The 40,422-nt window shown below is 49.4% G+C and carries 39 protein-coding genes and 8 pseudogenes; 22 read left to right on the top strand and 25 right to left on the bottom strand.

The features are described from left to right. Positions 1-143 precede the first annotated feature (143 nt). The 5 genes from A3SI_RS15225 to A3SI_RS15210 all read left to right on the top strand — a co-directional run bounded on the left by A3SI_RS15225 (position 144) and on the right by A3SI_RS15210 (position 4,537). Entirely contained in the window at positions 144-500 is a 357-nt protein-coding gene (locus A3SI_RS15225; protein ID WP_040671115.1) for a hypothetical protein, read from the top strand. Then, positions 470-994, top strand: a complete 525-nt coding sequence (locus A3SI_RS15220; RefSeq protein WP_083836552.1) for an acyloxyacyl hydrolase — start codon at positions 470-472, stop codon at positions 992-994. Before A3SI_RS15225 ends, A3SI_RS15220 begins: the two co-directional genes overlap by 31 nt. A 35-nt stretch (positions 995-1,029) precedes the next feature. After that, entirely contained in the window at positions 1,030-1,224 is a 195-nt protein-coding gene (locus tag A3SI_RS15215) for a hypothetical protein (protein ID WP_009057307.1), read from the top strand. 62 nt (positions 1,225-1,286) lie between these two features. Next, entirely contained in the window at positions 1,287-1,940 is a 654-nt protein-coding gene (locus A3SI_RS22995) for a hypothetical protein (protein ID WP_316929232.1), read from the top strand. Beyond that, on the top strand, positions 1,826-4,537 hold the full coding sequence (locus tag A3SI_RS15210; protein ID WP_316929234.1) for a S41 family peptidase: 2,712 nt from the start codon (positions 1,826-1,828) through the stop codon (positions 4,535-4,537). Before A3SI_RS22995 ends, A3SI_RS15210 begins: the two co-directional genes overlap by 115 nt. Before the next feature lie 94 nt (positions 4,538-4,631). On the opposite strand, the gene A3SI_RS15205 is transcribed toward A3SI_RS15210, so the two are convergent. Continuing rightward, on the bottom strand, positions 4,632-5,348 hold the full coding sequence (locus A3SI_RS15205; protein ID WP_156810338.1) for an alpha/beta hydrolase family protein: 717 nt from the start codon (positions 5,346-5,348) through the stop codon (positions 4,632-4,634). A gap of 1,109 nt (positions 5,349-6,457) precedes the next feature. On the opposite strand from A3SI_RS15205, the pseudogene hutH reads away from it, so the two are divergent. Beyond that, positions 6,458-8,030, top strand: a pseudogene (hutH, locus tag A3SI_RS23360) (histidine ammonia-lyase). 163 nt (positions 8,031-8,193) lie between these two features. Here the strand turns inward: hutH and A3SI_RS15195 are convergent. Continuing rightward, positions 8,194-8,448 carry a hypothetical protein gene (locus tag A3SI_RS15195; RefSeq protein WP_050977557.1) on the bottom strand — a complete coding sequence of 85 codons (255 nt, stop codon included), beginning with the start codon at positions 8,446-8,448 and terminating at the stop codon, positions 8,194-8,196. A 357-nt stretch (positions 8,449-8,805) separates the two neighbouring features. Here A3SI_RS15195 and A3SI_RS15190 point away from each other — a divergent pair, with 357 nt between their 5' ends. Together A3SI_RS15190 and A3SI_RS15185 are read left to right on the top strand one after the other, a co-directional pair. After that, positions 8,806-9,645 (top strand): SDR family NAD(P)-dependent oxidoreductase, encoded by an 840-nt coding sequence (locus A3SI_RS15190; RefSeq protein ID WP_009057304.1) that lies wholly within the window; start codon positions 8,806-8,808, stop codon positions 9,643-9,645. After that, complete coding sequence (locus tag A3SI_RS15185) at positions 9,635-11,023, top strand: aldehyde dehydrogenase (protein ID WP_009057303.1); 1,389 nt, start codon at positions 9,635-9,637, stop codon at positions 11,021-11,023. The genes A3SI_RS15190 and A3SI_RS15185 overlap by 11 nt, the downstream gene beginning before the upstream one ends. On the opposite strand, the gene A3SI_RS21250 is transcribed toward A3SI_RS15185, so the two are convergent. Further along, positions 11,020-11,196, bottom strand: a complete 177-nt coding sequence (locus A3SI_RS21250) for a hypothetical protein (RefSeq protein ID WP_238531806.1) — start codon at positions 11,194-11,196, stop codon at positions 11,020-11,022. The genes A3SI_RS15185 and A3SI_RS21250 overlap by 4 nt on opposite strands. A gap of 122 nt (positions 11,197-11,318) precedes the next feature. Beyond that, complete coding sequence (locus A3SI_RS15180) at positions 11,319-12,212, bottom strand: MFS transporter (protein ID WP_009057300.1); 894 nt, start codon at positions 12,210-12,212, stop codon at positions 11,319-11,321. 295 nt (positions 12,213-12,507) lie between these two features. Between A3SI_RS15180 and A3SI_RS15175 the strand changes: the two genes are divergently transcribed. From A3SI_RS15175 to A3SI_RS21765, 7 genes and pseudogenes are all read left to right on the top strand, one after another. Next, entirely contained in the window at positions 12,508-15,237 is a 2,730-nt protein-coding gene (locus A3SI_RS15175) for a TonB-dependent receptor (RefSeq protein WP_009057298.1), read from the top strand. A gap of 4 nt (positions 15,238-15,241) precedes the next feature. Continuing rightward, entirely contained in the window at positions 15,242-16,564 is a 1,323-nt protein-coding gene (locus A3SI_RS15170; RefSeq protein WP_040671110.1) for a DUF4876 domain-containing protein, read from the top strand. Positions 16,565-16,575: 11 nt separating this feature from the next. Then, positions 16,576-17,352: pseudogene (locus A3SI_RS15165) on the top strand (DUF6850 family outer membrane beta-barrel protein); the annotation flags it as partial. 77 nt (positions 17,353-17,429) lie between these two features. Beyond that, positions 17,430-18,101: a DUF6850 family outer membrane beta-barrel protein gene (locus A3SI_RS19410; RefSeq protein WP_394330388.1), complete on the top strand. Its 672-nt coding sequence runs from the start codon at positions 17,430-17,432 to the stop codon at positions 18,099-18,101. A gap of 5 nt (positions 18,102-18,106) precedes the next feature. Next, the gene (locus tag A3SI_RS19805) at positions 18,107-18,358 is read left to right on the top strand and encodes a hypothetical protein (protein WP_009057293.1); all 252 of its coding nucleotides are present in this window, start codon (positions 18,107-18,109) and stop codon (positions 18,356-18,358) included. 7 nt (positions 18,359-18,365) lie between these two features. Then, positions 18,366-18,608, top strand: a complete 243-nt coding sequence (locus tag A3SI_RS23355; protein WP_202946875.1) for a cytochrome c peroxidase — start codon at positions 18,366-18,368, stop codon at positions 18,606-18,608. Continuing rightward, positions 18,538-18,753, top strand: a pseudogene (locus A3SI_RS21765) (cytochrome c peroxidase); the annotation flags it as partial. The gene A3SI_RS23355 and the pseudogene A3SI_RS21765, both read left to right, overlap by 71 nt. 544 nt (positions 18,754-19,297) lie before the next feature. Here A3SI_RS21765 and A3SI_RS21245 read toward each other — a convergent pair. From A3SI_RS21245 to A3SI_RS21230, 4 genes are read right to left on the bottom strand one after another with little or no spacing between them, the layout of a single operon-like run. Continuing rightward, positions 19,298-19,972: a haloacid dehalogenase type II gene (locus A3SI_RS21245; RefSeq protein ID WP_009057291.1), complete on the bottom strand. Its 675-nt coding sequence runs from the start codon at positions 19,970-19,972 to the stop codon at positions 19,298-19,300. Between the two features lie 56 nt (positions 19,973-20,028). After that, positions 20,029-20,475 (bottom strand): sodium:calcium antiporter, encoded by a 447-nt coding sequence (locus A3SI_RS21240; protein ID WP_238531805.1) that lies wholly within the window; start codon positions 20,473-20,475, stop codon positions 20,029-20,031. Next, on the bottom strand, positions 20,409-20,807 hold the full coding sequence (locus A3SI_RS21235) for a hypothetical protein (RefSeq protein ID WP_238531812.1): 399 nt from the start codon (positions 20,805-20,807) through the stop codon (positions 20,409-20,411). The genes A3SI_RS21240 and A3SI_RS21235 overlap by 67 nt, the downstream gene beginning before the upstream one ends. A gap of 46 nt (positions 20,808-20,853) precedes the next feature. Then, complete coding sequence (locus tag A3SI_RS21230) at positions 20,854-20,994, bottom strand: hypothetical protein (RefSeq protein WP_238531804.1); 141 nt, start codon at positions 20,992-20,994, stop codon at positions 20,854-20,856. A 501-nt stretch (positions 20,995-21,495) separates the two neighbouring features. Here A3SI_RS21230 and A3SI_RS15135 point away from each other — a divergent pair. Beyond that, the gene (locus A3SI_RS15135) at positions 21,496-21,747 is read left to right on the top strand and encodes a hypothetical protein (protein WP_040671126.1); all 252 of its coding nucleotides are present in this window, start codon (positions 21,496-21,498) and stop codon (positions 21,745-21,747) included. Between the two features lie 176 nt (positions 21,748-21,923). On the opposite strand, the pseudogene rplI reads toward A3SI_RS15135, so the two are convergent. The 4 genes and pseudogenes from rplI to A3SI_RS15115 form a co-directional block, all read right to left on the bottom strand. Further along, a pseudogene (rplI, locus tag A3SI_RS15130) lies at positions 21,924-22,368 on the bottom strand (50S ribosomal protein L9). Between the two features lie 39 nt (positions 22,369-22,407). Further along, positions 22,408-22,659, bottom strand: coding sequence for a 30S ribosomal protein S18 (rpsR, locus tag A3SI_RS15125; RefSeq protein ID WP_009057281.1), 252 nt, complete (start codon positions 22,657-22,659; stop codon positions 22,408-22,410). Next, positions 22,656-23,024, bottom strand: a complete 369-nt coding sequence (rpsF, locus tag A3SI_RS15120; RefSeq protein WP_040671124.1) for a 30S ribosomal protein S6 — start codon at positions 23,022-23,024, stop codon at positions 22,656-22,658. Before rpsF ends, rpsR begins: the two co-directional genes overlap by 4 nt. Positions 23,025-23,124: 100 nt before the next feature. Then, positions 23,125-24,042 carry a hypothetical protein gene (locus A3SI_RS15115; protein WP_009057277.1) on the bottom strand — a complete coding sequence of 306 codons (918 nt, stop codon included), beginning with the start codon at positions 24,040-24,042 and terminating at the stop codon, positions 23,125-23,127. 37 nt (positions 24,043-24,079) lie between these two features. On the opposite strand from A3SI_RS15115, the gene A3SI_RS22990 reads away from it, so the two are divergent. Both A3SI_RS22990 and A3SI_RS22985 read left to right on the top strand, forming a co-directional pair. Beyond that, a complete protein-coding gene (locus tag A3SI_RS22990) occupies positions 24,080-24,400 on the top strand; it encodes a class I SAM-dependent methyltransferase (protein WP_009057276.1) in 321 nt (106 codons plus the stop codon). Beyond that, entirely contained in the window at positions 24,394-24,672 is a 279-nt protein-coding gene (locus A3SI_RS22985; RefSeq protein ID WP_316929233.1) for a class I SAM-dependent methyltransferase, read from the top strand. The genes A3SI_RS22990 and A3SI_RS22985 overlap by 7 nt, the downstream gene beginning before the upstream one ends. Here A3SI_RS22985 and A3SI_RS15105 read toward each other — a convergent pair. Both A3SI_RS15105 and apaG read right to left on the bottom strand, forming a co-directional pair. Beyond that, positions 24,654-25,043, bottom strand: a complete 390-nt coding sequence (locus A3SI_RS15105; RefSeq protein WP_009057272.1) for a hypothetical protein — start codon at positions 25,041-25,043, stop codon at positions 24,654-24,656. The genes A3SI_RS22985 and A3SI_RS15105 overlap by 19 nt on opposite strands. A 6-nt stretch (positions 25,044-25,049) precedes the next feature. Beyond that, a complete protein-coding gene (apaG, locus tag A3SI_RS15100; protein ID WP_009057269.1) occupies positions 25,050-25,436 on the bottom strand; it encodes a Co2+/Mg2+ efflux protein ApaG in 387 nt (128 codons plus the stop codon). A 74-nt stretch (positions 25,437-25,510) separates the two neighbouring features. On the opposite strand from apaG, the gene ung reads away from it, so the two are divergent. Beyond that, entirely contained in the window at positions 25,511-26,173 is a 663-nt protein-coding gene (gene ung, locus A3SI_RS15095; protein WP_009057268.1) for a uracil-DNA glycosylase, read from the top strand. Between the two features lie 195 nt (positions 26,174-26,368). Here ung and lepB read toward each other — a convergent pair whose 3' ends face one another. From lepB to A3SI_RS15050, 10 genes and pseudogenes are all read right to left on the bottom strand, one after another. Beyond that, positions 26,369-27,445 carry a signal peptidase I gene (gene lepB / locus A3SI_RS15090; RefSeq protein ID WP_040671122.1) on the bottom strand — a complete coding sequence of 359 codons (1,077 nt, stop codon included), beginning with the start codon at positions 27,443-27,445 and terminating at the stop codon, positions 26,369-26,371. 13 nt (positions 27,446-27,458) lie between these two features. Then, a pseudogene (dapB, locus tag A3SI_RS15085) lies at positions 27,459-28,182 on the bottom strand (4-hydroxy-tetrahydrodipicolinate reductase). Position 28,183: 1 nt separating this feature from the next. Continuing rightward, positions 28,184-28,681, bottom strand: a complete 498-nt coding sequence (locus A3SI_RS15080) for a DUF5683 domain-containing protein (protein WP_238531811.1) — start codon at positions 28,679-28,681, stop codon at positions 28,184-28,186. Positions 28,682-28,823: 142 nt separating this feature from the next. Further along, the gene (locus tag A3SI_RS15075; RefSeq protein ID WP_009057262.1) at positions 28,824-29,744 is read right to left on the bottom strand and encodes a ParB/RepB/Spo0J family partition protein; all 921 of its coding nucleotides are present in this window, start codon (positions 29,742-29,744) and stop codon (positions 28,824-28,826) included. A 14-nt stretch (positions 29,745-29,758) separates the two neighbouring features. Continuing rightward, positions 29,759-30,539 (bottom strand): annotated as a pseudogene (locus A3SI_RS15070) (ParA family protein). A 6-nt stretch (positions 30,540-30,545) separates the two neighbouring features. Then, positions 30,546-31,229 (bottom strand): metal-dependent hydrolase, encoded by a 684-nt coding sequence (locus tag A3SI_RS15065; protein ID WP_009057261.1) that lies wholly within the window; start codon positions 31,227-31,229, stop codon positions 30,546-30,548. 192 nt (positions 31,230-31,421) lie between these two features. After that, the gene (gene yidC / locus A3SI_RS15060) at positions 31,422-33,239 is read right to left on the bottom strand and encodes a membrane protein insertase YidC (RefSeq protein ID WP_009057260.1); all 1,818 of its coding nucleotides are present in this window, start codon (positions 33,237-33,239) and stop codon (positions 31,422-31,424) included. Between the two features lie 100 nt (positions 33,240-33,339). Then, positions 33,340-34,960: pseudogene (locus A3SI_RS15055) on the bottom strand (CTP synthase). A 73-nt stretch (positions 34,961-35,033) separates the two neighbouring features. Continuing rightward, positions 35,034-35,180 carry a hypothetical protein gene (locus A3SI_RS19120; RefSeq protein ID WP_156810337.1) on the bottom strand — a complete coding sequence of 49 codons (147 nt, stop codon included), beginning with the start codon at positions 35,178-35,180 and terminating at the stop codon, positions 35,034-35,036. After that, entirely contained in the window at positions 35,141-35,644 is a 504-nt protein-coding gene (locus A3SI_RS15050) for a hypothetical protein (RefSeq protein WP_009057259.1), read from the bottom strand. Before A3SI_RS15050 ends, A3SI_RS19120 begins: the two co-directional genes overlap by 40 nt. Before the next feature lie 150 nt (positions 35,645-35,794). On the opposite strand from A3SI_RS15050, the gene A3SI_RS15045 reads away from it, so the two are divergent. The 3 genes from A3SI_RS15045 to A3SI_RS15035 are packed head-to-tail and all read left to right on the top strand — an operon-like array spanning position 35,795 to position 38,434. Then, positions 35,795-36,289: a hypothetical protein gene (locus A3SI_RS15045; RefSeq protein ID WP_009057258.1), complete on the top strand. Its 495-nt coding sequence runs from the start codon at positions 35,795-35,797 to the stop codon at positions 36,287-36,289. Beyond that, positions 36,286-37,719, top strand: coding sequence for a CCA tRNA nucleotidyltransferase (locus A3SI_RS15040; RefSeq protein ID WP_009057257.1), 1,434 nt, complete (start codon positions 36,286-36,288; stop codon positions 37,717-37,719). The genes A3SI_RS15045 and A3SI_RS15040 overlap by 4 nt, the downstream gene beginning before the upstream one ends. Further along, positions 37,709-38,434 (top strand): tetratricopeptide repeat protein, encoded by a 726-nt coding sequence (locus tag A3SI_RS15035; RefSeq protein ID WP_009057256.1) that lies wholly within the window; start codon positions 37,709-37,711, stop codon positions 38,432-38,434. The genes A3SI_RS15040 and A3SI_RS15035 overlap by 11 nt, the downstream gene beginning before the upstream one ends. Before the next feature lie 356 nt (positions 38,435-38,790). Here the strand turns inward: A3SI_RS15035 and A3SI_RS15030 are convergent. Beyond that, positions 38,791-39,729, bottom strand: a pseudogene (locus A3SI_RS15030) (DUF4221 family protein); the annotation flags it as partial. Positions 39,730-40,422: the final 693 nt, after the last annotated feature.

Here is a 40,422-nt window from a genome sequence, read left to right as displayed (position 1 = left end):
CCACCACATAAAAATGCGTTAGGATACTTCAAAGGTCATGCATCGCGCCGATTTATCCAAGGTTTTTCCCTATTTTTTTTCAAATCCTCTATTTTGGCTCTCAGGCCTGTAACAATCCCTAAAAATTTTAGTCTATAAAAAGGATGAAACAGCTCCTTGTTCTCTTTCTCGCCCTCAGCCTAAGCAGTCCACTGCACCCATTACAGGCGCAGGTACGTCACCCGAAACGCATCAGTGCAGAAGGCAGCACTGGATTTATTATTGCCCATGCCCGAGATCTGGTGGAGGTGGCGCAGACGCGGCCATTTGGTGGTTCCCTTTCCCTGGACTGGGCGCAGACGAGCCTGAGGCAGTGGGAGCGCTGCCAGTGCCACCATTATCTGGGGCTTCGGCTGCATTACCATAATTTTAACAATCCAGAAGTTTTAGGTGCGGCCCTGAGTTTGACAGCGGATTTCGAGCCCATTCTTTGGCAAAGCCCGATGCCCGCTGGCAGTTGAGCTTGCGTAGTGGCATCGGCCCCGCCTATTTGAATCGCCTATTTGATCCGGAAACGAATCCTGACAATACTTTTTTTTCGGCTCCGGTAAGTTTTTTACTGTACACCAGTCCGACACTCAGCTATCAGCTCGGTGCGCAGTGGGGGCTCTCCGCGGCCTTTAATTACCATCACATATCGAATGGCGGGCAGCGGCAGCCGAATCGGGGCATGAACTATCCGATGTGGGGCCTGGGGCTGCGCTACTTTCCTTCCGGCCATCCGACATGGGAGCGGCATCAGGCAGTCGATGCTCCGCGCACTTGGCTTTGGGCGGTAGAAACTGGCCTGACGAACCGTAGCGTGCCCGATCAAGACCGCCGCGGCCTCACGGCAGGGCTGGCAGTAGGGGCCACACGCCGCATCAATAATCTACAATCCTTGGGTTTCGGCTTGGAGTTTATTCAGGATGAGGCATTTCGGGCGCGCCTGAGGCGCAAAGTGGCAGTATTGTAGCCCCTTTTCTGTCTCATACCCTTTGGGTCGGGCGGGTGCAGTTCGAGCAGCGCATGGCTTGGTATGCCCTCAAGCCAGCGGGCTACCAGGAGGCCGCCTTCTATCAGCGCTATCTCCTGTTTTATGAGCTGTTCCCCGGATTTGCCGTTGGCGCCTCCTTAAAAGCCCATGCGCAGGTGGCCCAAAACCTGGACCTTCGTCTCCGCTACCAGCGTTCCTTCCGCAGGTAATCAAATAATCCCTGTTATCCTGTGATTTTTTATGTATTTTCGGCCGCAACAATTTCAATTTTATGCAGCGGATTATACGATTAGTCAAGCGGTGTAGCCTGGTGGCTACCCTTTTTTTGGCCGGAGGCCTGAGTCTGGCGGCGAGTCCCCAGTGGCTCCGCTATCCGGCGATTTCTCCTGATGGCCAAAAAATCGCCTTCACCTATAAAGGAGATATTTTTATCGTCCCCAGCGCCGGAGGTTCCGCAGAGCAGTGGACCAGCCATGAGGGACATGATTTTATGCCCGTCTGGTCGCCAGATGGCAAGCAGCTCGCCTATGCATCGGATCGCTATGGGAATTTTGACGTCTTCGTCCTCAGCCTCGAAGGCGGAGAGGAGCGTAGGCTGACGTTTCACTCGAACGATGAATTTCCGTACACCTTTACTCCGGATGGCAAGCAGGTGCTTTTCAGTACGACGCGCTTGGATGATGCTGCACACCGGCAGTACCCCACAGGTTCACAGCCCGAGCTCTATCAGGTAGCTGCTGTGGGGGGGCGCGTGGATCAGGTGTGGACGCTCCCGGCGGAGGCGGTGGCCTTCAGCCGGATGGGCAGCGCATGCTGTATCAAGATAAAAAGGGCGGTGAAAATGAGTGGCGCAAGAAGCACACCTCGGCCATCACGCGCGACATTTGGATGTACGACAAGAACAGTGGCAAGCATCAGCAGCTGACCAGCTATGCAGGGGAGGACCGCAACCCGGTTTTCGATCCGAAAAATCCTGATTATTATTATTTCCTCAGCGAGCGTTCGGGCAGTTTTAATGTCTTTAAGGCGCCGATCGACCAGGAGCAAGAGGCGCGGGCGCTGACCCGTTTTACGGATTTTCCTGTGCGCTTTTTAAGTAGCTCGGCGGATGGGTTACTCAGCTTCAGCTACGATGGGGAGCTCTACACACTCCGCGAGGGCGAGGAGCCTAAGCGTGTGGAGGTCAGCATCCGGCATCAGGCGACGAAAAATGCCGATAGTTTCATTAACGTGTCGGGAGGGGTGAGTGAAATGGCCGTTTCGCCTGACGGCAAAGAGATCGCTTTTATCGCGCGCGGGGAGGTTTTCGTCACTGCTGTGGACGGTAGTATGACCAAGCGGCTGACGCAGACCCCTGAGCAGGAGCGCTTTGTGACCTTTAGTGAGGATGGCAAGGCAGTGCTTTATGCCAGCGAGCGGGAAGGCAAGTGGCGCATTTACAAGACCGAAAAGGTGCGTGCCTCCGAGGAGCCCTTTTTCTATGCCAGCACCTTATTAAAGGAGTCGGTAGTGGTAGAGGAGGAGCAAGACGTCTACCAGCCGCTTCCTTCTCCAGATGGCAAGTGGCTCGCCTATGTCAGTGGTCGTCGTAGCCTACGGGTGCGGCCGATGGCTGGAGGAGAGGCTAAAGAGCTTTTGGGTCCGGAATTTCTACTGCACATGCGCGATGGAGATCAGTACTTTACTTGGAGCCCGGACAGCAAGTGGCTGCTGGCAGAGTATAATACGACGCTAGCGAATGGAGAGATCGTTTTAGTGGACATCAGCGGTGCGCGCCAGCCGATAAACATCACAGAGAGTGGCTATAGCGATGGCCGTCCCAAGTGGGTAAATGGGGGTGAGCAGATGCTTTGGTTTACGAACCGCGATGGATTGAAGGGCTTCGCGACGAGTGGTGGCAGCCAGCGCGATGTGTACACGCTTTTCTTTACGCAGGAGGCTTTCGAAAAATTTAACCGTACGAAAGAGGAGGAGGACTTGTTAAAGGCTATTGAAGAGGCCCAGAAAAAGGACAAGAAAGACGAGAAAAAAGACGAAAAGAAGGAGGAAGATAAGAAAGGGGTGAAGGAGTTGAAGATAGATTTCGATGATTTGCGCGAGCGCAAAGCCCGTCTGACGATCCACTCTTCCAGCTTGGGTGATGCAGTATTAAATAAAGAGGGCACGATGCTCTTTTACCTGGCCCGATTTGAAAAGGGGCTGAACCTTTGGTCCACGGACCTGAAGACGAAGGAAACGAAAATGGTGCAGAAGTTGGATGCCGGGTCAGGGTCTTTGGTCTGGGATAAGGACATGAAAAACTTGTACCTGCTCAGTGGAGGCAGTATTTCGAAGCTGTCGGCGGATGCCTCTAAGAAGGAGTCGATTCGTATCGCTGGCGAGATGTCTGTGGATGCGGATGCGGAGCGGGCCTACCTGTTCGAGCATGTGGTGAATCGTACGAAAGGAGCCTTTTATACGCCGGACATGCATGGCGTGGACTGGGATGCGCTGGCGCAAAGTTATGAGAAGTACCTCCCGCATATTGGCAACAGCTATGAGTTTGCAGAGATGCTTTCGGAAATGATCGGTGAGTTAAACGTTTCCCATGCGGGTGCGCGCTATAGCCGTTCGATTCCGAATGCGGATGCTACGGCGGCCTTAGGGATTTTAATCGACTATGCACATACTGGGGATGGAGTGAAGATTACCGAGGTGCTTCCGCGTGGTCCACTGGATCGTGCAGGTTTGAATATTCAGGCTGGCCATGTGATAGAGCGTATCGACGGGGAGCTGTTGGCAGCGGATGCGGACTGGGCCAAGTTTTTAAACCGTAAGGCGGGTAAGTTTGTGCTGATCGATGTGCTCGATCCAGCGAGTGGCAAGCGGAGCCAGCACACGGTGAAACCGATTAGCTTAGGTCAGGAGAATGCGCTTTTATACCGCCGCTGGGTGAAGAAGAACCAAGAAGAAGTGGAGCGTTTGAGTGAGGGGAAGTTGGGCTATGTGCACATTCCGGGCATGTCGGACGGTCCTTATCGAACGATTTACGAGGAGATGATGGGCAAGTACCATGATAAAGAGGGTGTCATCGTGGACACACGCTTTAATGGTGGCGGAGACTTGGTAGCAGATTTAGCGATGTTTTTCACGGGGGAAAAGTTCATTACTTATGCGACGGAGGATCGTGTGGTGGGCTATGAGCCGACGTTTCGCTGGACGAAGCCTACGTTAGCACTCTTTAACGAGGCGAACTATTCAGATGGCCATTGTTTCGCTTGTGGGTATACGGATCTGAAGATCGGTAAGACTGTGGGCATGCCGACGCCTGGGACCTGTTCCTTTGCAGGTTGGGAAGGTCTTTCGGATGGTACGCGCTGGGGCATCGTTCCGATTTCAGCTAAGAACAAGGCAGGGGAGTGGATGGAGAATAACGAGACGGCTCCGATGTTCCAGGTGAAGAATATGCCTGGTCAGATCGATCGTGGTGTAGATCAGCAGCTGGAAAAGGCTGTGGAGGAGCTTTTGAAGGACGTGCAGTAGGAGGTTTGTATGGGTACTGCGCTGCGGTGCCTAATTTCCCGCCCCGGCTATGTTATGCTGGGGCGGGATTTTTTTCTAGTACGGGGGAACTTATTCATCTAGCAAAAAATGCATTAAAGGCCTGCCGTGCTTGGGCGCTTTCAAATAGGGCAATATGGCCTAGCCCGGGTAAGTTTAAGAAGGTGACCTCGGCACAGTCCGTACATGCTTGTACGCGCTCCTGAAAAATCGGCCAAGAGCGCATCTGTATGGGGCTATCATTTAATCCTTGAATAAATAAGATTTTGCTTTTAAAGCCCGAGCTAAAGGACAGAAGCGAGCGGGCGAGGTATTCATCCTCGTTTTGGGTGGTGGGTCCAAAGGTCGCGCGCAAAAGGCTGCATTCCATTTCAGCGGGCACCTGTCCATTTTCTTCGAGTGCACAGCGAAAAGCCAGATCCAATGGCCCGGGGGCATTGGCGATTACCCCGTCCGTTTCATGTAGCGTGTTTAGGCGGGTTACCAGATACCCTCCTTGGGAATGCCCAGCCAAAACTATTTTTCCAATTTGCACCCCTAATTCAGCGGCAGCCGAGGTTTTCGTCCAGAGTAAGGCAGCCTCTGCTTCTCGAATGTTATCACCGAACAACAAGTTTTCTTCGGGATAGGCCACGCTGATGAGCAAGAGGTCTTTTCTGTCTAATAGGCCCTTAAACCGCGTCAGCGCATTACGGGCCCCTTGCAGTAAGCGTGTATCGTCTCGGAGTGTGCCACGGAAGATAAGGAGAACATCTAAAACCTCCCCCGGTGGCTGCTCGATTAGTACATCCACCTGCACTCCTTCGTGGCTGATGGTTTTACGAAGGGTTCTGGTTCTGGGGCTGTGAGAAGAGGTGAATCAGGCTGCGTGTCCGTTGGGGCGCAGGCGCCAAAGAGCATGCAAAATAAGCCTATGGCTAGGGGATAGAGAAGGGGCATAGCAGGTTTCATTTCTGGTGTAATTTACAAAATAGAAAGGAAAAGAAACCAAAAGAAAGTCAAAACGAAAGCAAAAGAAAGCAAAAGAAAGTCGAAACGAAACAAAACGAAAGGAAACGAAAGTAAACGAACATTTTAGAGGGAATTCCCGAGCGGGGGTAAAGTAACGTAGAACAAATAGTCCAGACCGAGCGGAATCATCAAGTTTCGAAAATGCATTTCCGCGTTTATCGTATTGCGTGGGGGAATGTGGTAAAGGGTTCTGTAACGGGTTTTGCCCCATGCCTTTGCGGATTTTATGTTTTTCTATCCTGGGGCTGCCGCCACCAGGTTGCCATAAAATCGCCGCTAAGCGGCTCTAGATGTATGCTTTCGGGCGTTTATTGATAGGTATATGAAATCATGATTTTCGCTGAGTTAAAGCCGTTACAAAATCGGCACTCGTTGCATTTGCATAAATCGTGAGCTCCATAGGAGCGGATTATGTGGTGGCTGCGAGGCTTTAGCTCGCGGAGGACAAGGGGTTTTTTTATTGATCCCCGCGTTGGGGTAGCATAATATAGAACGACTAGTCCAAACCGAGCGGAATCATCAAGTTTCGAAAATGCATTTCCGCGTTTATCGTATTGCGTGGGGGAATGTGGTAAAGGGTTCTGTAACGGGTTTTGCCCCACGCCTTTGCGGATTTTATGTTTTTCTATCCTGGGGCTGCCGCCACCAGGTTGCCATAAAATCGCCGCTAAGCGGCTCTAGATGTATGGTTTCGGGCGTATTCCGACCGGATGGTTTCTTCGCTATGCGCTAGGTGCTTACGATGTCAATAATCTGATGTTGAGGTTTATAGACTGCCATGAAATCCACTGCTAAGCGGATGGAAAGAGGTTTTCAGGAGCTAAATGAGAGAAAACCTCCCTTTGCATCATTCGCTTTCGTACTTTTGGGCTGCATATAAACCCAAAATCTATGGCCAACACACAGACTTTTTATTACGGCGAGATGCACCTGTGCGCCGCTAGCGCTTTGCGGCTCAGCCGCAAAACCATCAAAGGAGAAATCTCCGCAAGCAGCAGGGCGAAAATCCGCTCCAGCGCGCAGGAGGTGGCTAAAATCGTGGAACGTGCCCCGCCCGTCTATGGTATCAATACCGGATTCGGGCCGCTCTGCACCCAACAGATTTCCGCTGACCAGGCCCGCAAGCTTCAGGAAAATCTCTTGAAAAGCCATGCCGTGGGAATGGGGGAGGCCATCTCCGAAGAAACGGCGCGCCTGATGCTGATTCTAAAGCTCCAAGCGCTGGCTAAAGGATATTCTGGCATTCAAGAAAGCACGCTGGACCGGATGCTTTGGCACCTGGAGGAGGATCTAATTCCGGTGGTTCCCCAACAGGGCTCAGTGGGAGCGTCTGGAGATTTAGCACCCCTTGCGCACCTCTTTTTGCCCTAATCGGGGAGGGGAAACTTCTAGTGGAAGGCCAGGTTCGCGCTTCGGCGGAGGTGCTGCGGGAAAGGGGGGTAGCGCCGCTCATCTTAGGTCCTAAAGAGGGGTTGGCTCTGATTAATGGTACCCAGTTTATCGCGGCTTTTGCCGTGCAGGTGCTCGAGCGCTTCCAAAAGTTACTGGATCATGCGGACCTCATCGGGGCCATGATGCTGGAGGGACTCATGGGTGCTGTGACGCCTTTCCGGTCGGAGTTGCATGCCCTGCGGCCTTTTAAGGGTACCCAGCATGTGGCACATCAGATTTACCAGTTTTTAGCCGATTCTGAAATAGTGGCTTCGCATCGGGATTGTGCGCGGGTCCAAGACCCGTATTCGCTACGCTGCATGCCGCAGGTTCATGGGGCCTCCCGAAATGCGTGGCTGCACTTAAAGGAGCTTTTGGAGGTGGAGCTGAATGCGGTGACGGATAATCCATTGTACTATCTGCTGAGGAAGCACTTAGTGGGGGGAATTTTCATGGGCAGCCGCTGGCGATGGCCTTAGATTATGCCTGTCTGGCGGCGGCAGAGTTGGGCAGCATTTCAGACCGCAGGATTTATTTGGCCCTTAGTGGAGACACCCCCGGCGTGCCGAAACTGCTTTTAAAGGAGACAGGCCTGAACTCAGGTTTTATGATCGTGCAGTACACGAGCGCAGCACTCGTGAGCGAAAATAAGGGGCTTTGTTTTCCTGCTTCTGCTGACAGTATTCCCACCTCCTTAGGCCAAGAGGACCATGTGAGTATGGGTAGTATAAGTGCCAGAAAAGCCCTGCAGGTGATCGAAAACGTCGAAAAAGTCTTGGCGATTGAGCTGTTTTGTGCCGCACAGGCCCTAGATTTTCATCAGCCGCTGCGGGCAGGCATGCCGATAGGATTGGCGCATCAGGCCTTTCGTGAGCAGGTGCCTGGTATTCAGTCGGATCAGATGCTGCATGGTTTCTTAGAGCAGTCTTTGGAGCTGCTGCGCAAAGGGCAGGTCTGGGCTCCCGTAGCCGCATTTTTGGCGGACCAAGACCCAGCTACGCGCAGCCCCTGGACTGAGGAGTTTAGTATGTAGTAGGTTTTGTAGGGTTTCGGCCATTAAAAGGTAGGGTACGGGGCGAAGTAGATAACTATCCCGTCACCTTAGCCCTCGATATGGATAAAATCGAAAAGCTCCATAAAATCCTGTCACTGTGTCAAGAAAAAGGAATGGAAGTCCTGCTCGTCACCTCGCCATTTTATGCCACCCAGCCTGTAGTGTAAAAGGTGTAGGTCATGACCTGCGCATGAGTGCCCGCCAGCTCCGCATTAAAGGCATTTTGCATGGGGATTCGGCTAAAATGCAGGAAAACTTCGTCTCTTTTACGCTCTGTGCTTTGGGCGTAGCCCAAAGTAAACGCCGCCGCCGCTCCTGAATAAACGAGCGGAGAATAGGCGAAATCCCTTTCCCAAGCCCGCTGAACTCCTGCGTTCCAGAATAGCGTACGCTCCATATTTTGCGCAGTAGCGCTTCCTAAAATCCAAAAAAGGCAAATCAGAAAGAGACCTGTTCTGCTCGTAAAAAGTGTGTGAAATGACATCTAACGTTCGTGGTTCATGTATTGTCTATTATCAGCATAAAAGTAGGTAGGAATTATTCTTTTTGGGTAACCAATAGTGTAAAAAATTAGCGATGGGCTTCTACCGATAGCGGGTAAGCTTAGCCTACACATGAGGGCTGGTAGCCAGCATGCGGAAAACATGGATGCTCCAGGGGGGAAGGAAATGGCCGGGATTTGCCCTAAGGAAAATGTTTTTTCGCAGAATTTATGGTATCTTAGACCAAAATAGCACCCTAAACCCGCGAATCCATGACACAAGCATTCTATTCTGGAAAATCTGTACTGATCACCGGTGCAGCCTCAGGTATCGGGGCACTCATGGCGGAAAAGCTGGCCCTGCTTGGCGCCCAGCTTTTCTTGCTCGATCGGGATGAGGAAGGACTTCGGGCGCTTTGCCACAGGCTAAAAAGTCCTCACCCTGTCCATACTGCCGTCGTGGATCTCAGTGATGCTGAGGCGATTCGGGTCTATGCGGAGTCGTTACGAGCGGAGGGGCATGCGCCCACGGTCCTGCTGCATAATGCGGGAATCGTGGCGAAAGGCCAGTTTCACGAGCAGGAGGCCTCAGGGATGGAGAAGGTGCTGCAAGTAAATGCTTTGGCACCGATCTTGCTCACGCGCCACCTGCTTCCCGCCATGCAAGCACGGCAGGAGGGAGCGATCGCCATCATCGCCAGTGCGGCCGGATTAGTGGCTAACCCTGGCATGGCCGTTTATGCTTCCAGTAAGTGGGCCGCCGTGGGCTGGGCGGATAGCTTGCACCTCGAACTCAAGCGGGCAGGCAGTCCCATCTCCGTCACCACGGTTATGCCTTATTACATCAGCACGGGCATGTTTGAAGGCGTGCGGTCTCCGATCTTGCCCATCCTGAAACCGGAACGTGTGGCAGAGCGTATCCTAAAAGCAGTGGCGCGGCGCCGTCGCTACCTCAGCATGCCACTCCCCATGCGGCTAATTCGGCTTTGCCAGGGGATTCTGCCACTCGCCCTTTATGACTGGCTGATGGGCAGCGTGCTCGGAATTTATAGTTCTATGGACCATTTTGTCGGTAGAAGTGAATCACAGAAATCGAAACAACATGCAAACTGAAGTACTGCAAACCCCCTTCGAGGCGATCGATGGACTCATCGCGAAACAACGTGCCTTTTTCCAGTCGGGAGCTACGCGCTCGGCGGATTTTAGGATAGAGGCCCTTAGCCGGCTGAAAGATGCCATCACTGGGCATGAGGCAGAAATCGTGGAGGCACTGAAGGCGGACCTGGGCAAGTCCCACGAGGAGGCTTACCTCACCGAAATCGCGATCGTACTACAGGAAATCGACTATCATCTCAAGCATTTGCGCACGTGGATGGCGCCAGAAAAGGTGTCCACCCCGCTGTACATGAAGCCTTCCAGCTCGAAGGTGCGCAAGGAGCCGCTGGGCTGTACGCTCATCATCGCCCCTTGGAACTACCCCTTCCAGTTGACGCTGAACCCACTCGTGGGGGCTATTTCTGCGGGCAACTGTGCGCTGCTGAAGCCCTCTGAATTTACGCCAAACACGGCTGCCTTACTGCAGCGTCTGGTGAAGGAGTATTTTATTTCCGCGCACGTGGCCGTGGTCTGTGGGGACCAAGAGGTGGGTGCTCATGTCCTGCGCCATAAATTTGATCTGATTTTTTTCACCGGAAGCACGAAGGTGGGCAAAATTGTCATGCGCGCGGCGGCTGAGCACCTGACTCCGGTCATCTTGGAGCTTGGCGGCAAGAGCCCCTGCATCGTGGATCTGGATGCCAACTTGGACATTGCCGCAAAACGGATCGCCTGGGGTAAGAGTCTGAACGCAGGTCAAACTTGCATTGCGCCCGATTATGTACTGGTTCACAGCCAGATCAAGGAAGCTTTTTTAGCGAAATTGGCAGCTGCTTTCAAGAAATTTTATGGAAAGGACCCTCAAAATAGCCCACATTATGGGCGTTTGGTTAGTGAGGCAGCCTTTGACCGTTTAGAGGCGCTGCTCGATGAGGGGCATATCTATTATGGGGGGCAGGTGGACCGAGAGGACCGCTACATCGCACCGACGATCATCGATCAGGTGCCGGTGCAGGGCAAGTTAATGGAGGCAGAGCTATTCGGGCCACTCTTGCCGGTGCTCACTTTTGACGCCTTAGAGGAGGCCACGGAGCTGATCAACTCCCGTGCGCGTCCGCTGGCGCTCTACTATTTCGGTAAGGCCGAGCAGGGAGAGCAGGTTTTGGATCGCTGCATCTCCGGGGGTGCCTGCCTGAACGATACCATCATGCATGTGGGGAACCATCACTTGCCCTTCGGCGGGGTGGGTGCCAGCGGTATGGGGAATTATCATGGCAAAAACTCTTTCGAGGCCTTTTCCCATCAGCGGGCGGTGGTCAGTACGCCGGCGGGCTTTGATTTACCAGCGAAGTATCCGCCTTATCGCTTCTTCGGCCTGATTAAGAAATTGCTTTAGGTGGTTTTGGCCCCTGGCCAAAGGCTGGGAAAATGTCCGCTTAAGAAGATGGCGAGTCCGATGAGGGGGCCGATGCTCAGCCAGGCGAAGGCGTAGGGCATGCCGATGCGTGTGATCAGACCTTCCATCCACTGTATGCTGCCGATGGTGAGTGCGAAGCCGATGCAGTTCACGATGGTTAGCGCCGTGGCTTTCTGCGCTGCGGGGGCGGTGCCGGCGACAAGGGTCGAAAAAAAGTGGGGAGTCGGCGATGACGAAGAAGCCCCAGAGGTGTAAAAAGCCGATAAAGAGCCAGCTATTCGGTTGAAGGAAGAAAAATGGGCTGCTCAGGCAGCAAAGTAAGGAGAGGCTTAGGGCCCAGGCGGCAGGTGCTGCGGGCCCTTTTTTTTATGCTAATGAGGCCAAAGACGATGCAGCCTCCCATGCCGATGGCGATGCAGCTGAAGGCGAGCAGGGAGAGGGGAAGTGGGTCCAGTGCGTGCTGTGCGCTGTAGGCGCTGAGCAGGAAGGGGACAAAAGCCCAGAAGGTGTACAGTTCCCACATGTGGCCGAAATACCCGAAGGCGGCGCTTCGAAATTTTGGCGCGCGAAAGACGTGCAGGAAGGCCCAGGGAGCGATTTTTTGTCCTGCTTTTCGGTGGGGGCCATCTTGTGTACCCAGTCCGAGCGTAAGGCCTCCGAGGAGTGCAAGCACGGAGGTACTAAGGATGACCAGGCGCCAGTCTGTTTGGCCGAGGAAGGCTTGGCTGAAATGAGGGAAGGCCGTTCCCAGCACCAGTGCGCCGACCAGGAAGCCGAGGGCTTTACCCAGTCCTTCGGGATGGTGGTCGGCGGCGATTTTCATGCCCACAGGATAAATTCCGGCGAGTGCAAATCCCGTGAGGAGGCGTAGGGAAAGCATGCCGCCATACTGCATGTTAGGAAGGAGCAGTGCGGCCGTGCTGCCTGCTGCGACTAGGGCGGCTGTTAGGAATACATAGCGTGGGCTAAAGCGATCGGCCACATTAAGGAGGGCAAAGGTGAAGGTGCCTAGGATGAAGCCGAGTTGTACGGCGCCGGTGAGGTAAGGGAGTGCATTTTCAGGTAGGAGGCCTGCGGTGATTAGGGTGGGCAGGACCGCGTTCGCGGCAAACCACACGGAGGTGCAGGCAAACTGAGAAAAAACAAGCAGGGCGATGAATCGATTCACGGAAAATGGGTTTTAGAGCGGCTAATATTCCCTATTTTTTTTCAAATCAAAAGGATTCTTATTTAAATGATGTATTTCAATGGAATCAGGCTAGTGAAGCGGCGGTCAGGATGGTAGATTGCCGTTTTTTCTTGTTTTTATAAAGTTGCGTTTTTATGGAAAAATTACATAAAAAGTAATTTGAGGCTTGTTATTTTTAAAATCTATCAAAAATTAGGATTTCATTTAAAAAATCAATCTTTTTATTAATTAGAATTAATCTAAATACGTATATATTTGTTGCAAATTCTTCCCTATGCGTCTGTTATTTACGTGTTTCTGCTGTCTTTTTCTCGGTTTTACGCCGGATCTTGCTGCTTTTTCATTCGAAGTGCGGGGCAAGGTGGTGGATAAGCACAGTGGTGCCCCACTTCCCTACGTGACACTTTCGGTAGGCTCAGGAGCTTATACACTGGCAGATGAAAGGGGGAGTTTTCGCATTCGTCTGCAGCAGCGCCCGGCAGAATTGCGCCTCGTGGCGCGCCTCGTGGGAAAAAAACCGGTGGAGGAGCGCTACGTGGTAGGGCCTGAGCAAGAGGTGCTCGAGGTGCTCATCCAGATGGAGGACAATGATCTTTTCATGCAGGAAGTCGTGGTGGCTGCTGAGCGAGATGATGAAAATGTGTCCGTTTCAGCATTTAAAATCGATCGCTCCACCATCGAACAGTCCCAGGCCAACAGTTTAAATGAGCTCCTGCAGCTTATTCCTGGTCAGGAAATTCGTAATCCACAGCTTCAGGGTGCACAGGCCATTAACTTTAGGTCTGCACTTGCTGGGCAGCAGTCCTTAAATAATGCCTTTGGTATCGGGATATTTATAAATGATAATCAGCTCGATAACAACAGTAACATGCAAGGGCTCAACCCACGAACAGCGGGGACTTTCCGTTCCATGGGCGCCACGAATTTTGGGGGACGTAATTTTGCTTCAGGAGATGCCCCGGCGGGAGGCTTTGACTTGCGTCAAATTCCTGTGGGTAACATCGAAAAGGTAGAAATTATTCAAGGGGTGGCCTCAGCCGAATACGGAGACATCGGGGCGGGCGCCATTATTATCGAAACTTCTGCCGGACAGTCGCCCCTACGCTTTACCTATCGGCAGGCAGGAGGAGATCGTAATTTTCAGTTGGACAAAGGGTTTCAACTTCAGGAGCGGCATGCCCTTCATGTTTCTTTCGATTATCTCAATTCTAATCCTGACTTGCGTGATAATGTCAAGTCCTTTAATCGACTGACGGGCAATGCGATTTTGACCAGCTTTTTTGGAGCGTCTAAGTCCATCAAAAATAATTTAAGCGTGAGCATGAATACCAATTTGGATGATTTTCGGATCGATCCAGATTTCGGTACTGAGCGGATTGTTTTTTATCAAAACCAAGGTATTTCTTTAAGCAATCGCCTGCAGGTGAATAAGGCGACGCCCATTTTCGATTCTTTTAAGTTCGTGGCTTCCTATAACCGTTCGCGCAGTTTATCGGTACTGGATCAATTCGTCAATCCAGGGGTGCTGCCGGTAACGGTGGCGACTGAGCCGGGCATCCATATAGGTACATTTCATCCCAGTTCCTATCGGGCACGGCGTGAAATCCACGGCTTACCTATTTCCAGCGGTGTTCAGGCCAATTTTTACAAAAATTTTAGCACCGGCAAGATAAGTCATGAGTTGGCCTATGGTGCCAGCTACCGTTTTAACGGTAATTTCGGGGAAGGCCGGCTATTTGACCCACTGCGCCCGATTCGTTTTGCGGGTGCTGCCACAAATGAGCGGCCGCTGAGTTTCCGGGAAATTAATCCGGTGGTACATCAGTGGGGCGCCTATGTGGAAAATCGAATGAAAGGCACTTTTTTCGGGAAGGCCGCCAATTTATCTACTGGCTTGCGAGCGGATCGGCAGTTTGGCCTCACCAGTTTCTCTCCTCGTATTAATGCTTCCTATGCCTTAAGCGATAAAATTCGTTTGACAGGAGCTTTCGGCGAGGCGGTCAAAGCGCCTGGCTTGATTCACCTATTTCCGGGGCCACAGTTTGAAGATTTTACCTTGCTTAACTTCTTTACGGGCAGGGAGGCTGAGAGCTTATTTTTAGCCTTTACCCATGTGATTCCGAATGATCCGTCCGGTTTGCGCAGCATGCGCACCAGTACACGAGAGCTTGGACTCCATCTAAAAGGGGACTGGATAACCGTAGGGCTTACGGGTTTTTACAACAGTACGCGTAATGGATTTAGCATCAACAGTGACCCTGTCCGGCTGGATCTTCCTCGCTTCGAGGTTATCGCACGTCCGGAGGGGCAGCAGCCGATTTTCCAGCAGACGGGGGAGACCCTGCCTGTGGTGGTAACGGAGCGGTCCATTCTGAATACTTCCTCGAATACGAATACGGGACTCGAGGCTACGCTGAGTACCAAGCGAATTCCTGCCATTAATACCAGTTTTAGCCTAAATCTTTCCTATTACCGCTCACGCTTCTTGGATACCCGTGAGCGCGTACAGCAGGTGCGTAACTTTCAGCCAGCGCAGGAGATTTGGTATGGCATTTATGGCAGTCAGGCCTCGGAGGCCGGCCGTTCCCTGGCCTTACTTACTGCGTCGCATCATGTGCCGCGGCTGGGGCTGGTATTCACGCTGCGCAATCAGCTTTTTATCACCAATTATACGCGTTCCTTTGATCGTTCGAATCGGCCGATCGGCTTTTTGGACAACAATTTAGAGCGGTTTACGCTGACTGAGGAGGAGTTTTTAAACGACCCCCGTTTTCAAATCTTAGATCAGACTGCGGTGGAGGGTAATTTCGTTCGTCGGCCAGATTTCGTGTACATGAACTTTCACTTAAACCTGTCTAAGAATCTGGGGAAGCATGTACGCTTCAGCTTCTTTGCTAACAATTTCTTGAATATCCGTCCCGAGGATGTGAATCCACAGGGCGATGTCGTGGGTGTGCTCAATGAAGAGCCCTATTTCGGTCTAGAATTAAATTTTAAATATTAATACCATGCATACATGTAGAAAGCTGGCCTTTTTTATGGTCCTTGTGCTCGCCGCGGTGGCGTGTGAAAATAGAGAAGATGGTCCTCGGGTAGCTCCGGTGGATGTGGCCGTGCAGGTCATTTTTGATGAGCAGTTCGATCGCGCGGGCGCATCGAGCACAGAGGTTACGCTTCGTAATGTCACCTCACAGCAGACATTTACGGGTACTACCGATGAAAGTGGGGCGCTTATTTTAGAAGCTATTCCAAGCGGCACCTATGATATAGCGGCGCGACGGGTGTTTTCGCGCGAGGCCTTTGCCACGTTCAGTGGCCTACAGGTGAATGAGGAGGAGGTGACTTTTAATGCCTCCCGTGCAGCAGTGGCCATCAACTCGCAAAATGCACAGGTGGAGCTCATGCTGCGCTCTGGGCCAGTGGGTGATCTTTTAATCAAGCAGATCTATTTTGCGGGTTCTGACCGTGTGGAGGGGGCCCTTTTCCGCGATCAGTTCGTGGAGCTTTATAACAATTCGAACGACACCATTTTTATGGATGGCTGGTACATCATGGGGGCATTAGGTAGGGCCGCCACGACGGTGCAGTCATTTACGCAGCCGGATGGACAGTGGGACTGGCAGCAGTCGATCGGCATGCCTGCTAATGTGCGTGCGAATGAAGACTTTCTGTATGGCAAGTGGATTTACCAGTTTCCAGGTACGGGGCAGCAGTACCCGGTAGCGCCCGGGAAGTCGATCGTGCTGGCGCAAACGGCCATCAACCATCAATCTCCTTTCGTGGGCAATGACGGCGAGGCGGTTACGGTCATTCGTCCAGAGTTGACAGTGGATCTCAGTGGTGCTGATTTTGAAGTCTTCTTAGGAGAGGAGTTTCCGAATCCTTTGGCCTCGGATATCGATAATCCTGCGGTTCCGAACATGAAAAATATCTTCATATTCGGACGTGATTTTATCTTAGATAATCCAGGCAGAGAGGCTGTGGCGATCTTCAAAAGTGATACTCCTGTGCGTAATTTCCCCCAGTACCCGACACCGAATGTTTCCGAGATTCGAGACAATACGAACTTATACTATCAAATTCCCGTAGCGCTGATCGTCGATGCGGTGGAGTGCCAGCCTAGCCCGACGAATCAGGTACCGACAAAACTGCCGACTATTTTAGATGCCGGCTACACGTTCGTTCCAGCGGGAAGTTTCTCTTCTCAGTCCGTGGTGCGTAAAACAGCCAGAACATTCGGAGACCGCGTCATTCTGCAAGACACCAATAATTCTGAAGACGATTTTACCTTCTTTCCGATCGCTTCCCCGCGTACGTTCGCAGGAAATTAACCTTCCTATTCATGCCCTATCGCGTCCTACTCCTGCTTATTAGCCTTTGTTTTTTATCCCATGTGGAGCCGTCTGCCGTATATGCGCAGACGGCTACTGCCTTTGATTTTCTGGATGAAGAGCAGCGTGTGCGCTGGTTCGAGGCCATCAAGCAGCCCCTGCGTGCCCAAGCCATGGAGCAGGAGCTTGGTTTCTCGGGGGCTTGGGCTGGTGAAAAGCGTGCACCCATGAGCCCTTCACAAGTGCCTGATCGCCAGCATGGCTATGGCTTCTTTTCCTATGGCAATCGACAGGTGGGCAGCTTGCGCATGGAAGGGCAGTTTCGCTACGAAAAGCAGCAGTTCGACTCACTGGGTTGGCAGCAAGTACGGGAGCTCGGTCCCAACCCGTATTATTTCGCAAATATACGGCGTGGCAACTGGAACAACGATCGCTTCTTCGCGGATTTGAATGTCACGAGATCCTTTTGGAAGGACAAAATCCATTTTGGGCTAGGTGCCGACTATGCCTTGGCGCAGCACAATAGAAGTAACGATCCCCGTCCGCGAATTTCCCATTATTACTTGCAGCTAAAGGCCCAGCTCGGCTTGCAGCTGCATGAGCGCTGGCTGCTGGCTTTTCATGGTGGGACTTTTTCCTCTACCGAAATCGGGCAGGTGACGAACTATAATGCTTCTAATGACAGTTTCGGGCGGCTTGATTATAACTTGTACACGATGATGGGCCTGGGCTCTTTTAATCTGCTGCGTCGCCCTAGATACGAGTTGAGCGGTGCCGGCCATCAGTATGGCGGTGCTATTTACCATCAGGGTCGCGCTGGTCTTTCCAAAATGAATTTACCTACCGTGTTTCTGATGAGCGTTTTTTGCGCAGAGGGTCAGCTTCCGGGCAGGTGGATGAGCAAGTTATTGGAGATTTTAACTTGGTCAGCCTGGAAAATCGGCTTGCCTTTGCCTATCAGGATGCAGAGCAGGTCTCTTGGTCTGGGCTTTTAGTGCTTCGGCAGGAGGACGGGCGCGATTTCAATCATTTGTTTGCGGGGTTCAACTACTTGTTTTCAGAGCAGATTGTTGATTTCCAGCTCTTTCATCGGCGTGGCGCTTGGCTGATGGGGCTGCATGCTGCGGCGCGTCAGCAGGAGCGCGAGGATTTTAATGCGAGTCATGCGCAGGATTTTCAGCGGCTGGAGGCGGGCATTTCCATCGCCTATCGCGTGCCACTTTCTGGCGGCTGGACCCTGCTCCCCGATGCTGCCCTCCACCATGTCATACATGCGCGGGGAAATTTGGCAGTTCCCGAGTTTCAGCGTAATATCGTGACGCGAGAGGTAGTGGCCCCGATGCTGGCATGGGATAGTCGTACGTTCACGCGGCTGGCTTTGCGCCTACAGGCGAAAAAAACATACGAAAAATTCGCGCTGGCCCCCTTCGTATCTGTGGGGCGAGAAGGCGCGACCCTCGGAGCAGTCAGTGGCTTTCAGGAGGCGACTTCCCTGCGCACTGATCAGGCACAAATAGGTATTCATTTCATTCATTAAGTTGTATGCAACAGTCTATTTTACGGCATGTGGCCCTTTGGGGTACTGTGTTACTGTTAAGCTTTAGCTTGCGTCAGGACCCTGTGGATTTCGCGCAGCTGCGGGCGTGGTATAGCCAGCCGAGTAGTGCTTGGCCTGCGCCGCACCTGTTAGAAGGAGGCACCTTTCGTGAGCTGGAGGCCTTACCAGAGAATCCTTTCCGGCAGGATCCTGCTTATGAGGCGCTCATTTCCTTAGGTAAGCAGCTTTTTTTTTGATCCGCGCCTGTCGGCTTCTAACCAGATATCCTGTGCCTCCTGTCATGATCCTGAGCTGAGCTGGAGCAACGGACGCTCCCTAGGCATCGGACATGATCATCAGCAGGGGCAGCGCAATACGCCCAGCATTCAGAATATGTGGGAGCAGGAAATTTTCTTTGGGATGGTAGGGTGGAGGGCTGGAGGCCCAAAGTCTCATGCCGATAGCGGATCACACGGAGATGAACCAAGAGCTGGGTCTTTTGCCTGAAAAACTGGGCAAGATTTCGGGTTATGCACCTCTATTTACGGCTGCTTTCGGTTCTGAGCTGATTACACCCGACCGGATCGGAGAGGCGCTGGCCATGTTTCAGCGTAGCCTTACAGGAAGGCGCAGCGATTTCGATTATTTTATGGCCGGCAAGCAGGAGCGAATGTCCGATGAGGCGCTTTGGGGCCTGCATCTGTTTCGAACGAAAGCCCACTGCATCAACTGTCACAATGGGCCTTTTTTTACAGATCAGAAGTTTCATAATTTAGGTTTACATTTTTATGGTCGCACGCATCAGGATTTAGGCCGCTATGCGGTTACAGGCGATCCAGCTGATGTGGGTGCCTTTAAGACACCTTCTCTTCGCGATGTGGCTTTTACGGCTCCTTACATGCATAATGGACTGTTTCCACATTTAGAAGGCGTGCTTAATATGTACGATGCAGGAATGGCACGGCCCAAGCCACGGCCTGAGTTTGCGGATGATCCTTTATTTCCGGAAACGTCCGAGCTGCTCGTCAAGCTTTCATTAACAGGTGCGGAGAAGCGCGCTTTAGAGGCCTTCTTGCGGAGCATCTCGCTCCTCCTTTTCGGATGGCCAGGCCGGAGCTGCTTGAGTGAAACTCGTGTAGCTGTTGGAGTGAAAATGACGTGTAGGTATATACCTGGGGTTTTGGGAAGCGCCTGTTTTAAGGCGCTTTTTCTGCTTCCAGTGCAGCGCCCAGCTCCGTTAGATTTTCCAAAAGGAAGTCAGGGCTATGGTGGAGGGGGAAAAAGGCGATGCCTTCTCGGAGGAGGTAGGCGGTTTTCCAGCCGACGGCATGGGCGCCTTCCAGGTCCCAGCTATGGGTGGAGATGAGGACGCTTTCTTCGGGGAGTTTTTTTGCTGCTCGCAGCGCACCGGTGTACACTTCAGCGTGGGGTTTATAGCGTCGAAAGCGTTCAGCGCCGATGATATGGTCGAAAAATGACGCCACGTCGGCCTGCTGTAGCAGTTTATGAAGCCCTGTTTCTTCACTGTTGCTGAGCGCGATAAGCGTATAACCTTCCGTTTTTAGAGTTTCTAGGCTGTCGGCGACATCGGCATGTGCACGGCAGATGCGGAAGCTATCCATCACTTCCAGCAGCTCGATTTCTCCCAGTCCACGGTCTTCTTGGGTGTTCATGGCGCGGAGGGCGGCTAGGCCTAAGGAAGAAAAGTCATGGGATTGGCCCAGGGCACTTTGGACCAAGCTTTGATGGAGCAGGGAGGTGAACCACTGACTGTAGGCGCCCTCTCGGCCGAAGGCCAAATTTACAGAAAGGCGTACGGGGCTGAGATCGATCAGCGTCTCGTTTACGTCGAATACAAGCGTTTTAAGCATAGCGGTAAAAGTGTATAGTGACTCTAACGTTCAGGCTGACGAAAGGGTTATTTTGTCTATCCGATTCCGAGCAGAAGGCTGGTCATGTAGAGCCCATATAAGAAGAGGAGAAAGCCACCTTCTACGCGATCTATTTGGCGCCCTGCGCCCCTGAAAATGAGCACAAATAAGAGTGCTGCGGCCAGGAGGTGTACGTAGACATCGGTAAGTGCAGTGACGGGAATCGGGCGGATGGTAGCGGAAATGCCGAGCACGAGAAATCCGTTAAAAATATTAGACCCTACGATATTTCCGATCGCGATATCGGCTTGTTTTTTACGCACTGCTACGATGCCGGTGACAAGTTCGGGCAGGGAGGTGCCGATTGAGACGATGGTTAGCCCGATGAGGCGTTCGGACATGCCCAAGAGGCTGGCGATGGCTTTCGCGTTTTCGACTAAGAGGTGGCCTCCATAGAGGAGTAGGAGAAGTCCTGTGGGCAGCCAGATCCAGGCATAGGGCAAGAGCTCTGCGCCGGGCCCTGTGCAGTGTCTTTGCTTTTCAGTGCTACGGCTATGCTGTAGGCAAAAAAGACGAGAAAAAAGAGGAGCAGCATCCAGCCTTCGCTGGCTTGAATGGTATCGCTGCTCGCCCGATCGATTAGGCGGTCTTGGCTTGCAAAGAAGATCGCGAAAGCAGCGAGCAGACCGAGGGGAACTTCGATCCAGGTGGTGGTGCGCTGAACGCTAAGAGGGTAGATGAGGGCACAGGTGCCTCCTATGACCAAGATATTAAAGATATTACTTCCTAGAACATTTCCCATGACCATTTCCGAGGAGCCTTTGTACGAGGAAATGACATTAATGACAAGTTCAGGGGCTGAGGTGCCGAAGGCACGATCGTCAGGCCAATGATAAGGGCGAAACGCCCAGTTTTCCTGCGATGGAAGAGGCGGAAGCGACTAGTTTATCCGCTCCGAAAAGCAGGAGGGCAAAGCTAGCAGCAAAAGGAAAAGGTGCAGCAGCATGGAGTAGAAATTTCACGAAGTTAGTGGAAAATGCTTCGAAAAAACAGCCCCTCAGCTTTAAAAGTAGGGCTTCAAAATTAGACATAAAAAAACTCCGTAGGGAGGTGAAATGTTGACCCACTAGGCTCGAACCTAGACTCTTCTGAACCAAAATCAGACGTGTTGCCAGTTACACCATGGTCAATAAACTTTAGAAAACGCGTTTGCTTTCCGTAATTGTGGTACAAAAGTAGGCTTATGCCCTCAAATATCCAAGAGAGCTGCCTAAAAAAAAGAGGGTTTTTATTTAAGCGCTTTATATTCAGTTGAAAAAAATAGGATTTGGAGAAGAGGCGATTTTTGTTTCCCGATTCTTTTGTTAGGGTTAGATGGAGTACCTGAATGGGGGCTTGGAAGTGTTTTCTTATTATTTTTGGTTTAAAAAATAGGTGATTTATTTGCGATTTATGAAAAAATGGCGCACTTTAGTTTTGGGTTTATTTAAAAAATTGATGTTTTGATTAAAATCATGAAAGCTATGAACGAGGAAAAAATGGAAAAAACGGTCTTGCAAACGTTAGAAAAGCTGGAAAAGCTTGGTTTGGACGAAACCCTACCGGCGGAATTGTCTTGGTGCTGGAACAGTTTCGTGGCCGACAAGAATCCAGTGGGCCTAATCGAAAAGAGCCAAAAGGCGCATGCCTTACTGAGCGAAAAAAAGGCTGTACAGCCACGCGCTGTTTCGCAGAAGCTGCTTGACGATTTAGAAAAAGTGACGCGGGCTTTTTAAGCAAGAGCTGGATTTAAGGATTGTGGGGCAGTGCTGCAGCTTTCTGGCTTTTGCGAAGAGCCTGGCGCTAAAGGCTTTTCCGGCAGCCTGTTTTGGTCCTCATGTGTTTTTGTGAGGCGCCTGAAAGGGAATAAAAAAAGGGGCGAAGGCCCCTTTTGTTTCTATTGTTCGTGTGCTTACTCAGCTACCACAACAAATTTCACTTTTGTTTTCACTTCTCTATGAAGATCTACATCGGCCTCGAACTCACCTGCAGTACCTACTGGCATGGTGATTTCAATTTTCTTTCTGTCGATCTCGATTCCCTGAGACAGCTAAGGCATCAGAAATCTGAAGTGTCGTTACTTTACCGAAAATTTTACCAGAGTCACCGATTTTTGCTTTGATCTCTAGGGTAATGCCCTGAAGTTTCTCTGCTAGGTTAACCGCCTCTGTTTTGATTTTCTCTGCTTTATGCGCTGCTTGCTTGATGTTTTCAGCAAGGGCTTTCTTATTAGAAGCTGTCGCTAGTACTGCGAAGCCCTGTGGGATCAGGTAGTTTCTTCCATAACCTGGCTTTACATTTACCAAGTCATTTTTGTAACCCAACCCTTTAATATCTGTTCTTAAGATTACTTCCATTGTTGTGTTAATTTTTAACTATTAAAGAGAATCCTTGGCCTATTTTAAACCATCGGTTACGAACGGTAGAAGAGCTAAAATTCTAGCTTTCTTGATCGCATTAGCTACTTTTCTCTGATATTTAGCTGAGTTTCCGGTTAATCTTCTTGGAAGAATTTTACCCTGCTCGTTAACAAACTTCAATAAGAAGTTAGGATCTTTATAATCGATATACTTAATACCATGACGCTTGAAGCGGCAGTATTTTTTTCTATTCTCTACGCGGTTGATTGGTTCGTTTCTTAATGTCATGATGCTTGCTCCTCCTTAGCTTCTTTCTTGTTAAATTCGCCTTTTCTTCTTCTCTCCGCATACGCTAATGCATGCTTATCGAGAACAGTTGTTAGGAAGCGCATCACCGTTTCGTCACGTCTCAGCTCAACTTCAAACCTCTTGATTAAATCAGGAAGTGCCTTAAATTCTACCATTACATAGAATCCTGTGGTTTTCTTCTGAATAGGATAGGCTAATTTTTTCAGCCCCCAGTTTTCCACATTGACAATCTCTGCCCCCTCTTCTTTTAACAAGTTCACGAACTTGTCTACGGTATCCTTCATCTGAACATCAGACAAAACGGGAGTTAAAATGAATACCGTCTCGTAGTTTCTTTGGAACATAATAGATAATTGTTTTTTAAACAGTCCGCAAAAGTAGCTAAAAAAAGCGTCAAGTCCAAGACCTGACGCTTTCATAAATGTTCCTTACAGCCGAAAAGCTTTATTTTACTTCAAATTTACCCGTTCCGATCAAGTAACCATCAGCATAAATGCGCACCGTATGCTCTCCAGTGTCGTACTTGGTCTCTTTATCATAAAAGTTTTCCAGTGCCTGCTGGGTATTATCGAACATAATCGCTTGGCTCATGGTATAAAACTCTTCTCGGCCATCGATCATAAAGGTACCAGAGCCTTTCGCGATATCGAATATAGGCTGGCTATTCGGTGCCAAAATCTGAATGAAAATATCACGCGGTCCATGCGGTGCTACGGGGTTGTCAGCTAGTGTAAAACTGATTTTTAAGGTCTCTAACTGTCTGTTGCGGAAACCATCTGTACGCTCACGTCCTCTTCTATTAACAGCGGCGATCTCTATGTTTTCTGCTTTTAGACGGGCAGCCAAGTCCACTTTTTTCTCCAGTTCTTCTCTGCGCTGGTCCAGCTCCACGACGCGCTCTTCGATGCGTGCCTGATTGGTTTTCAGGTCTTGGTTTTCAGCGAAAAGCTGCTGATTTTCGTTGCGCAAAGCTATAATCTCATCGTCTTTTTCGTCTAAAAGTGCGATATAAGATTTTAAGCGCTGGTTTAGGCGCTCAATTTCCTGTGCCGAGCGGCGCTTCTCTGAATTTCGCTCGTTTATTAGTTGCGTACGAATCTCCTCCAAGGCGGCCACGTCACCGCCTAGGCGCTCGATTTCTTGGATGCGGAGATCCAACTGATAGGTAACAGAGTCCAAGCGCTGGTTGATTTCGTTATTTTCCTCCGAAAGGACGAGGATCTCCTGTGTTTTCTTATTTTTGTCTTGGTGGTCGAGAAAAAGTTTGATACCACTAATCAGCACTAAGATAGCCAAGGCGATGATCAGGATGTTTTTATTTCGATCAGATCGGGCCGGCGGCGGTGTAGGATTTGTCTGCATAAGCTCTGTACTATTACGTTAATCGCTCGTTTGTTCTATGGAAACAAAATTAAATGAAAATTACTGGACTTCCCGCTATTTGACTAAAAATACGGGCTGGGACCTGGGTCAAGTCTCTCCTCCGCTGAAGCAATATTTAGACCAAATCACGGACAAGTCTCTAAAAATATTAATCCCTGGCGCTGGGAATGCTTATGAGGCGGCTTATGCCTATCAGTCTGGCTTCTTGAACACGCATGTGCTGGATCTTTCCCACGCGCCTCTCGCTGATTTTCAGGCGCGCCATCCGAATTTCCCGTCTACGCACTTGCATCAGCACGATTTTTTTGCCCATCAGGCCAGTATGACCTTATTTTAGAGCAGACGTTCTTCTGTGCGCTACAGCCTGATCTGCGGCCAGCGTATGTGGCTAAGATGAAGGAGCTCTTAGCCCCGGGGGGGCAATTGGTGGGGGTATTGTTTAACCGATACTTCGAAAAGGAGGGGCCTCCCTTCGGAGGAGAGGCAGAAGAATATGAAAAGCTATTTTCGCCTCACTTCGGACGCTTTGTGCAGGAATCCTGTTACAATTCCATTGGCCCTAGGGCCGGAAGCGAACTCTTTTTCCGTGCTTACAAGTCAAAAATATAATGCCCGGGACTAAAGGCGCTGCCAGTGAAAAGCAGGCCTTCCCCTTGGATTTCGATAGCCAGAAGAGGGGCTTGCACGCAGTTTTGCCACTGCTGAAAACGCTTAGGTCGGCTGTAAAGCCCCTTCACCAGCCAGATGCCCGCAGGTTCGGTTTGGATAATCTGAGGCGGGATGCTTTCCTGCTCGTTTATACTATGGAGTGGATAGGAGGGAAGTAGCTTTCGAACAACCTGTTCCAGAGGGGGTATAGGATCTGCCTGGGCGATGGCATCGTATAGCTGCAGGAGCAGGGGGGACTGCAGGGAGTGCCGCCCCTCCGCCAGCCACCAGCGACGCCAATGCATGCGGAAATGGAAATAGGGAGTGGCCATACAGGCTTAATTTTGCAGGTCTTCCGCTAAAAGCTGGAATTCGGGAATGTTTACATCGAAAAGCTGTCCATCGACGATCCGCTCCATGGTGTAGGTGCCGAGCATCTTTCCAAGGCCCGATTTTAAGTTGCATCCCGACACATAGGCATGTTTTTCACCAGGCTCCAGCGTGGGCTGCTGTCCGACGACACCTTCGCCCTCCACGATTTTTTTGCTATCAGCGGCATCGAAAATTTCCCACTTGCGGCGCAGCAGCTGCACGGTATAGGGCGAATTATTTTCGATTTCTACGTGATAGGTGAAGACATAGTGCTGCTGCCAGGGACTCGAATGGGCCCGCTGATACTGGACACGCACGCTAACTTTTATTCCCTCTGTAATGGCACTTACCATGAAACGTTTAATTTTGTGTGAAGAACGATCAAAATTACATAAAGCGTTTCATTCTTTTACGAAAAGCCTACAAAATGGATGTAAAAATTGAGCCCTCTTGGAAGGCTGCCTTAGCCGCAGAGTTTACACAGCCGTACTTCCTAGCCCTGTCCGCCTTCGTTCGGGAGGCGTATCAGCAGACGCAGGTTTTTCCTAAGGGGAGTGCTATATTCAAAGCATTCGAGGCCTGCCCGCTCGAACAGGTGAAGGTGGTTATCTTAGGGCAAGACCCCTATCATGGTCCTAATCAGGCACATGGGCTTTCTTTTTCCGTGCAGCAGGGCGTGCCCTTTCCTCCTAGCTTGCAAAATATATTTAAGGAGATTCGTCGCGATCTGGGGACTCCCTTTCCCGAGCATGGCGATCTGACCCGCTGGGCGGAGCAGGGCGTACTCCTTCTAAATGCTACGCTTACCGTGCAGGCGCATCAGGCTGGCTCGCATCAGAAAAAGGGCTGGGAACAGTTTACAGATGCCGTCATTCGGGTATTAGCCGAACGGGAGGCGCCGATGGTCTTTTTGCTTTGGGGGGCTTACGCCCAAAAAAAGGCTGCCATCCTGCATCGGCCGGAACATCTTAAGCTGCACGCTCCGCACCCTAGCCCGCTTTCTGCTCATCGAGGATTTCACGGCTGCGGGCACTTTTCTCAGACGAATGCTTTTCTGCAGGAGCAGGGTTTGACACCCATAAAATGGTGATTTTTTTTGGTTTAGGTAGGTCATGTAGCCTGTCTTAGGTCTAGCGAGCCGCTGAGCAGGTATCGGTTTGGCTCTTGGAATCCAAAAAAAAAGAGACCACCGAAGTAGTCTCTTTTTTTGTGGTGGAGGCCTCTCTGAATTTTGCGCCAGCACCTTATCTGCTCGTATGATGGAATCGGCAGCAGCAGGCTCCCTTTACTCGATACCTTTAAAAATTCTGTTCCAGCGGATCTTAGAGAACATGCTCTTGTGCTTATCCAGGGACAACCATAGGAACCAGGCTTTTCCAACGACATGATCCTCAGGGACAAATCCCCAGTACCGCGAGTCTAAACTATCGTGCCGGTTATCACCCATCATGAAATAATAGTTTTGCCGGAAGGTGTAGGACTGTACCTCTTGACCGTCTATAAATAGTTTATTGCCCTCCACACGAACATCTTTCAGGCGCTCGTAATGCTGGATGGTGCGGGCGTATTTGGCCATCGTTTCTTCATTAATGGAAATGGTCCAACCCTTCGCGGGGATTTCTATCGGGCCCATATAATCTTTATTCCATCCGAAATAATCTCCATCCGGAAAAATCCGCGGATCCCCATAACCCTGTCGGTCGAGACGTAGGTTGACACGGTCTACCTCTGCGCTTTCCTGCAGCTGGCGTGCCACTTCCGGTGTAGTGGATACCATGTAGCCACTATTATCCCGAAAGGCGAAGAAGGAGTCTGGGTTGATACCGAATCGATCGAAAAAGGCTGCAGAGAGACTTTTATTCGTCATGACGTCGTAGGAAAACTGCATCAACTCGGGATCATCTGCTGGTTTCCCGTTAATCTGCACCTGTGTGCGTTCGATTTCGATGATATCACCGGGGACGCCCACGGCCCGTTTGATGTAATTCGTTCTTAGGTCGGCGGGATGCTCGAGCTCCTCAGGATAGTTAAAGACGACTACATCGTTTCTTTTAATGCTGCTAAAGCCGGGTAGTCTCCAGTAGGGGAGCTTTATCCACTCTACATAAGAGTCTGAATCGGTTCCCCAGATTTTCTGATGGGTAAGTGGCACCTGCAGTGGTGTCATGGGAAAACGGGCGCCATAGTGCATTTTACTCACGAAAAGGAAGTCACCTACCAGTAGGGATTTCTCCATGGAGCCTGTGGGGATCGTAAAGGGTTCTAATAGCAGCCAGCGAATGATACTGGCGGCTACCACCGCAAAGAGCAGGGCGTCCAGCCACTCTCTCAGGGCGGACTTTTTCTTTTTAGGTTCACTCATGAAGGAAAAATTTTTAGAAAGATAAGAAATCATCCATGGATAAGATACCTTTTTTATCTTTTATCCATTCTGCCACTAATACCGCGCCAAGGGCAAATCCCTGACGGCTATGGGCGGTGTGATTTATGCTAAGTGTATCTATTTCAGAGGTATAGGTGACCGTATGTGTGCCCGGTGCAGGGTCAATACGCTTGGCCGTAATCGGTAAACGTGTGTCGTTTTCGGACATATTTTCAGCAAGTGTCCACCCGCTGTAGGCAGGGAGTGAGGCCAATACACCTTCGGCTAGGGTCAGCGCTGTGCCGGATGGGGCGTCTTTTTTTTTCTGTATGGTGAATTTCTTCTATGGCCACCTGATAGGCAGACTGCTCCTGCATGAGCTTGGCCAGAAAGGCGTTCACCTTAAAGAATATGTTGACCCCGATACTAAAATTAGAAGCATAGAAGAAAGCGGTTTCTTGTGCGGAAGCCAGGGCATCTAAGCGTGGCTTCTCCGATAGCCAACCGGTGGTGCCGGAGACCACGCGGATACCTCGTTCTAGTGCCCAGCTGATGTTTGCTACCGCTGCTTCAGGGGCGCTAAATTCGATAGCCACATCGATAGCCGCAGGAGTTAAGGCATCCCGTTCTTCCTTATTTTCTTCTGAAATGCGGGCTATAATCTGATGACCACGGGAAAGGGCGATCTCTTCGATAATTTTCCCCATTTTGCCGTAGCCCAGTAAAAGGATATTCATGTCAATTTAAATTAATTTTTAAACGCAGGCCAAAGTGGGGCAGGCCCAAGGGGCTAATCTCCTGGTAGGGTTCCCAGCGAAAACTAAGGTCCTCCGAAACATCAAAGCCCGATAAGTGTGCATCCACGTTGGCATCTGCAATATTCAATACGTAAATAATCAAGTAAATCAGAAAGGTCGTATCGCGATTTCTCCGCCAAAAATTGACATTACGCACGAGTCCATCGCGGTTTAGGTTCGGAAACTGATTCGGTTCTTCAGCATCGAAAGCGATGAGGGCATCACGAAACAGAGCAAAGCGCCTGCCGTTAAAATCCACGAAGTAGGTATTCGTTAAAATACCACCATATAAGATAGGTACCTTCCAAGGTTTTTCATTGTAGATCTGTCCTGCACCTGGTAAAACAGCCGAAAGAATGGTGGCCACCCTTGGGTTTTTCGGTGTGCGAAAGGCCTCGTTGAGGCTGCTACAGCCTGCTGTTCTAAACGTGGGTCTAATCGCTGTACGGTATCCTGCCCATAAACAGCAGAAGCTGCCCCTAAAACCAGAAGCAGCATTCCTAAAAGGCGTCGTTGTAGAAAAGGCATGAATCGATTCATACGGGCAGCTTTGTCGCAGGCAAAAGGCCTGTTCGGGCGCATTAAATAACAGCTAAAAGTTCTAAAATGCGGTTTAAGTCGTCTGTGGAAGTAAAAGGAATTTTGATCTCGCCTTTGTCCTTCGCATCCGCCTTTACAGCCACCTTAGTGCCAAAATGACTGGCGAGGCGCTGCTGCAACTTGTTCAGCTCGTACTGTTTATAGGGATCTATGGCCTCCTTTTTCGTCTCTTCTGTGGGTTCTTTCGGTTCATGCAGGGCCTTTACCATCGCTTCCACTTTCCGAACACTTAAATCCTCAGCGATAATTTTTTTATACAGAGAAAGCTGCACATCGATGTCCTCGATATTCACCAGTGCCCGAGCATGGCCCATTGAAATCTGTTGGTCCCGAAGTCCTGCCTGAATGTCTGGCGGCAGGCGCAAAAGGCGCAGGTAGTTATTCACCGTGGTCCGCTTTTTACCCACACGGTCGCCGAGCTCTTCCTGCTTGAGGTCACATTCAGAGAGTAAGCGCTGATAGGAATGGGCGATTTCCAGAGCATTCAAATTCTCCCGCTGTATGTTCTCGATAAGTGCCATTTCCAGCATCTGCTGGTCGTTCGCGGTACGCACATAAGCGGGAACACGCTCTAAACCAGCGAGTTTAGAGGCTTGAAAACGACGTTCCCCTGAGATCAACTGATACGTGTCTTCCTCCAGGCGGCGGACGGTAATAGGTTGAATGATGCCCTGCACGCGGATGGACTCGGCCAGCTCCTCGAGTGCTATCTTGTCGAAATGTGTTCTCGGCTGGTAGGGATTGACCTGAATATCACTTAGGCGGATTTCATGGATTCCCGCAGCCGGTGGGGCAGGGGTGAGCGGTCTTTCCTCCTGCTTTTTCGCTGGCGAGTCCTGCAAGAGTGCCCCCAGGCCTCGGCCTAAAGCCGCTTTTTTCTGAAATTGTTTTTTATCCGCCATCGTATTAAAATCCTTTAAGCATTTAAGTTTGCGATTCCATTTTTCGCTGCGATTTCATTCGCTAAGTTGAGGTAAGCCACAGCGCCTTTTCCGTCAGCATCGAAAGCGATGGCGGGAAGGCCGAAACTGGGGGACTCACTTAATTTTACATTTCGAGGAATGATGGTCTCGAAAACCAGGTCAGCAAAATGCATTTTGACTTCTTCCACCACTTGGTTCGATAGACGTAAGCGCACATCGTACATCGTCAGCAGAATACCTTCGATTTCCAGCGCCGGATTCAGGCGGGTCTGGATGATCTTGATCGTATTCAGGAGCTTGCCCAGCCTTCCAGGCAAAATACTCGCACTGCACGGGGATAATGACACTGTCCGCAGCCGTCAGCGCATTAATGGTAATCAAACCAAGCGAGGGCGAGCAGTCGATGATGATGAAGTCATAATCGGCCTTTATGGGGGCGATGACCTCGCGCATCTTTTCCTCCCGGCTCTCCAAATTAATCATTTCCACCTCGGCACCGACCAAGTCGATATGCGAGGGCACCAGGGTCAAATGGTTGATCTCCGTAGGAATAGCGATTTGAGCTACTTCCACGCCGTCCACCATGCATTCGTAAATACTTTTATCTACAGATTTAGGATCGATGCCCAAGCCGGAAGTGGTATTCGCCTGTGGATCGGCATCGATCACCAGGGTCTTGTATTCTAAGACCGCTAAACTCGCAGCCAAATTCATCGCTGTGGTGGTTTTGCCCACACCGCCTTTTTGATTGGCTATCGCTATTACTTTTCCCATAGTCATTTATAAGGTAATAGACTGTCCGATTTCTAAAACAATCAATTCTTTTTTCGCTGCTGCCGCTTTCCTCTTGGCTTCTTCTAGATCAATTTCGATGTAAGGGAAGGTGTCGAAGTGCATGGCGATGATTTTATCAGTGCCTACAAAGTCTGCCGCCTTCAGCGCATCATCAATCCCCATTGTAAAATTATCACCGATCGGAAGGAGTGCAAAGTCAATGGTAAACTCTTCAGCGATTAATTTCATGTCATAGGTAAGGGCGGTATCACCAGCATAGTAAAAAGCTCCCTTTTCATGTTCGATGACGAATCCTCCTGGATTTCCTCCATAGGTGCCATCTGGCAGCACACTGGAGTGAATCGCGTTGACATACTTTACACGGCCAAAATCAAACACTTTACTGCCGCCGTGATTTAAGGGGTGATAGTTTTCTATCCCTTTTCCTCCATAGTAGCTCGCGATCTCGAAATTCGCCACCAGGGTGGCTTGCGTTCTTTTACCAATCCGCTCCACATCCGCCACATGATCCTGATGGCCATGTGAAAGTAGTATGTAATCTGCTGCCAAGCTGTCTACATCGATGGCGGCTGCTTTTTCATTTGGACTGATGAATGGATCAAAAATCAAATGCTTGCCACCCACTTCCATCTGGAAGCTGGAATGACCTAAGAAGGTGATTGTTATCATCGCGGTTTGGATTAGTTTTTAGCACAAGGACAAATATACCATTTATATGGCTATTTCTAAATGCTAATCACAGGGACTTTAAGGAAAGCGCCTACGCGGGGCTCCAGACTGCTGATTTTCAGTCTTCGAATGAGGCAAGAAAAAAGCGAACCCAAAGGCCCGCTTTTCTATTTTTGCAGCACGTAAAAAGACTTATTTCTTCTTTTTGTTCGCTTGCTTCTGCTCTTCGGCAGCTCGCATCGCATCCTCTAAACGCTGCTGAAATTTTGACTTTTTCTTGTTTACGTTTTTCTTCTTGTTCTCCTCTACCTTCTGACGCACTTTCGCATCATCTACAAACAACTTGATGAGCGCCTGCTGACCGAAAGTCACCATATTCGACACGAAATAGTAGAAAGAAAGAGCGGCAGGAAACGAGTTCAAGATAAACATAAAGCCTATCGGCATGATGTATCCTAAATTCTTTAAAGGTCCCGTCTGCGTGGAAAGCTGATTGTTGAATTTCGTATACGCGATCTGCGAGACTGTCATCAATAAGGTAAATAAGCTCACATGCGAACCGTAAAAAGGTATCGTGAAAGGCAAGTTGATAATCGAATCGTAGGTAGATAAATCATGCGCCCAGAGGAAGGATTCCCCTCTCAATTCTATACTGTTCGGGAAGAAAAAGAACATCGCAAATAGAAAAGGCATCTGAAGCAGTAGCGGTAGACAGCCACTGATCGGGCTCACACCCAGCTGGCTGAATAACTTCATCTGCTCAGTCTGCATTTTCGTAGGGTCATCTCCGTACTTCTCTTTCAGTTCGTCGATCTCCGGCTTTATCACCCGCATTTTCGCCATGCCCATGTACGATTTGTAGGTCAGCGGGAATAGGAAAAGCTTGATGATGAGTACGATAAGGATAATGATTACCCCGTAGTTACTCACATAGCGCTCTAAAAACTGGAAAAGATTTACGATGATGTATTTATTCACCCAGCTCACAAAGAAGTAGCCCATGTCCACGTTCTTTTCGAAGCTCGGGGCGATCGTCTTTAGGATTTTATAGTTGTTCGGCCCGAAGTAATAGCGCAGTTCATTTTGGCCTTCGGCCAAAGGTAAGGCTAAGGCCAAGCTCATGTTTTTCACCGAAAGGGTATCTGATGGGGTATCCTGTGCGATGCGGCCATTCAAGAAAGGCTCTCCATCTGCTAAAATCGCGGAGGTGAAGAAGCGCTGGCTGAAGCTCGCCCAGCGAACAGGCTCCGAAAGTGTCTCGGACTTATTCGAATTTACGCCGAAATAATCGTAGCTGTCGCTTGCGAAAAACCAGTTCGCATTCGTTTTTCTACGCGACTCTTCGATGTCTGCTTCTAACTTTTTCAGACGGTCTTCCCAGTTGATGGCGATAGGCCCATCCATAAGCTGCTGGCGGAATCCATCCACAGCGATACCTTTTTCTAAGGCGTAGCTGTTAGGCGCCAAGCGGTAGGTACGCGTGATGCTGCCCTGATCGGCCTGTGCAGTAAAGGTAAGGACCTGGAGCGTCACCCCGTCGCGTTCTTCCGTACTACTTTTGGCTTGGAAGAAAAACTCGTTCAAATCAAAATCCCCCTGACGTGTCGGAAGCGTGTAGGAGATGGAAGAAGAATTTTCATCCAATAAGTACAGGGGCTGCTTGTTCCAAGTGGTAAATTCCTTCAAGCGCACCCGTTTGATTTCACCCCCTTGGGAAGAAATCTCTACTGCGAGTAATTCATTTTCAATGGTGTACGTATTCGCCTCTCCCTTAGTTAACGCTGCGAAAGCACCAAATTTCTGTAGGGCCTGTAGATCGAGAAGGGAGTCCGGAAGTTGGAAAGTAGAGATGTCTTCGGCTACATCCGCCTCTCGGGCTGCTTCCACTTTTTCTGTCGCTTCTTTGCCCTCTTGGACGTCGATAGGCTCAGGCGTTTTAGCGAAAAAGATGGAATAGCCGAGTAAAACGGCTGCGAAAAGGATTAATCCCGTCGCTTGATTCTTATCCATAAATATGTTCTTGGTATTCTGAAATGCAAAAGTAAGGAATAATAGCGGATTTTCGGCTATTTCCTACTGATTAGCTAGGCCCCAGCCGGGGTAAGCCGCCTTAACGCGTCACCTTATAGTCTATCGCTGCACGAATGAAGCGTATAAATAAAGGATGAGGGTTAAGACCGTGGACTTATACTCCGGGTGGAACTGGGTGCCCACGAACCAAGGATGTTCTTTTAGCTCGATCACCTCCACCAAGCCTGTGTCGGGGTTTATTCCGCTGGCATGAAGGCCGGCCTGTTCCAGGGTTTCGAGGTAGTCATTATTTAATTCATAGCGGTGGCGATGGCGTTCGCTCACCTTTCCTTTGCCGTAGGCGGCATAGGCTTTCGTCCCTTTTTTTAGCTCACAAATATAGGAGCCTAAGCGCATGGTTCCCCCTAAGTTCACCACCTGCTTCTGGTCTTCCATCAGGCCGATGACGGGGTGCGGGGTGTCAGGGTGCATTTCCGTGCTACTGGCTCCCTCTAGTCCGGCCAGGTGTCGTGCTGCTTCGATCACGGCCACTTGCATGCCGAGGCAAATGCCGAAAAAGGGTATTTGCTGCTCACGAGCATGTTTTACGGTCTGAATTTTGCCCTCAAAACCCCTTTCTCCGAAGCCAGGGGCCACTAATATGCCATCCAGCTCTTCTAATTTTTTGGAAATATTCTCTTCGTTTAGCTCCTCGGAAGAAATCAGGCGCAAGTTGACCTTACACTCTGTGGCGGCCCCTGCGTGGATAAAGGCTTCTATAATCGACTTGTAGGCGTCAGGAAGCGAGACATATTTGCCGATTAGCCCGATTGTGACCTCTTGGGTAGGGTTTTTTAGGCGGCCCAAGAACTCTTTCCACTGCTCCAGGTCTGTGTTCACACGTGAGCTGAGCTTTAACTTGGTCATCACCCGTTCGTCCAGCTTCTCCTTTTTCATGAGCAAAGGGACATCGTATATCGTCTCCGCATCCATGGCCTCGATCACACAGTTGAGCTGCACATTACAAAATAGGGCCAGCTTTTTCTTCACCTCAGTAGGCAGGTGATGTTCGGTGCGGCAGACCAGGATATCGGGCTGAATACCTGCCTCCAAAAGCTGTTTTACGGAGTGCTGCGTAGGCTTGGTTTTCAGCTCTTTGGCGGCAGCCAAATACGGGATGAGTGTCAGGTGAATGACTAAAAAGTTATTTACCCCGATGTCCACTTCACCTGGCGGACGGCCTCGATAAAGGGCAGCGATTCGATGTCGCCCACGCAGCCGCCGATCTCGGTGATGACGATGTCGAACTTGCCATCCTCGCCGAGCTTTAGGAAGTTGCGCTTGATTTCATCCGTGATGTGGGGGATCACCTGCACGGTTTTGCCCAGATACTCTCCTTTACGCTCCTTCGTGATGACATTATTATAGATGCGGCCGGTGGTGACATTATTTGACTGGGAGGTCGGCGTATCCAAAAAGCGCTCGTAGTGCCCGAGATCCAGGTCAGTTTCCGCACCATCTTCCGTCACGTAACATTCCCCATGTTCGTATGGATTTAATGTGCCTGGATCGATGTTCAGGTAGGGGTCGAATTTTTGGATGGTGACTGTCAGGCCGCGTGCCTGTAAAAGTTTCGCTAAAGAAGCTGCGATAATGCCTTTGCCTAAAGAAGAGGTCACACCTCCGGTGATGAAGATGTACTTAGTGCTGGAAGAAGCCATAAGAATGGATGGGATTTAATTGGTGTTCTTATGGGATTCAAAGGTAGGCAAAATTTCTGCAACTTGGCGTGCTCTACTCTTTTTTATTGAAGGAGAGGTCTAGCTTGATTTCCGTTTCATCCCGCACGCGGATGCTTCCCAGTAGTGCCGTCGGCGGATCCAACTTAAAGTCAGAGAACTTTAGTTTTGCTGTTCCGCTGACCGTGAGTTTCTCGTCCAAGCTGTAGTCAAACTCATGCTTTTGGGTACTTTTTTCACCTGCGATCGTCCAGGTGCCCTCACGCGCAGCCGCTTGGAAGAGAGGATTTCCACTTTTTTCGCTTCAAATGCGATATGCCCATGTTCTTCTGCCCGCAAGCTTTTATGTGCTTTTTCGGTCATGGCGCTTTTATCCTGATCGCTTTTTAGGGACTTGGTTTCCAACTTTAAGGTAAAAGGCGCGATGTTTTTCAGTTTCCCTTCATCGACTTCCACCTCTAAGGTTCCGCTCCCTTTTTTTCCTGTGAGCGACCAGTCGTGTAGGGTAGAGGTGCCGGCGACTTGGAAGCTGCTTTTCTCCGGTTCTAAGGTGTAGGTGCGCTGCGCAAAGGTCCTTTGGGCGGAGCCCAAAAGTAAAAGGAGACTTACCGCCATCGTGGCCAAAATGGCGTAGCGGCGGTGCGTGCCTGTGGTGTGGGGTGACATGCATTTTTTCATACTTGTGTAACACGTCAGGCCCCAAACTGTTAGCAAGCTAGCGAGCTGCGCCCATTTACAGGAGGCGAGCGCAGGGGATCAGTGCTATTTTAAAGGCAAGATGAGGGACTGAATCATAAAGAATAGTAAATTTGCAAAATGAGTAAAGAAATTCAAGGTACAGCAGGCCTCCTGGAGGCTATCCGCCAAAAGGGGCGCGTTTGGGTAAAAGATTCCTTAGGGCAGCCGATGGAGTGGGTTTTGGCCTCGCACTGGTCATCAGAAGATGGGCAGGAAGGGACCGCGCTGCTGTTTGATTTATTTCAAATTCGAAGCATCTGCCCTCCTTTTTCGGAAGTTTCGCTAGATATCGTACAGTTCGCTTCTAAGCCTACGGTATACCATAGCCCCGTCAATTCGGTGCTCCAGGCCGGTCCTGTGAAGGATGGGATTATTCGCTTTTCAGTCATCAAGCATCCCACATGGAATGGCCTGCTCTTTTCGATCAGCCAGGTGGTTTTCGCCAAGTACCCCGTGCAGGTGCCAGAAGGAGCGGAAATTTTCGTGGTAGATGCGCCCTTTTTGCTACAGGCGAAAGGACATAAAGCGCTCTACTTAGATCCAGAGGGCGGTATTAAGATTTTAAAAGCATGAAGCATCTGGAGGCCTTAGCGGGGCATGAAATTTTTACCCGAGTAGGACGTATCGCTGACAGTATGGGCATGGAAGCTTACGTGGTGGGTGGTTTTGTGCGCGATTACCTGCTGGGAAGAGGCTTGAAAAAGGATATTGATTTCGTCTGTGTAGGCAGTGGAATCGAACTGGCCACAGCGGTAGCCAAAAGCTACGACGCGCACGTGCCGCTCAGTGTGTTTAAGAATTTCGGGACGGCTATGGTGAAACTGGCCGACTATGATATCGAGTTCGTGGGTGCTCGGAAGGAGTCCTATCATCGGGACAGCAGGAAACCTATCGTGGAAGATGGCACACTCGAAGAGGATCAAGAGCGACGTGATTTTACGATTAATGCGCTGGCGATATGTGTTAATGGGGACCGTTTCGGGGAGCTAATCGATCCTTTTGAAGGGTTAAAAGACCTGAAGCGCAAAATTATCCGTACCCCAGCGGCTCCGGACACCACTTTTTCGGATGATCCTTTGCGGATGATGCGTGCGATTCGCTTTGCAGCGCAGCTGCAATTCGATATCGAGCCGGAAACCTTCGAGGGAATCTGCAGAAATGCAGGACGTCTCTCCATCATATCGCAGGAGCGGATTATCGATGAGTTGAATAAAATTATTTTGTGTCCGCAGCCTTCCTATGGGTTTAAGCTGCTTTTCGTAAGTGGTTTACTTCAAGAGTTTTTTCCTGAAATGGTGGAGCTGCAGGGGGTGGATTCTGTGGGCGATCGCTCGCATAAAGACAATTTCTACCATACCTTACAGGTGTTGGATAATATTTCGAAGCATACGGACAACCTTTGGTTGCGCTGGGCGGCCATCATGCATGATATCGCCAAGCCTGCCACCAAGCGGTATTCGCAGAAGGTGGGCTGGACTTTTCATGGTCATGAAGATAAGGGAGCGCGCATGACTCCCGGCATTTTTAAGCGTTTAAAGTTGCCTATGGATGAGCGCATGAAGTACGTGCAGAAGCTCGTCCGGTTACATTTACGCCCTATCGCTTTGGTATCGGATAAGGTGACGGACTCGGCAGTACGCCGTTTGCTGTTTGATGCGGGAGATGAAATCGAAGATCTGATGACACTCTGTCGTGCTGATGTCACCTCGAAAAATAATGCCCGCGTAAAACGATACTTGGCGAACTTCGACAAGGTGGAACAAAAAATGCTGGAGGTCGAGGAGAAGGATCAGGTGCGCAACTTCCAGCCTCCTGTAAGTGGGGAAGAGATTATGGAGCTTTTCCAATTAAAACCTTCAAAAATCGTCGGAGAGTTGAAAAACGAAATAAAAGAAGCTATACTTGAGGGCGAAATTCAAAACAACAGAGAGGAGGCGCTCGCTTTCTTGACGAAATTAGCCGCATTAAGAGGAATTACACAAACGAAAAAAAATGAATTGTAAACAAGTAAGCCTGATCGCATGCCTATTACTAGGTACAGTCGGTCTCGTAGAGGCACAGGAGCAGCAGGCGCAGCAGCAAGAGGGTCAGGAAATTTCTGAAACATTACGCAGAAGAAATGAGGCAGACCAGCGCGTCTATCAGTTGGCACTACGTTATAATGATTTATCCGCAGCACGGGTGAAGTTATTAGAGCTGATCGAAAGAAACCCGAATAACACGCGTTATGCGGAGCTTTTGGTATCGCTTTATTTCGAAAACAATCAATTCGGTGCAGCGGCCGTGTCTGCACTCGATCTATTAGAGCGCGACGATCGAAATTTGGTGGCTTTAGAGGTGGCTGCTTATTCTTTAGAGCAGCTGGGTGCTTTAGACCGTGCGCTGCCGCAGTTTGAGCGTTTGTATCTACTGAGTAACGATATTTTCACCTTGTATCGTACGGCTACGCTTCAGCTGCAGTTAGAAAAGCATGAGGAAGCTTTGAACTCTATCTCGATGATCGTGAGAGACCGGAAGTCTGCAGAAGAAAAAATCGGGTTTAACCTTGGGGATAATCAGACGCAAGAGATCAGTCTACGCGCGGCAGCCTTAAACTTAAAGGGCCTGGTGTATGTGGCGCAGGGCAGCAAGTCCGATGCGGTGGCTGCTTTTCAGGAAGCTTTAGCGCTGGAGCCGGAGTTTCGCTTGGCTCAGGAAAATTTGAAAGAAAACTCGTAAATGTTTTAGCATAGAAGCATTTTTAAAAAAGGCTGATGGCAGGTAGGACTTGCTTTCAGCTTTTTTTTTGGTTTTATATTAAGTTACATCGACAATAAGGAGTGGTGAGTATCCAGAACACCTAGCACACGCTTAACTGAGGCTAAAATTTGCTTCATAGTGAAGTGGGTGGGCCCTATCCTATGATGTGCCCACCCTTTAATTTAAAAGACTGCATACGAAAAGTAACTTGTGGAATTTCATAATTAAAGTTACTGTGGTACAGCATGAAGGTATAAAGTGATATTGAAGGAAAGATAGGAAAATAAGAGGAGTTGCTTCAACTTAAATTTAAGAAGTAATTAAATAAAGTGTTATTATTCAGGTTTCTCTATTTGAATTCTAACAAAAGAATTAAAGTCTTCATTAAAGTCAGGGTTGTTGGGGTTGTTAATTGAAATATATAAACCATCAGGCCCAACAAAAGAATTTTCTAAAACATATAAATCCTCTTCCAAATGAATCTCATTGATTACATTGAAAAATTCATCAAGGATGATTATACTCTGATTTTTTGGAAATGAGAAGTTGTCCATTAACTCAGCCTGACTGAAAGGATTTTGCAAGGCTCTATATGCAAATCTGTAGTATAATTTATTAGTAGAATCAAAGAAAAGACTTCCATATCTATCATTAGCAAAAATAAATTTTACATAATCTTCTTGCTCGATGAACACCTCTTTCCTCCTTCTTTCGGATTCTTTACCGAATAAATTAGCTTTAGCCTTGTGCTTAACTAGTGTTTTATTTTTTAGTTGATAGATGTAGTCGTCATTAAATGAGAAAACAAATTCATTTAAATGATTTACCACTCTAGAATACAATGGGTTCATAAAACCATCCTTAAAATAGTCGGAAGGATAGCGCTGACTTTGGACAAAGAGTTCATGTTTCAATAAATCTAGATCTAAATTTAAGCCAATGTTTTCATAACTTTCTAAATTCCCATCTGTGAACATGAAGTCATTGGGAGATCCACCTGCTTTTAGTAAATTATCAATTACAGGGATTTCAAAATTATAAGAAAAGTCGTTAAACAAGACAATTCGTTCATTGAAATCACTGTTAAAATCAGAAATTTTATATTGATTAATAAGTTCACTATCTTTATTGAAAAAAGCAAACTGCTCAAAATTCACTAATAATATTGAGTCTGGACTTATTACATTGAAATTTAAAATGTAAGGAAATGCATCAGGGCCCTCTGCGTTAAATCTAATTGTTTCGATATGCTCTCCAGTTTCAAATTCATAAAGTAGTAAACTATTTCCATTATAAGTTTAAAAACACTAATACATCACTTCCATTAAAATTCGTGATAAACTGAATTTTTGAGCTGTAACCGTCATAATCATCAGGAATTTTAAAACTTCTGATACTATCGGAAACACTAAATTTAATTCGTTCTTTATTCTCTATAACATCACTCTCACATGCCAGGCAAATGAAGCAAAATAAGAATAGTATATGCAGGAAATTTCTCATATTCAATTATTTTTTAATTATTGAGGAATGCTGATTCAACATTTTTAAACAAAATCATGAAATCAAACTCTCTGTTTGAATTGCACTTCATTACACCAGAGAGAGCTCCAATATTTATTTTTTTGAACTTACCAAATGTATTCAGATCCAACTGGAGCATTTGCTTGTCATCCCAATCCACCTTCTTACCAATCCATTGTTTTGAAGCTATAGGTGGGTAGTTTCTTTTGCCTTCCTGGTCTAGCCCCCTATTATTCGGACTTTATTATTTTTGATATTGCTTAATCGCTTCATTTTATACGATATTTACCATCAGCAGGAAACGACCGAAGGTGACCTTTGCACCGAAGTCGTATGATTAGAAGTGTTGGGTCCATCGGTTTGATTGGGCCCACTCACTTCTTCATAGGGCAAATTTTCACCCCCATCGAGGGGGGTCAAATTTGTGCAGGAAACTTCCCTCA

The sequence above is a fragment of the Nitritalea halalkaliphila LW7 genome (assembly GCF_000265075.1).
GTDB lineage: Bacteria > Bacteroidota > Bacteroidia > Cytophagales > Cyclobacteriaceae > Nitritalea > Nitritalea halalkaliphila.
Note: the sequence above shows the minus strand (reverse complement) of the source record. Positions and strands in the feature narration are given on the sequence as shown.

What these genes read in the sequence shown, in the direction of transcription:
- apaG (WP_009057269.1), bottom strand. Translation starts at nt 25,436, where the DNA reads ATGGTAAGTGCCATTACAGAGGGAATAAAAGTTAGCGTGCGTGTCCAG.
- A3SI_RS15175 (WP_009057298.1), top strand. Translation starts at nt 12,508, where the DNA reads ATGCGTCTGTTATTTACGTGTTTCTGCTGTCTTTTTCTCGGTTTTACG.
- ung (WP_009057268.1), top strand. Translation starts at nt 25,511, where the DNA reads ATGGATGTAAAAATTGAGCCCTCTTGGAAGGCTGCCTTAGCCGCAGAG.
- A3SI_RS15035 (WP_009057256.1), top strand. Translation starts at nt 37,709, where the DNA reads ATGAATTGTAAACAAGTAAGCCTGATCGCATGCCTATTACTAGGTACA.
- A3SI_RS15225 (WP_040671115.1), top strand. Translation starts at nt 144, where the DNA reads ATGAAACAGCTCCTTGTTCTCTTTCTCGCCCTCAGCCTAAGCAGTCCA.
- A3SI_RS15065 (WP_009057261.1), bottom strand. Translation starts at nt 31,229, where the DNA reads ATGATAACAATCACCTTCTTAGGTCATTCCAGCTTCCAGATGGAAGTG.
- A3SI_RS15045 (WP_009057258.1), top strand. Translation starts at nt 35,795, where the DNA reads ATGAGTAAAGAAATTCAAGGTACAGCAGGCCTCCTGGAGGCTATCCGC.
- lepB (WP_040671122.1), bottom strand. Translation starts at nt 27,445, where the DNA reads ATGAGTGAACCTAAAAAGAAAAAGTCCGCCCTGAGAGAGTGGCTGGAC.
- A3SI_RS15075 (WP_009057262.1), bottom strand. Translation starts at nt 29,744, where the DNA reads ATGGCGGATAAAAAACAATTTCAGAAAAAAGCGGCTTTAGGCCGAGGC.
- A3SI_RS19805 (WP_009057293.1), top strand. Translation starts at nt 18,107, where the DNA reads ATGCAACAGTCTATTTTACGGCATGTGGCCCTTTGGGGTACTGTGTTA.
- yidC (WP_009057260.1), bottom strand. Translation starts at nt 33,239, where the DNA reads ATGGATAAGAATCAAGCGACGGGATTAATCCTTTTCGCAGCCGTTTTA.
- A3SI_RS15040 (WP_009057257.1), top strand. Translation starts at nt 36,286, where the DNA reads ATGAAGCATCTGGAGGCCTTAGCGGGGCATGAAATTTTTACCCGAGTA.
- A3SI_RS22990 (WP_009057276.1), top strand. Translation starts at nt 24,080, where the DNA reads ATGGAAACAAAATTAAATGAAAATTACTGGACTTCCCGCTATTTGACT.
- A3SI_RS15170 (WP_040671110.1), top strand. Translation starts at nt 15,242, where the DNA reads ATGCATACATGTAGAAAGCTGGCCTTTTTTATGGTCCTTGTGCTCGCC.
- A3SI_RS15195 (WP_050977557.1), bottom strand. Translation starts at nt 8,448, where the DNA reads ATGGAGCGTACGCTATTCTGGAACGCAGGAGTTCAGCGGGCTTGGGAA.
- A3SI_RS15105 (WP_009057272.1), bottom strand. Translation starts at nt 25,043, where the DNA reads ATGGCCACTCCCTATTTCCATTTCCGCATGCATTGGCGTCGCTGGTGG.
- A3SI_RS22995 (WP_316929232.1), top strand. Translation starts at nt 1,287, where the DNA reads ATGCAGCGGATTATACGATTAGTCAAGCGGTGTAGCCTGGTGGCTACC.
- A3SI_RS15135 (WP_040671126.1), top strand. Translation starts at nt 21,496, where the DNA reads ATGAACGAGGAAAAAATGGAAAAAACGGTCTTGCAAACGTTAGAAAAG.
- rpsR (WP_009057281.1), bottom strand. Translation starts at nt 22,659, where the DNA reads ATGACATTAAGAAACGAACCAATCAACCGCGTAGAGAATAGAAAAAAA.
- A3SI_RS15050 (WP_009057259.1), bottom strand. Translation starts at nt 35,644, where the DNA reads ATGTCACCCCACACCACAGGCACGCACCGCCGCTACGCCATTTTGGCC.
- A3SI_RS21245 (WP_009057291.1), bottom strand. Translation starts at nt 19,972, where the DNA reads ATGCTTAAAACGCTTGTATTCGACGTAAACGAGACGCTGATCGATCTC.
- rpsF (WP_040671124.1), bottom strand. Translation starts at nt 23,024, where the DNA reads ATGTTCCAAAGAAACTACGAGACGGTATTCATTTTAACTCCCGTTTTG.
- A3SI_RS15185 (WP_009057303.1), top strand. Translation starts at nt 9,635, where the DNA reads ATGCAAACTGAAGTACTGCAAACCCCCTTCGAGGCGATCGATGGACTC.
- A3SI_RS15190 (WP_009057304.1), top strand. Translation starts at nt 8,806, where the DNA reads ATGACACAAGCATTCTATTCTGGAAAATCTGTACTGATCACCGGTGCA.
- A3SI_RS15210 (WP_316929234.1), top strand. Translation starts at nt 1,826, where the DNA reads ATGCTGTATCAAGATAAAAAGGGCGGTGAAAATGAGTGGCGCAAGAAG.
- A3SI_RS15115 (WP_009057277.1), bottom strand. Translation starts at nt 24,042, where the DNA reads ATGCAGACAAATCCTACACCGCCGCCGGCCCGATCTGATCGAAATAAA.